The sequence below is a fragment of the Exiguobacterium sp. s34 genome, assembly GCF_018617435.1.
In the GTDB taxonomy this organism is placed as follows: Bacteria; Bacillota; Bacilli; order Exiguobacteriales; family Exiguobacteriaceae; genus Exiguobacterium; species Exiguobacterium aestuarii.
The window spans coordinates 69,165-123,618 of record NZ_JACSKE010000001.1; the positions used below are offsets into that span (position 1 = coordinate 69,165).

Here is a 54,454-nt window from a genome sequence, read left to right on the forward strand (position 1 = left end):
CGAGACGGTTTTGTGTGGCACCTAGTTTCGAACGTTCTCCTGAGACCGTTTCGATTGCTGTATTGATTGTCGTAATAGCTGTGTTAGCTCCTGCTTGAGTTGCAATAGTAACAGCACCAACCGCGAGACCTACAGAACCCATGTTAGCCACAGTTAAGTTTAAGTTCTGGTCTTGGTTTGCCCCAATATGAAAATTCCCGTTGAACGTCCCGTCCAATAATTTCTTAGTGTTAAATTCTGTATCCGTTGCAATTCGATCGATTTCTTGAATTAATTGTCCAACTTCTTTTTGCATTTCAGTACGATCTGTATCTGTATTTGTATCGCTAGCAGATTGAACTGAAAGTTCACGCATGCGTTGAAGGATTGAATGTGTCTCGTTCAAGGCGCCTTCAGCAGTTTGAATTAATGAAATGCCATCTTGTGCATTTTTCGAAGACATATCAAGACCACGGATTTGCCCGCGCATCTTCTCAGAGATGGCGAGACCCGCCGCGTCGTCACCAGCACGGTTGATGCGAAGACCTGAAGACAATTTCTCCATCGCTTTGCCCGTCTGTGCCGTGTTGAATGACATGTTGCGGTGTGCGTTCATCGAGTTAAGGTTGTGATTGATAATCATGTTAAGTTCCCTCCATAGGTTTGAGTTTTTTCCGCTCTTCCAAATCCATTTGTCTGAGCTTACAAGGCATAGGCCGGCCCTTGCCTTGCAAATGTTGGAACGTTTTATCGTTTCCATACTCTATATCGGAATATACAGGTATCTGTTTAGTCATTATCCAAAAAAGATACACATTCTGACTACTTCTCTTCAATTCGAATAGAAAAAACTCCCTTCAAGAGATAGACAGGTTATATTATTTAACCTGTCTACTTTTTAGGGAGCTTATCACACTAGGCCGCTTCTCCTTACACTTCCACCTTCATCTGTTCCGTCTCATTCTGCAAACTTTCCGCGACGCGAACGAGTTCTGTCATCGCCCCGTTCACTTCTCCAAGGCTTGCCGCCTGCTGGCTCGCCGCTGATGTCACTTCATTCGCATAACGTGATGCTTCTTCAACCATACCGACGATGCCTGCCGAGTTCGTCACGACCGAGTCGATCTGACCGCGTGACTCATCAAGGAGTGAATCGACTGAATGCACGTGGCTGTACACTTCATTTGCCGAATTATGAATCGATGCGAACGCACCACCTGCTTTTTCAACCAATCCGACACCTGTCTCGACTTCTGCTTTCACGTTCGCCATCGACGATGACGTATCGCCAACGAGACGCTTTACGTCGACGATGAGATCTGTGATTTCTTGCGTCGAGTTCGCCGTTTGTTCCGCGAGCTTTTTGACTTCTGCCGCTACGACGGCAAATCCACGACCATGCTCCCCGGCACGTGCCGCTTCAATCGACGCGTTCAAGGCAAGCAAGTTCGTCTGTGCCGAGATGTCACTGATGACATCCGTGATGCGTGAGATTTCGCCCGTCATTTCTGTCAACTGGCTGTTGAGCGTCGATGACTGTTCGACTTTCCCAGCAATCGCATGCATCGCATTGACCGAAGACGACGCAAGGCCTTTCCCGCTCTCCGCTTCTTGTTGCATCTCGCTCGCCGAATCAAGCGCCGATGACATCTCTTGACGGATACTCTCCATCGTCCGCGCAACCGCTCCGAGCAAGTCCATCGAGCTGTACGTCGCACTGACGTTGTCTTCTAACATCTTGTTGAGGGAATCCATCGCGACGCGAATACTTTCGCCCGCGACATTTCCTTCTTGTACTGAAGCTGCAATTTCCTGTGCCGAACCCGTCAACTGGTCCGCCGTATAACGCATGTTCGTCCCTTGCTCCCGAAGGTGTTCGACCATGTTGTCCATCGACAAGAGCAAACGTCCCATCTCCGAACGGTCTGATGTCTTCTCGTCCGCGAAGTGAACCGTCAAATCACCGTTCCCGACTTCAACGGCTTTTTCAGAAGCCATCTCGACGGCTTTGAGTGGACGACGGGCGATCAAGTAGATGACGATGCCGCCGAGTGACGAGATAAGTAACGCCACGACCGTACCTACGAGCATGACCTGACCTTGTTCCATCTCGAGTTCTGTCAAAAGCAATAGCGTGATGTAGCCGACCGCTCCGCCCGTGATAAAGGACGTGACCAAAATCCACGCGAGCAGTTGTGTCGTAAAGTTTTTAAATACTTTCACTGTGTTGTTCCTCCTCATTGTGTTCATCACTCCTTATATCGTCCGATTTCCAATGAATGTATAGCGTTTTCAGTTGAACGTTTGGTCAATGAAAAAACGCACCCCAGAAAGGAGTACGTTAAAATGCTTCATCGTCACGTTCGACGCGCGTCACCCGTCGTGGTGTCGTCGCTGCGTCAATCGCGAGCGTGATTGCTGCCGCCCAGTGGAGCATCATCCCGACGATCGGAATGAACCCGAGGACTGATGCCGTGATCCCGACGGCCGCGCCATACGAGAATCGGTTCATTCGGCTGAACGAGAGAATCAACACGATGACGTGATAGACGAACATGAATCCGAGGGGCGAATACCCCATCCCGATGATGAAGAGACCACCGAGAATCGGGATCCCGAGAAAGGCTTCAAACGCCGCACCTAGCCATTTCAGATTTTTCACCATATGGTTCACCTCATAATTCAATCATGTAAAACTCATAGCCACCATTCTCTGCGAAGCCGGCACGCTTATAGATTTCGAGCGCCGCCTTGTTTTCCGTCTCGACATCGAGCTCGACTTTCGTCCGGCCCATGCGGAACAGTTGTTGCACCATCTGCTTCAACATCTTTGTGCCGTAGCCTTTACCTTGTTCTCCTGCTTTGACACCAAACGCGTGGATGCTTGCCGCATCGTCACCGACTAGAAGGGCACGGATGACGCCGACCGGCTTACCGTCGACTTCGCCGATATACGTCACGCGGTCCGGTGTATCGATTTGTTGATAGATGTTTTCCGTCACATCGACCGGGTCACCGAACGCCTCGCTGAGCGTCGCGATGATGAGCGGACGGTCGTCTGCCGTCGCCTTACGGAGCGATACCTCGTCCGGTTTTAAGAACAGCTCCGCCTTCTTCAAGACGAGATTGTATTCCGAGAACTGGTACGCCGCCTGAAGGTGCTCGAGTACTGCCTTCCCAGATGACGAGTTCCGGTCGATGACGAACGTGAACGCCTCACAGCCGTTCAGTTTCGCATCCTGTTTCGCCGTCTCGAGCAGTGCCGTGAAGACACCTTGCTTCCGGTATTCCGGATGGACGAGCGCGTTCACCTCATACTCGTTCGGGAGATACGGGAAGAGCATGAGATACCCGACGAGCGTTTCCCCGTCATATACCGCATAGTCGTTCTGTCCGACCGACTCATGACCGACTTTGACGTCGATCTTGTCGTTCTCATTGACCGCCTGTTCTAACATTTTCACATCATCTGCTTGTTTGACTTCTTCTACTGTCCAATTCATGTACATCACCTCATTTGTATTGTAGCACAAAGGAAAAAGCCCGCCGTAGCGAGCCCACTTACGAGATTATAACGTCCGGAACTCCAACTCAGGGAGCGTCTCGATCAATTCAGCAATCTCATCCGTATGCGCCTCGGCACCCGGGACCGCTTCTGTCGGTTCCACCCAGAAGAACGTCTTGTCGTTCGTGCCGAGGTAGTTACCGTATCCGACCTCTGTCGCAAACGCTTCTTCCGTCAACCCCCGGTCGATCAAGTCCAAGTGGAACAAGAGTTGGTCGTCCCCGTCCTCGACGTTATAGTACAAATCGAACGTGCTATAGCTCTTCGTGTCCCCGATGTCGACGACGTCCTGTGCCTTCTCGATATAGACGTCACCGCGCTCGATCGCCGCAACGATTTTTGACGGCAAGATGATCTCGTACCCAAGCTCTCGGTCACGGATCGTCTGTGTCGTATCCTCTGTCCGTCCCCGGGACGAGACGACACCGACCGTTGCCACCAATGCACCTGTCACACCGAGCGCGAGCGCCCATTTCATCGATTTGTTCACAAGAACCACTCCCTAGTTGTTGATGTCTTCACTTGATTATCCCACAAGTTGATGACTTTTCATCAAATATTCTGAAAAAATGTTTCCCCTTACATTGACGACCGTCCGCCAATCCCATACGATGGTAATAACGTACTAGAGAAAAGAGGAACTGACATGTCTAACGAAACTACTTTGACGCGCGCTCAGCTCGACGCGCTCCTGAAAAACGTCTTCGCCCTTCAAATCCCGGTCATCGAGAAGTTCATGACGGATTTGTTTAAACAATACGTCTCGACGGCTTCTACGTTCAAACAAGATATGGACACGATGAAAGCGACAGACTGGCACAAGCACTTCTTCGGTCAAAAAGTGATGCCGCACCTCTTCATCGAAAACCTCGGCTTCGGCGCATCGTTCCGCCACCAAGGTCAAGAGAAGGTCGTCAGCATCCCGGAGAACATGACGGTCGTCAAACCGGACTCGGACGCACAGATCAAAGAGATTTTAGAGAACCTCGACAAGACGCTCGCGTCGATGGACGGGATCAAAAACAAAGGACTTGTCAAAAAGTTCTATAAAGAAACGCTCGAACTCATCTGCCAGCTCGGTAGCCGTACTGGTATGATGGATGACTTCTATGACAAAGTCAAAGGCAGTTTGACAACAAGTTCATGACAATACCTCGCTCGAAGGAGCGAGGTTTTTTTATGCCTCTTTTTGCAATGCGGTCGGAAGCTCGATGAACTGGCTGCGGCTATGGAAGACGACCCCAATCATGACGAGTGTAATCCCCACCAAGGCAATCGGGGACGGAATGACCGCATGGAGGAAGATGAGCTCGCCGATGAGGGCGAACAACACCTCGAGCGCCTGCGTCGCCTCGACGGACGCCAGTTTTCCCATATCGTGCTTGACGAGGTCCGTCGCCTTGAAAAATAGGACGGTCGCGACAATCCCTGACAACAGGGCGACGAGGAACGTCTGCCCGAGCTGGCTCGATGAGGGGCGACCCGTCGTCAAGCCGTACCCGAATAGTAAGAACCAGACCGGGAGCGAGCCGAGGCACATTCCAAGAATGCGTTCGAACACGTCGAGGTCCGTATGTTGCATCATCTTCCGATTCCCGAGCGGATACGCGAAAGCCGCGATGACGACCGGAACGATGCCGAGCCAGAGGAAACGAGGCTCAAACGATTCGAAGAACTCGACTTGCATCAAGACGACCCCGATCAAAATCAGGCTCGAGAATCGTAGTCCACGCCACGGGATCTGTTCGCGTGACCCGTCCGGCCGCTTGAAGAGTGGTGACAAGAGCGCACCGGCGACGATCGTCACTTGCCATGTGCCCGCGATGAGCCATGGGGGCGCGACCTCGGCCGCGAGACAGATGGGAACGTAAAACAACCCAAACCCGACCGTCCCCCAGACGAACCACGGACGTGGATTTTCCGTCAGTGCCTTGACGACCCGCTTGAGCCCGCCCCGCAAGGCGACAACAATCATTAACAGTGGGATCATCCATAAAAAGCGGAGCGAGGCACTGTAGGCGAAGCTGCCTCCCCCGACTTGCATCACTTCATTCAACACGAACGTGCTCGCAAAAAACAAGGCTGCGAAGACACCGAGTACAAGCGGACGCATACGTTCCCTCCTTTCCGAATCCTGTCTTGTTCTCGGTACCCATCTATTTTTCCTGCAAAAAAGACGCATGACGCGTGGTCATCCGTCTCTTCATTCAATCCGTCACGTTCGCAGTTCGAGCGCGGCAATCCGCTCCATCTGCTCGAGGATAGGCTTCGCCTGATCGATATACGCCCTCACTTCAGCAAGCGACAACGACGCCGCATGCGCATCCTCACTCCGCCACACTTCATAGACGAACACCGTGTCCGCCTCATCGAGCGATACGTGGACCCGATACGATTCACAGTCCGGCGTCGCCTCCATCTCCCGCGCCGCTTCCGATAAAATCGCCACGAGCCGGTCGCGTTGTCCCGCTTTCGTGACGAGCTTGCCGATCAGTGCATACATGCTCCATCCTCCCCTTTCCCTTGCCTCGTCTCATTCCACTTCCCATGTCCGTTTTCCTGCATGGACGCTTCGCACATGCGGAATGTTTTCGCGGCGCACGTTTCCCGGTCAAACAAAAAACGGACAGCACGTGGCCATCCGTTAGTGAATATCGCGTTTTTGGAAATTCCCGCCCTTGACCTCCGTCACTTCATACACGACGACGAACGCTTTCGGGTCGACATCATCGATGATGTCTTTGATTTTTCGTTCTTCGAGCCGGTTGATGACGCACGTGATTTCGTAATAGCTCTCTTTTGAATACGCCCCTTGGATTTGATTCAACGTGGCGCTTCGTCCGAGACGGTCCCGAATCGTCTCGACCAGCTCATGCGGTTCACTCGTGATGATCTTGAACGTCTTCGCCCCGCTCAATCCCTCTTCGACAATATGTATCACTTTGGATGCGATGAAGTAGGCGATCGCGGACAAGACGGCCCCTTGAAGCCCGAACACCGTCGAGACGACGATAAAGACGAACGTATTCAAAAATAGAATCAAGTCACTCGTCCCGAACGGCAATTTACGGGACAAAAGGACGGCCAGCATATCAATCCCGTCGAGCGCGCCCCCGTTACGAAGGGATATCCCCATCCCGAACCCGAGGATGATTCCGCCGACCACGGTGATAAGGAGCGCGTCGCCCTCGATGATGGTCGGTACACGGTGCATGATCACCGTACCGACAGACAACGACGCGATTCCCGTGACCGAAAGGATGGCGAAGCTCTTTCCAATCTGTTTATAGCCAAGGTAGATGAACGGAATATTCAGAATCCCGATGAAGATTCCGAGCGGCAACCCCGTCAGCTGCGACCCGACGATACTGATCCCGGTGATGCCCCCGTCCGACACGTTATTCGGGATGAGGACGGACTCCAACCCGTACGCCGCAATGAGTCCGCCTATGATGTTCATGAAGATTTGAAATCCCATCAACCAGACTTTATTCTCTCGTTTCATGTTTCATTGACCTCCTTCTCAGTTTCAACAACTTTTTTAGCCTATCACAAAACAATATCGAAATAATTCACGAGAAATCATCAATCTATTCTGAATATTCATGTCAGATTCTCTGTCTCAAATGATTTTGCCTCGACTCGTTTTGGTATACTTAAGAAAATGGAAAGGGGGCACCACGTATGCAGCGTACACCCATGCCTTCCCCGACACCGGAGGAAGTGCAGCGTTTAAGGCGCGAACATAATCCGATCAAAGCGTCCGAACTGTTTGCGAAAGTCGTCCTCTTGCTGCTCGGTTCCCTCGTCTTCGCGGTCGGGTTGGAAGCGTTCCTCGTTCCGAACCAAATCATCGACGGCGGGATCGTCGGGGTCTCGATCATCGTTTCCTTTTTGACCGAGACGAAACTTGCCATCTGGCTCGTCCTCTTCAACTTGCCGTTCATCTATTTCGGCTATCGGCAAATCGGGAAGACGTTCGCCGTCGTCACGTTGACGGCAATCCTACTCATGTCGGCGTTCACGATCGTCCTGCATGACATCCAACCGTTCACAGATGACCTCTTGTTGTCGACCGTCTTCGGCGGCTTCTTGCTCGGGGCAGGCATCGGGCTCGTCATCCGCGCCGGTGGATCGCTCGACGGGACCGAAATTCTCGCCGTCGCCTTCACGAACCGATTACCGTTCTCGGTCGGGGAAATCGTCATGTTCTTCAACATCTTCATCCTTGGGACGGCCGGCTTCGTCTTCAGCTGGGACCGGGCGATGTACTCGCTCCTCACGTACTTTATCGCCTTCAAGACGATTGACGTCGTCTTAGAAGGAATTGACCAGTCGAAAGCGGCGTGGATCATCACGACCGCACCGGAAGAGATCGGCCAAGCCATCATGGACCGGCTCGGTCGTGGCGTGACGTATCTCCACGGGGAAGGTGCCTACACCGGGGACGGGAAGAAAGTCGTCTTCACGGTCATCAGCCGACTCGAGGAGACGAAATTAAAGGACATTCTCGACGACTATGACGAGAAAGCGTTCCTCGCCATCGGAAACATTCACGACGTCCGGGGCGGACAGTTCAAGAAGAAAAACATTCACTAAACGTGAAATCCCCTATAACCGCTGGACACACATCGCCAACGGTTATAGGGGATTTTTTAGGCGAAACGTACCTGGTCCCGTCCATTCCGTTTCGCATCATATAAAGCCTCGTCCGCCCGCTCGAACACGACCATGCTCGGCTCGTGCCCGGCGACCGCCGCACCGATCGAGACGGTCATCGGAATGACCTCGCCCTGACATTCGAACGTCGTATGGCGCACCGTCTCGACTAACATTTCCGCCAACTCTTTGGCCTGTTCACTACCTTCGATGACGAGCAGGAACTCCTCCCCGCCGTAACGACCGACGAACCCGCCCGGCGGACAATGCCGTTCGAGTGTCTGACCGATATGCCGGAGCGCGGCGTCACCGGCCAAATGACCATATGTATCGTTCAACTGTTTGAAGTGATCAACATCGATGACGAGTAACGTCCACGGCTTCCCGGACACTTCTAAGTCATTCATCTGTTCGAGCGTCCGGTAACGGTTCGGAAGTCCCGTCAATTCGTCGATGGTCGCCCGATGCGTATGCAGAAGGAACATCCATAGATGCGTCTCGAGCTTCTTCGCCCCCCAGTAACAGAGCCATGCCCCGAGCGACAGCATGATGAAATACGGTACGAAGACGTTCACGAACACCGTCGCATCAACGCTACCGGTCACCCGCATCAAGACGAGGAGCGCACCGAACCCGATATAGACGGCATACCCTCGTGACCGATGCATCGGCATATGCGAGAGGATGAGTGAAAATATGTAAAAGGCGATGAACATGAGAATCGAATCGACGAACGGGGCACTCATCCCGTGTAATGTCATCCGCCCGATAAAGATGAGCGCGAGCGTGACGATGGCACCGAACGGTCCGGCGTACGTCGCCGACAACGCGATCGGGATGAGGCGGAGGTCGATCCTCGCGTCACCGAGTTCAATCGCATTGAGGGTCAACAGAATCGCCGTCAATCCGTTCGACACCCCGAACCAAAAGCGGACAAATAATGGGGAGGACGGCTGAATCGGTAAGACCGTCCGCATCACATAGAGCGTGAGTGACATGAGTAAAAAGATGAGACTGATATTGATTAAAAATTGGTTGATGACCGTTCCCACCGTTTCTCCTCCTTCCCTTTCCGTTTCCATCCTATCCCAACTAGGTGAAACATGTCACCCTTACATTCTAAATTTACAAAAAAAGTCGAAAGCTCACGCTTCCGACTGCTTTTGAATCATCTGCTTCATCAAGTTGGCACTGTCTCGTGCTGACTCGTTCTCTTCTTGCATTTGAATGTACACTTCATGACGATGGATATCGATATGGCGCGGGGCATCGATGCCGAGCTTCACCTGGTCGCCCTCGATAGCGAGAACGGTGAGCGTCACATCGTCCCCGATGTGGATTGCCTCGCCTTGTTTCCGTTTCAATACGAGCATCAGCGCACCTCCGCTTTCGTGCCGCCGAGCGGATAACGGGCCGGATAGGCGTCATCTAAGATGACTTGCTTCCCGCGTCGTTCCTTCGTCTCGATGACAATCGGTGCCTTCAAGTTGAGCGTCGACGCATCGAACGGCTCACGGAGCGTGACGATCGAGTAGACGGAGACATGTTCTGCTTCCGCAATCCCGAGCTGGTCTTTCGCCCCGTCCGACAGTTCAAACGAATAGTCCGCCTTATGCCAGAACGGATTCGTCACGACGAACGCGCACGCCTTCTCTTCGATCGACTGGAGCGACCAGAACGGCAACTCTTCCCCGTACGGAATCAAGACGAACGTCTTCGAGTCCGGGAATCCTGGAATCTCACTGACGAATGTGATCGTCTCCGCTTCATTTATTTCAATCTTGCCAAAGTAGTCTGTTTCAATGAACATGGATTGTCCTCACTTTCAACGCGTTTCATCATACATCCCACCGACCGGCCATATGTCGAGCGACGCCTGTTGACGGAGGGAAATGTCCGTCGTCCATGGCGTGAACGAGATGTCAGCCGGTGTGAGCGATACATCAATCTGGGGCGGTGTGATATTCCATTCGATTTTCACATCCGCGGGCGTATACGTCAACTTGACACGGTCAATCGATTTCGGCATATAACCCATCTCGACGATCGGATACGGGTCGTTCACTTTCTCTGCAGCGATTGAAGGGATCGGGTTCCCGTTCTCGATGCGCATGAGACGGTCCCCTTCACGGGCAATGTTCGCCATCGCCTCGCGAGCCCCTTGTTCCCCCATCTGTCCGAACGATTTTCCGAGTTCGAGCGCGCCTTTCAGGTTACTCTCACTCCGAGCAACCGAGGAGTCGATGTCAAGTTTCCCTTGAGTCGTCTGTTGCGTCATCTCGGCCTTGCCTTGCTTCATCGACATGTCCGCCCGAGCTTGACGCATCTCGAGCACTGGTCGGTTCGACGTCATCTGGATGGCGGCAAAGGTTTGCCGCATTTCAAGTCTCGCGAGATTCATGACCGATTACCGGAGGAAGTCAAGGAGGGTCGGTTGAATGATTCGAGCCCCTGCCGAGAGCGCCGCACGGTGGACCGTCTCATGCGACTTCAACTCCATGATGACTTTCTCGACGTCGATATCTTCGTTGTCGGACATGATTGTCTTGGCGATGATCTCGTGGTCTTGTAGACGGTTGTCGACGAGCTCCAAACGGTTCGCCCGGGCCCCGAGCTCAGACCGCTCGGTGATCAAGTTTTGCCCGATCGTATCGAGCGTCTCGAGCTGGGCCGACAAATCAGCACCACCCGTGTTCTCATCGGCGAGCAAGCCGCTCAATTGTTTCAATCCTTCAAAGAGTTCTCGTCCGAAGACGGTCTCTGGCTGCATATTCACTTGCATCGTGATCCCTTTTGAGACTTCGAACTCGATTTTCCCGCTCGCCGTCGGAGGACCGTCCGTCCCATAGATAGACTCAAGCGTTGCTCCAGGTTCTTCGTTCAAATAGTCTTTGAGCGCCTGCATGTCAATGAGCGGTTTGTCCGTTTTCGTCCCGTTGTAAATATATTTCTCGCCCGCCTTCGAGTTGGCGAGTGAGCCGATATGTTCGATTAACTGGTCGACCTCACTCTTGATGATTGCGCGTTGCGACGACTCGTACGTATCGTTCGCAGCTTGCGTCGTCAACTCACGGATCCGTTTGACAGCTTCCGTGACCTCGTTCAATGTCGAGTCCGTCATGTCCATCCAACTCGTCGCCTCGCTGACGTTACGGCGGAACTGATCGACTTCACGCACCTCGGTCCGATATCGGATTCCTTGCATCGCGACGACCGGGTCCTCTGATGCCTTTTGGATCCGCTTCCCGCTGATCAGTTGTTCCTGGACGCGGGCGAGCGTATTATAGCTACTCGATAAGTGTTTCAAGTTCGTCTGTGTGAGCATCGTCTGTGTGACACGCATCAGTCATTACCTCCCTACGACACCCATGCCGTTAATGATTTTGTCGAGCATCTCGTCGACGGCCGTGATGTTACGTGCCGCCGCATTGTATGCATGTTGATATTGGATCATCATCGTCATCTCTTCATCGAGCGAGACCGCGCTCACCGACTGGCGGCGCTGGTCCGAGCTACTCAAGAGGGCGAACGTGCTCTTCGCGAGGTTCGCGTTCTGGCTCGCCTCGACCGCCATGTTCCCGATGACGTTCTGATAGTACTTCCCAATCGAAGTCGTCGTCGTGGCCGACCCGGCAAAGCTTAAGGCCATCTCTTTTAGGCGTGCGAGTTCGAGCGCGCCGCTCCCGTCCCCGATATTGCCGTCTTTCGAGGCTGCGATCAAATCGAGGTTACTCATGAACGTCTCGTTCACTTCAATCGTAGACGCCGTGATATCGGCATTCGTATTCGTATCCGAGTTCACGAAGAAATCGTTACGCCCGTCCGTCCCTGACGCATCTTTGTTCGTCATATGTGCATCGTTGAACGCCGTCGCGAACACGCTCGCCATCTCATCTAAGTCTTTGAGCATCTTCGTATACGCCCCGTCCGCCGCTTCAGGACCCGTTTGGCTTCCGTACATCTCAACGAGCGCTCGCAACTTACCGTTCGGCATGTCTTGGAGCGTCATCGTCTCAGGTGTCGTCGCATCTGCCGCACGATACGTCGACTCGGTCATTTCCCCGACGCCACCTGAGATGCCGTCGACCAATTTGATCGGGTTTGGATTTCCCGGCACGCTGATTTGGATATCAATCCGTCCTTCTGCGACGCGTTGCGAGTTCCCTCGCGTCTCGCCGTTTAAGTAATCGACGGGCACACGCTCGAACTCGATATATTGCGAGAGGTCGTCCATGTAACGGTCACGCTCGTCATACAGTTCGTTCGGTAGGACGCCGAGTGGTTCCGCATCCCCGATTTGACGGTTGACGTCATTGATTTTCGTCAACAGGTCGTTGATCTTTTTCGACACGACGCCCGCTTCCGCTTTCAAGTCATCTTGCACTTTCGTCAGCGACGAAGACATGTAATTGAACGTCTCGGCGAGCGTCATTGCCCGCTGACGGACGACGCTTCGCGCGCCTGTATCGTCCGGGTTGACCGACAAGTCTTGGAGCGATGCCCAGAACAAGTCGAGCGATTTGGCAAGCCCGTTCTCAGACGGTTCGTTGATGATATCCTCCATCCGACCGAACGCCGCCTCTTTCGTCGCATAGAACGCGTTCTTCACCGATTCGTCCCGATACTGTTGGTCGATCATGAGATCGCGAATCCGAGCGAGTGTCTCCCCACGCACTCCGGTCCCGAATTGTCCGGCTTTCGTGCCACCGAAGTTGACCGAGAGTTGTTCCGTCATCCCGAGGGTGAGACGTTGGCGTGAATAGCCAGGGTTTGAGGCGTTCGCCACGTTGTTCCCCGTCGCCTGGAGCGCCCACTGGTGTGTCGTCAGACTGCGACGCGCCGTCTCTAATCCCATAAATGTTGAACCCATTCTGTACTTCCTCCTTAAACGTCACGGCTGAACGAGCGTGTTTCAAACGCCTGTTGTCCGTATGTGAAATCATCTGCTTCTGGCAAGAGCATGTCCAAGTGCCAAGTAATATAACGAAGGGACTGTTCAAGAAGCAACGCGTTCAATTCGTTCTGACGCTTCAACTCGAACAAAACTGGTCTCAGTTCCTCTATCTCTTCATCGTCCAATTCATACGTCCCTTGAAGTCGTTCTGCTTCTTTTTGTGAGATTTGTCGGACGAGTTTCGCCTCTTCTTTGACGAGTGCGCTAAAAGCGGCCATGTCATTTTGAACGAGCAGCTGTTCTTTCGTATAGGCCAATTCGAGTAAACGTTTATGTAATGTGAGCATGAGTCTCTCCTTTTCTCAAAAAAAGAGCCGACTAAAGAAAGGGGTGCCCCTTATTTAGTCAGCTTCCGTGCCGTGTTATTCAGTGCGAAGGCCTCAAACGGACCTCGCTTCCATTCATCCTTGTAGAAAGCGTTTGGCGATTTCACGCGCGTCCCGTGAATACGTGCCCGCATCAATCTCTGCTTTCAAAGCGTCGATTTTTGCGAGACGATCCGGATGTTTCACCGGTTCTTCAAACCGGGCGCGGGCTTCCGCCGAGATTGACAATTGGTCCGTTTGGCGTGATGGCGCGGGCTTCGGCTCGACTTGCGTTTTCTTTTCATAAGTGTTCGGTAAGTGTACCCACTTGGCTGAATCGATGCGCATGCGTCTTCCCCCTCTTCATGATGTTAATCCAAACGATAAGCGCGAGCAGATGACGATTTCGTCAAGCTCTCTTGTAGACTAGACAGTTCCTTCTGCATATCTCTCTGGCAGTTCGAACACACTTTCCCTTCATTCGTCGGTTGACCGCAACGTACGCAGCCGACCAAGAGTTCCGGGTTGTCCTTAATGATCAGGCGTCCTTCATGGATATATCGCGTGATATCAAGTTCTGACACACCTGTCGCTTCGACGAGGGTGCCGATGTTCGTTGATTTGTTTTCTGGTTCACGAATGAAGTCACGGACTTTCAAAAAGTTTTGGAAGTCGACTTCACTACATGATGGGCAATAAGGCGAGCGACCTTGTTTCATAAACAAGCGTCCGCACATTTGGCAAGATGCTGCATCCATTGGTTTCACCTCTGCTCTTTATATCGGACGCGTTTTTGATTTGTTTAGCGCCCGAAATAAGCAAATCGCAGAAACTTCTGTCGCACCCGCCTGCCGTAACGAAAATGCTGCCTGATGGAGCGTCGTCCCCGTCGTATAGACGTCGTCTACAAGAATGATTTTCCCACATTTCACTGAAGTTGGTACAGTGAAAGGATTCGTTCGGTGTCGTCTTTCTTCTTTCCCGAGTTCGCGTTGACTTGAAACCTCGTTCTTTTTGATCAGTTGCCGGGTCGGACCGATCTTTCGCGCGAGCAGTTCTGCTTGATTGAAGCGACGCAATCGGAGTCGTTCATCACTAAGCGGGACGGGTACATACGTCACACCCGGTTCTCTTAGCGTACGAAGCACTGGTGCGACCGATGCGGCGATGGCGACGTCTCCACTGAACTTGAAGCGATGTAGCCATTCTACACCCGCCTCGTCATACGCGTATAGACAATGAACAGTCAAATCCAACCCGAGTGCGAGCCAGCGGATACAGTCCGGGCACGTCTCACCAGTCTCGTTCGGTTGACCACAACGCGGACAGCCTGCATGGAGCGGTGTCAGTCGGTCCTCACACGATGGGCACACCCAGTCACGTTTCCATAACGTGGCTGGTGTCCACGTGACGGTCATCGGTTGATGACAAAGGAGACAGTTCATCGTCTGTTCGCCTTCTGAATCGCGCGAATGGCGAGGTCTTGTCGGAACGTCCGCTCTCTGTAAAAGAAACAGACCTCCCCCGTCGGCGCATCCGGTTTTCGCCCGGACCGGCCTGCCATTTGAATGAGCCCGCGTGTCGAGAAGAGCCGATGCTCACTCTCGATCACCCCGACCTGCACGTCCCGAACCGTCATCCCTCGCTCCCAAATCGATGTCGCGAGGACAATCCCGTTCGTCTCTTGGAGCCAGTGAAGCGCGTCAGTCCGCTCATCGGTCTCGGCAGACACAATCCGACACGTAAATCCTGCGTCTTTTAACGTCTTTTGATACCGTTCCAGATCAGGCTTCGTCGGTACGAACAAGAGACACGGTTTCGATGCATGACGTCGACAGAAGTCGAAGAGTCGCTCATCGGTCTGTTTGACGAGTGTCGGCACAGGTAAATCAAACCCGTGATAACGGCGAGACAGGTGGACCGTCGAAAACATCTGTTGCCATACGGTCGGGGTCGCCGTGATGAAGACAAACACACCTTTACCGACACGAAGGATGGTGCGCCATAACGTGACGTCAAAGGCGAACGGGAAGGCATCGGACTCATCGACGAGCACATAATCGAACACATGACATAGATTGAGTAGTAACGGCGCGGTCGCGACGGTGATCATCCCGATGGAATCTTTTTCCCCGCCTCCGTATCGTCTCGTGACGGGTACGGTGAATGCCTGTTCGAGTCGTTCCACCCATTCTAGGGCGACGTCTTTCCGTGGGGATACAATCAACACCCGTTTCCCTTCATTGACGACCCGCTCGATCACTGGGAACGTCATCTCGGTCTTCCCGGCCCCACACACCGCGTGGACGAGCCCGGTCTTGCGGTCGTCCCACCAAGCGAGCAACTGATTCGCGACCCGCGTTTGGGCAGGTGCGAGTTCGAACGGCATCGTCAATTCGGTCGTCTCGGGTGGAGTCGTGATGTCCCTTTCTTCTAAAAAGTCACAGCGACAGACGCGTCCGAGATACAGACAGTTCCGGCAGTAAGCACACGAACCGTGATGACAGGTGAAGGTCCGGACGTTCGTGCTGAGGCAGCGTTGGCAGATGCCGAAACGGATGGCACGGGTCCCGTTTGATGCGACGATGAGTTCCCCCATATTTCCTTGCTCCTTTTTCCTTTCACGCTAGCAAATTGGAGACGCGACTGCGACTCAGCTTATGAAGGACAACCAATCGACTAAACACAAATAGGACCCGACGAAAGAGTCGGGTCCCACTTGCTTATTTCTGTTTATAGAACATGATCGCCTCGTATGGACGAAGGGACAACGTCGTCCCGTCGAGCTCAGGCACGTCGTAGTTGTGGCTGACGACGCTCACCCGCTCGAAATCTTCCGGGATCGTGTACGTCGTTTCGGTTCCATAGAAGTTGGCGACGACGAGGAGCTCCTCGCGGTCGGTCTTCCGTGTATATGCCCAAACGTCTAACGAATCAGGCGTGAGGAGCGTGTAGTCCCCGTCCGTCAAGACGTCAAGTTCTTTTCGTAACGCAATCAAGTTCTTGTAGTGGTAGAACACCGAGTTCGGGTCATCGAGCGCCGCTTCGACGTTCACGTCTTGATAGTTCGGTGCGACATTGATCCACGGTGTGCCATCCGTGAAACCGGCATGCGTCGTCGCATCCCACTGCATCGGCGTCCGCGAGTTGTCGCGTGACTTTTGTTTGATGGCCGCCATCATGTCTTCATGCGACACACCCTCTTCGCGTTTCAACTTATAGTTGTTGAGCGTCTCGATGTCTCGATACTCATTCAAGTCGTCAAAACCAGGATTCGTCATCCCGATCTCTTCCCCTTGATAGATATAAGGTGTCCCTTGGAGCCCGTGGAGCACGGTCGCGAGCATCTTCGCGCTCTCGACGCGATGGTTCGTGTCGTTCCCGAAACGGCTGACGACACGCGGTTGGTCGTGGTTGCACCAGAAGATGGCGTTCCATCCCTTTCCGTGCATCCCTTGTTGCCACGTCGACATGATGTCTTTCAATTGGATGAAGTCAAACGGTGCCGCGACGAATTTCTCGCCGTTCGGATAGTCGACTTTCAAGTGGTGGAAGCTGAACGTCATGCTGAGCTCGTTCTCGTCCGGGTTCGAATAACGCACACAGTGGTCAAGCGTCGTCGACGACATCTCACCGACCGTGATGACGTCATGACCGTCGAACACCTCTCGGTTCATCTCTTTCAAATATTCGTGGATACGTGGACCGTCCGTATAGAATTTCCGGCCGTCCGACTCATCCTCTGGGAAGTCTTGTTCTTTTGAGATCAAGTTGATGACGTCGATACGGAACCCTTTGATCCCTTTCTCGCGCCAGAAGCGCATCATCTCATAGACGTCCTCGCGCATCTGCTCGTTCTCCCAGTTCAAGTCGGCCTGGGTCACGTCGAACAGATGGAGATAGTATTGTCCGCTCTTCTCATCATATTCCCACGCGTTCCCACCGAACTTCGATTCCCAGTTCGTCGGCTCGTCACGCCAGATGTAGTAGTCACGGTATCGTTCGTCTCCCGATAGTGACTTTTGGAACCATTCATGGTCGGTCGACGAGTGGTTGACGACGATGTCCATCATAAGGCCGATGCCCCGCGCCTCTGCCTCACGGATCAATTCGTCGAGGTCTTCCATCGTACCGTATGAAGGGTCGATGGCATAGTAATCACTCACGTCATAGCCGTTATCGTGTTGAGGTGACTGATAGACAGGCGTCATCCAAATGTATTCGATGCCGAGTTCTGCCAAGTAATCTAGCTTCGCCGTCACCCCTTTGATCGATCCGGTCGCGTTCCCTTCCGGACTGTAAAAACTTTTCGGGTAAATTTGATAGACGACTGATTTGCGCCAATTTTTCTGTGTCATCAACGACATCTCCTTTTTGTAAGAGTTTTCATTTCAATAAGAAAGAGGGAAGAACTGCCGTCCCTCCCTCCCGAGTCAATGCTTATGCGACTTTATTTTCTTCGATTTCACCTTTCTTCATGTAGCGCTTCGACAAGATGAACGTGAGCGCGAACGGGACGATGATCGCAATGATCATGCCTACGATGAAGAGAAGGATTTTGTCTGTGAAGATCGAGAGGAATCCAGGGAGTCCTCCGACACCGATTGCGATCGCTTGAACATCGTTCAATGTGATGAAGATGGCTGCGATCGCCGACCCGATCATCGCAGAGTAGAACGGGAATTTATTCGGCAAGTTGACCCCGAACATCGCCGGCTCCGTGATCCCGAAGTAAGCCGAGATTGCTGAAGTCGATGCCATGCTCTTTTGTTTCGCGTTGTGCTTGTAGACGAAGAACATCGCAAGTGCGGCAGAACCTTGGGCAATGTTAGAGAGTGCGATCATCGGCCAGATGAACGTACCGCCTGTATCGGCAATCAACTGAAGGTCGATGGCGATGAACAAGTGGTGCATCCCTGTGACGACGAGTGGTGCATAGAACAATCCGAAGAGGAGTGCCCCGACGACCGGTACCGCTTCAAACGTGTTGACAAGTCCTGTCGCAATCAAGTTCCCGATTCCGCGTGTGACCGGTCCAACGATTGCGAGTGCGAGGAATCCAGTGACGACGATTGTCGTGATGGGAACGACCAAGAGTTGAATCGCGTTCGGTACACGTTTTTTCAAGAACATCTCAATTTGGCTCAAAATATAAGCCGCGGCGAGGACCGGCAAGATTTGACCTTGGTATCCGACTTTCTCGATCTCGAAGAGTCCGAGGATATCGAATGTCGGTACTTCGCCTTCAAGTGCTGCCGTCCCGTAGCCCCATGCGTTCAAGAGGTCCGGGTGGACAAGCAAGAGACCCATGACGATCCCGAGTACTTCGCTTCCGCCGAAACGTTTCGTCGCCGACCATCCGACGAGTGCCGGTAAGAAGACGAATGACGTGTTCGCCATCATGTTGATCAGGTCCCAAAGTCCTTGTAGGTTCGGATAAGCCTCGATGAGCGTCTGCCCTTCGATGAAGAGGCCTTCTGAAGCAAGTAAGTTGTTGATCCCCATGAGGAGACCGGCCACGATGATGGCTGGAATGATTGGCATAAAGACGTCAGAGAAGACTTTGACGAGTTTTTGAAGCGGATTCATTTTTTTGCCGCCTGCGGATTTGACCTCGGCGACCGTTGCCGCCTCGAGTCCCGCGAGTTTGATGAACTCGGCATAGACGCGATCGACATCGCCGGCTCCGATAACGATTTGATACACGCCAGAGTTCTCGAACGCCCCCTTGACGAGATCGACTTCTTTCACACGTGCCTCATCGACTTTTGACTGGTCTTTGAGCGAGAGACGGAGACGCGTCACACAGTGTGCGGCTTTGTCCACGTTGTCTTTGCCGCCGATCGCTTCTAAAATATCCGCGGCAATTTGACGATAATCTGCCTTCATGTTTAATGTCCTCCTTTGTTTGAAAACGATTAATGAAAACGGTTACTTATGAGTACAAACAAAGTATAACTTATCTATATAAGTTACGTCAACAACTTATATATACAAGTTATCAAGAAACATTCTAGTGATTATTCATGTAAAAAATCCCCTTATCCATTCTCCGTCAAACAAAAAAACCTCTTCCAGTTCGAAAGAGGTCTAGCGCCGAGCAACATCACTGAACTGAAATTTATCCAAGCGGTGACGTGACTCCGTATATTCAAATTGCTGCCCTTCATATAAGAAGGTATCGTTCGTGATGACGATGACGTACTCATAGTCGTGCAAATCTAGACGCATCCGGTCGAGCTCAGTCACGTCTTCCGCCGCGATTTTCCGTTTGGCGTAGCTGATTTGCAGACCGAGTTCACCTTCGATATATCCATAGATGGAACGAGCGGCAATCTCTTCTGTTAATCCAGGGACGAGGTCTTTGACGAAATAGTTGATGTCTAAGATGACGTTTTCCCCGTCAAAGTTCCGGACCCGCTCGATGCGAAACACATGTGTCCCCGCCTTCAAGTTCATCCGTTCGACGAGCCAAGATGGGGCCTCCATCTCTTCGAACGCCGCAACGTGCGTCTGAATGGAACGACCGAGCATGCTGGCGTACACTTCCGAGAAACTGACGATGCCGTTGAATTGAAACTCGATCTGGTCACGTTTCAACACAAAGACGCCTTTCCCGTGATGCTTCCGGACATAACCGTTCTCTTGCAACAGATCGAGCGCCTTGCGGACCGTTCCCCGACTTGCCTCGAACTGATGCATCAATTCCGTCTCAGACGGAAGTTTCGAATCTGCAGGTCTCGTGCCGTTGCGCATCTCTTCTGCCAAGCGCTCAAATATTTGGCGATATTTCGCCATCGCATTCCCTCCTCCATTGAAAAAGACGACCGGAAACGGTCGTCTTTTGGTTTACCATTCGCGACGATACCAAGTGATGCCGATTGCACCAGGTCCGAGATGCGTTCCGATGACCGGACCGAAATGGCTTCCCGAGATGTGTGCTTTCGGGAATTTCTGTTTCATCGAAGCGATTTCTTCCGCCTGACGCTCCGGGCAGTTAGCGTGAATGATTCCGATACAGTATCCCTCACCGTCTCCGGCAATCGACTCGTCCATCATTTCTTCGATTCGACGCACAGCCTTCTTATACGTACGAATCTTTTCAAACGGGACGATCAATTTGTCTTGGAAGTGTAGGACCGGCTTGATTTGTAAGAACGAGCCAACGAGCGCTTGCGCGGCGCTCAATCGTCCACCACGTTGTAGATGGTCGAGGTCATCGACGACGAAGTAGGCGCGAATCGAGTTACGGACCGTCTCGAGTCGGGCGATAATCTCTTCAGGTGTCGCTCCTTTGTCACGGAGGTTTAACGCCTCTTCCACAAGAAATGCTTGCGGCATACAAGAAATCTCTGAGTCAAACGCATGAACGGTCACATCGACCATATCATTTATCGCGACCATCGATTGGTACGTTCCGCTGATGCCACTTGATAGCGTGATGGCGATCACATCCGTCACATCGTCTGGCAAGTTTTCAATCAACTCGACCGTCTCACCGATGACCGGCTGCGACGTCGTCGGTAGTTTGCCTGCCTCGATTCGCTCATAAAACGCCTCTGTCGACATATCGATCGACTCGCGGTACGACGCGCCATCGAAGATGACACTGAGTGGTGCGACATGGACGTCATGTCGTGCCAAAAAATCATCCGACAGATAGGCGGTACTGTCGGTTAAAATCGCAATGTTTCCCATACTATATCCTCACTTTACGTCGTTTCATTTTTCCAATTATGTTAGGATTCCATTCCATATTGTAACACAAAAACGAGGTAAAGCATCGGTGACGCTCAAATCTCGACCCAACCTCGGCGAATCGCATCAACGACCGCTTGCGTCCGGTCATTCACATCCATTTTACGGAGGACAGAGGACACATGGTTTTTAACCGTTTTCTCACTGATGAACAACATGTCACTGATATCTCGGTTCGATCGACCGTCCGCGAGAAGGTGCAACACCTCTACCTCGCGACGTGACAACAATTGATACACTGGATCATCTGTGCGACTCTCGACGCCACGACCCGCTTGCTCCCCTTTGAATTGTAAGAGACGACGGTACTCTTTCAAGACGTTCGTCGTTACTTTCGGATGAAGGTAAGCCCCGTCCCGAGCGACGGCGCGGACCGCCGAAATCAATTCGGTCGACGCCACTTCTTTTAATAGAAAACCAGACGCACCCGCTTCGAGCGCATGCGTGATATACGATTCGTCATCATGGATCGAAAGGATGAGGACGCGTGTCTCCGGTGAAAGGAGAGACAGTTGTTTCGTCGCCTCGATCCCGTTCATGTCCGGCATGTTGATGTCTAAGATCATGATTTCCGGTTTTTGTTCGCCAGCGATGCGAATCGCCTCGCGACCCGTACGCCCTTCTGCGACGACCGTAAATTCATCTTCTAAATCAAAAATCCGCTTCAATCCTTCGCGGAATAGTTCGTGATCATCCACGATTGCAATGCGTGTCTGTGTCATTTCCATGTATGTCTTCCCCCTTGTTCTCTCACGGAATCGGAATCGACATCCGGACGACCGTCCCCTTGCCGACTTCCGAGTCAATGGTGATACTTCCGCTCACCAACTCAATTCGTTCACGCATCCCGACAATCCCAAATGATTCTTCGCCAATCGTACTCGGCTCGAAACCGATGCCATAGTCGCGGATGTGAAGGTGAATCACATCGCTCGCCTGTTCGACATTGACGATAATCTCTGGCGTCTTGGCATGCTTGATCGCATTTTGTACCGCTTCTTGTACGAGACGGAACACGTTGATTTCTAACTTCTCTGGCAGACGGGCGCGTGATCCCCGATAGTTGAGGCGTGTCTTGATGGCCGTATACTCCTCCGTTTGGTGGAGATAGCGCTCAAGCGTCGGTAAAAAGCCTAAATCGTCAAGTGACATCGGGCGTAAGTCGTAAATCAAGCGACGTACGTCGACGAGTGCTCCACGAATCAACTTTTTCAATTCATGTAATTCGGCAAACGCCTCGTCTTTCCCTCGTTTATCGAACGTCTTTTCAATCAGATCGGCACGTATCAAAATATGGGCAAGCGATTGCGCCGGTCCGTCGTGCATCTCGCGGGCCAGATGGCGCCGTTCGCGCTCGGCCGCTTCGAATACACCGATGGCCATCTCCTGCTTTTTCATCATGTCCGAATATTCTTGTTGCAAATCGTCTCGTAAGAAGTTCAAGACGACGCTGACACGACCAATCAATTTTTCGGCCCGTTCAATCGTATCCTCTAAAATAAGAAGACGCCGTTCTAAATCATTTCGCCGTTGCTGTGCCGCCATCTCTTCTTTTTGAACGAGAAAACGTTCCAGTTGCATCTGATTCGCCCGTTCGTAGGCTTCACGAATTTCTTGCTCACTATGTATATGAAACTTTTTACTGACTTGAACGAGCTTGGCTTTTGCGGCTTTCACGAGTCGGTCGAGTCGATCGGACTCCTCGATGTAGAACTCGATTTTATCCGTCAATTCTTTTAACTCGTTTTGAATTGCTGAATATTCAGTTGCTGAACTTTCGGTTATACGGACAATCTCCTCTTTACTTTCCGTCACCGTTTCAATCATATTTGTTATGATATGTTCTAAAGCTGTCCGATCGGTAATATGATTCACGATGCCATCCCCTAATAGTTCGGTAGTTAATCCTCATCTATCCTTATATATCGTCCACTCTAAAACAGGTTTACAGTGAACATGAGAGATTTTCTATAATTGCATTCGCTAAGTGAAGCGTATGTGCCTACTTGAATTCTAAAAAAAATATTCAAAAATAGAAAGGAGAATTTTCAGAAATGTCTATTGAGTCAAATTATACTATAAAACAAAGTGGAACATACGAAGTCGTTATACAAAAATCAAAATTTATCGCTCACTTCAAACGTGTCGAAACCGAGGAAGAGGCGCAGACGTTCATCCAAGGCATCAAAAAAGAGCATTGGAACGCAAACCACAACTGTTCCGCCTACATCATCGGGGAACGAAATGAACATCAAAAAGCGAACGATGACGGGGAACCGAGCGGCACCGCGGGCATGCCGATGCTCGAGGTGTTACGGAAGCGTCATCTCAAAGACACGGTCGTCGTCGTGACACGTTACTTTGGGGGAATCAAGTTAGGTGGCGGCGGGCTCATCCGAGCATATGGTGGGACCGTCAGCGAGGGACTCGACGCGATCGGGATTGTCGAACGTTTGCAAATGCAGCAATTGACGCTTACCGTCGACTACACCTGGATCGGCAAAGTCGAGAACGAATTGAGACAGTCCACCTACTTGCTCGACGACATCTCTTACGCCGACCTCGTCACGTTCCACGTGTCGGTCCCCGTCGAAGAAACGGATACGGCACTCGCTTGGTTGACAGACATGACGAACGGTCAAGGTACACTACAAACTCACGATATCCGCATCATCGAACGTGATTTCAAACGCTGAAACGCCTATACTAAAAGAAACAACTGAAATGAGGAATCCATATGGAAACACCCCCACGCAAGAAAAAGTCACCTTGGAAAATCGTCCTCATCGTGCTGGGTGTCGTCTTGCTGATCGGCGGTTCCGCTTTCGGGTATTTTGTCTTCAAAGCAAACGATACCGCCGAAAATGCAAACAAAGAGTTGGAGCGTGGCGACAAATCAGAGCGTCGTGACGAAACCATCGACTTGACGAAAGATCACTTCTCCGTCCTATTAGCAGGTGTCGATGGCGGCGCCTCACTCGAAGAAGGTCGAAGTGACTCGTTGATGGTGGCGACGTTCAACAAGGAATCGCGTCAAGTGACACTCGTCAGCATTCCGCGCGACTCGTATGTCGACATTATCCTCGATGAAGGCGACCCGTTCAAAGACAAGATTAACCATGCTTATTCGTACGGAGGCATCGATGCAACGATCGCGACCGTCGAGAATTTGCTCGATATTCCAATCGACTACTATGCGACCATTAACTTTGACGGAATCGAAGACCTCGTCGATGCGGTCGGAGGTGTCGAAATCGACGTCCTCATCCCAATCTCCGGAAAAGCGACCGGGAACGTCGAGTTAGAGCCTGGCGTGCAAGTGTTGAACGGGAAAGAAGCGCTCGCATACGCCCGTATGCGAAAAGAAGACCCAGCTGGTGACATCGGTCGGGCCGGTCGACAGCAACAAGTGATCGAGGCCATCATCAACGAGGCGACCACGATCAACTCGTTCACCAAGTTGAACCGGATCATGAATGCGGTCGGCGAGAATATTCGAACGAACATGTCCTTGTCAGAAGCCTCACAGCTTCAACCGTATGCGAAATCCCTCAAGTCATTCAATCGTGAAACACTTGAAGGAACCGATTTGACGTTGAACGGTGTCTATTATTACGAACTTGACCCCGCTGACCTCCGCGACGCGCAAGCCCTTCTCCAAACAGAGCTAGGAATGCCCGTCACGGCAGACGAACCGTCAACGGATGAGACAGATGACTCGATGACCGAGACGACGATTTACTAACGAAAACGGCCGATATCGCTTGGCGATATCGGCCGTTTGTTTATGTCCTCGGACGACCCAAAAGTCGTCGGGACGTACGGATGATTGGTTTATAGTTCGGATGAATGAGTTCGGTCGATTCGACAATCAATTCAATGACGATCAGGACCACGACGAACGTGATGACCGCCCCGATCATCGTCGTCTTCGCAAATAAGATCGAAGAGATCCCAAAGAAAAGGGTCATCCCATACATGAGCAAGACAGCTTGGCGTGTCGTGAACCCCATGTCGATCAACTGATGGTGCATGTGCGATTTATCAGGCGACATCGGAGGTCGCCCTTGGACGAGCCGACGTACAATCGCGAAAATCGTATCCGAGATCGGCAAGCCGAGCAACAAGACCGGAACGACGAGTGAAAACAATGTAACGTTCTTAAAACCGATCAGCGAGAAGACGGCAAGCATATATCCGAGAAATAACGCTCCCGTGTCCCCCATAAAAATCTTCGCTGGGTAGAAGTTATGGACGAGAAAGCCGAGTGTACTCGCGAGCAACAACAGGGCCATCATCGTCAAATAGACGTTCCCTTGAATGATCGCTAGGACAGCAATCGTTCCGAGGGCGATACTCGACACACCTGCTGCGAGCCCGTCGAGCCCATCGATCAAGTTGATCGCATTCGTGATCCCAATCAGCCAGAGAACCGTGACCGGGATACTCCATGACCCGAGATACAGTTGCTGGTCGAACGGGAGGTTGACGAGCTCGATGCGCATCCCAGAGTTCAAAACGACGACCGTCGCAATCATCTGCCCCATCAACTTCACGCGGGCCGACAACTGGAAGCGGTCATCGATCAGTCCGGTAATGAGAATGACGACGGCCCCGATCAAGATGGCGTCATTATAACGACTCGTCGGAAGCAGCAACGCATAGCCGATGAAAAAGGCAATGAAGATCGCCAGACCACCGATTCGTGGCATCGTCCGTAAATGTACTTTTCGTGCGTTCGGATGATCGACCGCACCAATGAAGAATGCGAATCGACGAACGAGCGGTGTAATCAAGATGGCCATCACAAAACTGACCAACATGGCAATCCATAGCATGGGCCGACAGTTCCTCTCTCAAAAAAATAGACTCTGGCGAATTATATCATATTTTGAATCGATGAGTTGATATCAGTCCGTTTACAACAAAAAGCCGATGGGGCGTTCCCCATCGGCTCAAGATTATGAAAATGTTACGGCTACTTCTTCTGCTGGTTCATATGTATAGAGGCCGCGGCCAATCTTTTTGATTTCCGGGTTCACCCCTTCAATCTTCACCATCAATTGGTAAATGTTGCTGATGTGATGACGGTAACGAAGTTCGAGCTCCATCTGTATATCACGTACGCTCATCGTCTGACGCTCTTTCAATAGATCCGTCACTTGATGAACATATACTTCGAGCGGATAGCGCTGATTTACACGACGTGGACGTAGGCGTTTTGATGCATCAGTCATTGAGTCTTTTTCCTCTTTGTCTCGACTCAGTTCCGCGATCAAATATTCTGCACGTCGTTGTAATTGACGGTACGATTCCTCGATTTCCATCAATTCTCTGTAAATGTGCTCATTCACATTCGTAGATTCCATACACAAATCCCCTTCTACATCCAATTAATTTTAGGAATTCCCTATTTTAAATCAGTAATTCCTAATTATCCCTTGATATCTTCTATAAAAGTGTAACGGATTTGTAATGTGCTTGTCATCTCTTTTTGGGCAATATTGTCTATTTGGGACTTTTGGACCATAAAAAGACGGCGACTGTTCGGGGCAGTCGCCGTCTCACGGAAGATGATTGTAGTCCATTACACGCGAGCGCGTTCGAGGATGCGATCGAGTGAAAGTTCGTCAGTAGAAGCGACGATGAGGTCTGCATGACCGAGCATCGATTCTTCTCCGACGGCGACAGCAAACATGTTTGCCGCTTTGATTGCAGTTACGCCTGCAGCCGCGTCTTCAACGCCGATGGCGAGTTCGGGTTTCACGCCAAGGGCAGAAGCGGCTTTCAAAAACACTTCGGGGTGCGGTTTTGACTGGGCGACAGTGGCTGCATCGACAATATGGTCGAAGTAATGACGGACGCCTAGTGCGTCAACGACCGCAAACGCGTTCTTTGAAGCAGAAGCCATTCCGATTTTTAGTCCCGCCTCTTTGATTTCATCAAGGAATGAAACGATACCAGGAAGCAAATCGTCAGATGAGATATGTTGAATAAGTTCAACGTAATGCTCGTTTTTCTTTTGGGCGAGTTCTTCTTTCTCTTCCGGTGTGAAATCGTTCTGTTTTCCGCCGAGCGTAAGGATGCGCTCGAGCGACTCAGTCCGACTCACCCCTTTGAGGGTTTCGTTGAATTCGCGGTCAAATGGAATTCCGAGCTCTTCACCGAGCTGCTTCCAAGCGAGGTAATGGTACTCTGCCGTGTCAGTGATGACACCGTCCAAATCGAAAATCACTGCTTCAATCGTTGACATACATGCTTTCCGCCTTTCCTTCAAATGCTTGTGTCGTCAGACTACATTTAGGGAACTTGACAAGTACCCGTCGCACGTTTGGTCAATGATGCAAACGGTTGCACTTGTTCGATTTCTATTATAAATGAAAACGTTATCTTGATGCAACCGTTTTCGCAAAAATCAAAAAAAGAGAAGAGCTTCCGCTCTCCCCTCCCCATTACAGTTGAATGCCAACGACTTTTACGTTCACCGAACGCGGTGTCATCGCGAGCATCGTATCCATATCTTGCGTGATTCGCTCTTGAACAGCCGTCACCGTCTTGATGATCGACTGACCATATGCGATGTAAAGCGATAAGTTGATTGTGATGCCTTCTTCTGACTCATCCACTTTCACATGTTTCATGAGCGCACGTTCTGACAATTTCGTGTCTTCCTGCGTGAACGATACGTGTTTCGTTTCTTTCACCGCGACTGCGGCGATCATTTCCACGACGTGACGAGAGACGTTCACGTCGCCTTCTGTGCTGTGCATTCCATTTTCGTATGGCATAGGGTCACTTCCTTAACTCTAGTTTCGTTTCTTCTTTATAAAGTGTAGCGGAAATGAAGCGTTTAGAAAAGACTTTACCCTTTCACACCTTTCGTATTTTGTACGCGCCTCACATCAATTTCGACGAGCGGACGCAACAGACGGACCATCGGTGGACTGATAATCACGAGCACCATCACGAATGCGACGCCGAACAAGACGAGCAGTTGCATCCAAGACGTCGGCATAAATCCAGCTGGCACGAACGCCTTCCAAGCGACGACGAAGAACACGTGAACGAGATACACGTACAAGCTATATCGCCCTGCCCGAGAGAAAATAGGCAGCTTTCGTCCCGGAATGATGAGTGCGAAGCTGATTGACATGAGGAGAGACACCGTATAGACAATCAAGAAGGCAAACGGTCCGCTCCACATCGCTTCCGGCACCGCCGTATCATAGGCGAAACGGAACTTGAACAAGTTCCCGATATGATAGAACGTGTCATCTTGTTGGACGCGCATGGAAATCAATAAGCCGATTGTCAGCGTGACAAAGACAATCGCTCCACCGATTCGATAACGGTTTCGTTGTTCTGCCCGTTTCGGAAGTTCGAAGAAATTAAGCGTATTCCGTTCGGACATCCAGTTCCCAATCAGGAAGAATGGATAGAACATGATGACTTTTCGTAACGCGAAGTACCCGGTCGCCTCGGCCTGGAACCCGAATAAGAGCGCGAATAGGAGCGCATAGAGAACATACCCTTTCAATTGTGTCACGTATGGGGTAATGATGTACCAGAAAATGATCGCCATCAAATACCAAAGTGCCCAGTATGGCTTCAACAGATTCAGTCCCGGATTCTCAAGTGAGAAAATCGGGATTCCTTCTGTGAAGGCGAACCATGAACCGAGAATGACTTGCCAGATGACGTAGACGACGAACAACTGGATCACACGTAAATATCGGTTCTCTCGATAAAAATAACCGCTGAGCATAATGAATAACGGCATGTGGAAAGTGTACAGGAACAAATACACCCACTTCGGTAGAATATCGTCGTATGCGCCACGTACGTCCGTCAACAGGTGACCGAACACGACGAGCAAGACGAGCACTCCCTTAATATTGTCGTACCAATAATTTCTCATAACATTCCCTCTAGTTCTTTATGATGATTACGATGAAGCTGACCTTCATGTTTTCACGTGCTCTTTGCATACGGAATTCATGAAAGGTCATATGGAAAAATCCCTCACCTATCATAATCGATTCCCTCGCCAAGTGAAATTACGTTTCAACAAAATTTTCATGTCTTCATTGTCATCATTCCCATAATTCGCTGATTGCAAGCCGAAACGTCAAAAAATCCTCACGATTCAGCACGTTGTGAGCGTATTCAAATAGACGGGATTGGGTACAGTATAGTATAGTAGTGTTACTAAATATTCAGAATATTCTAATAAAGGAGGTGGAGAGAATGGCTTCGATCATCCGGAATCGACATCATATGGTTCATGACCCAAAACGTTCATTCTCTAACTTCGGATTTTGGTGGTTCATCAGCAGCTTTTCCGTCGGGCTACTCATGATCGCCTTTGAATCGGTCCGCAACGGCTTCTCTGCCATTCATCCTCTGTTGTCTAGCATGGCCTTCCTCGGTCTCACGTTCGTGCTCGGTGTCTGTGCCAAACTGGTCCGTGACGTCTGGTGGCTCAACTATTTGCTCGAGCGTACGCAAAATCGCTACTTATATATCGGTGGCGACACACTCCAAACCTGGCAGTATACGCTCGATTCGATTTGGTTGCTCACGCGAACCTCACAAAAAAAGCTCGGCCGATTGTATATCCAAATCGACCGAACTGTGCGTGCTGAGGAAGCAAAACGTTTATTCGCCGCCTATTTGATTGACCGAGGTGTCCTCGTCGTCTATTCTCGTCCGAACAAACCGAAAAAAATGGCTTGAACGAATTAGTCGAGGTGAGCGGCAATCCATGTCCGTGCCGCCTCGACTTCTTCCATGCGCACTTCATGCCCACCCGTATGATAGAAGAGCTCGACGTCCGCTCCGGCATTCCGGAGTGTCGATGTCAGCTCTTCTGTTTCTGCTTTCGGGCAAATCGGGTCGCGCTCTCCTGCCGAGATGAACACGTTCGTCCCTGACAAATCCGGTAAAGTGAGCGAGCGGTCCGGGACCATCGGATGGAACAAGAGTGAAGCGCCGAAGGCCGGTTGGCGGTACAGCGCAGAACCGATCAAGTTTGCCCCGTTCGAATAACCGATCGGAATCATCTTGTCTCGTTTGATCCCATATTCCGCTGCAGCATCATCTAAAAACTGAAGGAAGCGTTCCGTCTGCTTTTTTAAATCTTCAAGATCGAGCACGCCTTCCGCGTGACGACGGAAGAATCGGGTCATCCCGTTCTCAAGCACATCCCCTCGTAGCGTCAGGACGTTTGACTCCGGTGACAGCTCTTTCGCGAGCGGGATCAAGTCTTGCTCGCTACCCCCTGTTCCGTGTAATAAGACGAGCGTCGTTTCTTTCGTTCCTTGAATGAATTGATGAATCATATGCGTTCTCCTTTCGGGATTGTAATGGTTGGTAACGTACGGACAATCTTGTCGCGGTCCGCTTCAAGCCATGGCGGTAAACGTAACGTCTCACCGAGTGTGTCGACCGATTCGTCCACGGTGAATCCCGGTACGTCTGTCGCCAGTTCGTGCAGGATACGTCCGGCATCATGGAAATAAACCGAGCGGAAATAGTTCCGTTCTTTCACTTCGGTCGGTCTCAGTCCGAGATCAAAGATGGCATCTTGCCAGGTAGAATAACGTTCACCGTCCGCAACCCGCCAAGCGATATGATGGACCGTCCCCGTTCCCGGCACACCGTTCGGAAGAATCGTCTTTTTGACATCGATCACGTTCCCGTAGTCAGCCGTCCCTTTCAGACGAATCCATTCCTCATCTTCTTCGATCCGTTCAAATCCGAAAAGTTCCACCAACAAACGTACGGTTTCTTCCGGTGATTTTGATAAAAGCGTAGCGCCGGCAAATCCGACAATCGCCTCATTCTTCGTGACGCCCGGGATGACCCAGTGCGTCTGTTTCGTCGTAGCCCGTGCGACGAGTTCGACGACGAGTCCGTCCGGGTCTTCAAAAAGAAGCGACGGCTCATCGAACCGTTCCGTGGCAACGGTCGCGATTCCATGCTGTTGTAGTCTTTCTTCCCAGAACGGTAAACTTCCTGCCGGCACGAGATATGTCGTCACACCGACCTGGCCACTTCCGACCTGACCCTTCCCTAACCCTGGAATCGGGAAGAACGTGATCACGGTCCCCGGTGTGCCGACCTCGTCCCCGAAATAGAGATGATACGTGCCCGGGTCATCAAAATTGACGGTCTGTTTCACGAAACGGAGACCGAGTACTTGCCCATAAAAATCAAGCGTACGTTGCGGGTCTTGAACCATCGATGAGATGTGATGGATGCCTGTAGACTGCGTATTCATTGTCACCCTCCTTTATTATCTTGATTTCAAGATAAATCATTTGCCAGAAAAAGTGAAACTTTTTGCTCACGGTGGCGTACGATAGGAGTAGAGACATTCTAAGGAGGTATAAGCATATGGCATTACAGATCGAACGAGTCACCAAAGAATTCGGTGACTTCACCGCTGTCGACGACCTCACTTTCCGCGTCCCACAAGGGGAAATGTTTGGACTACTCGGAGCGAACGGCGCCGGAAAGACGACGACATTCCGCATGATTCTCGACATCTTAAAACCGACCGATGGAACGATCACATGGAACGGAAAAGCAGTCGACCATCGAATCGTCGGATACTTACCAGAGGAACGAGGCCTCTACCCGAAGTCACAAGTACGCGAACAACTCGTCTTTTTAGCCAGTTTGAAAGGCATGCGCTCAAGCGATGCCAAACGTGCGGTCAAATCATGGCTCGAACGGCTGGAGATCCCCCAGTATGAGACGATGCGCGTCGAACAACTGTCAAAAGGGAATCAGCAGAAGATTCAACTCGTCGCCGCCCTGCTCCACAACCCTGAACTCGTCATCTTAGATGAGCCATTCAGTGGACTCGACCCGGTCAACGTCGAAATCTTGAAACGTGAAGTGCTCGCCTTGCGCGACGCGGGGACGACCATCGTCTTCTCAAGCCACCGGATGGAGCATGTCGAAGAGCTCTGTCAACATGTCGGGATTTTAAAAGGCGGTCGTGCCGTCGTCAGTGGTGACGTACCGACGATCAAGTCGCGTTACGCCGAACCGGCTCTCTTCATTGAGACGGACCAAATCCAATTACTCGAAGCACTTCCTGTCGTCGAGACGATCGAGCCGTACAAATCCGGTCACTTAGTACGCCTGCATTCGTTCGAAGACAGTGATATCGTTCTATCGACACTCGTCCGCCATCAGGCGAACGTCAAGACGTTCATGCGTCAACCGGTATCGCTCAATGACATCTTTATCAAGGAGGTCGGACAGCATGTTTCATAACTTTGGACCGCTCTATGCATTCACACTCAAATCGAGAATCCGTTCGAAGGCGTTCGTCATCTCAACGGCGTTGACGATTCTTTTCATCTTTGGATTTACGAACATCGACCGCATCATGTCCTCGTTCGAGGATTCCGAACAGGCGAGTGCCCTCGTCGTATCGGAGAATCCAGCGCTTGTTGATACGATGAAGTCGCTCGGCTATGAGGATGTCGCCGTGAGTGACATCACTGAAGAAGAAGCGCGGACCGGAATCAACGACGGCGAGTACGGGGTCGTCGCTTTCGTCGATGGCTACGACGCCCGTGTCATCTCGGAACGTCCGGAACAGGAATTTACGACTCTCTTGCAAACATCGCTTCAACAGCTGCGAAACGCGGAATTGATTGAATCAGCCGATGTCGACCCAGCCGTCATCACCGCTCTCAGCGAACCGATTCAGCTCGATGAGTCGTATCTCGGGCGCGGAGGTGAGAACTCGGATGAACTTCTCTCATCTTCGGCACTCGTCTATGTCATGTTGATGCTCTTGTATATCTCGATCATTACGTACGGGTCGATGATTTCAACGGAAGTGACGACCGAGAAGTCGTCGCGTGTCATGGAGCTCATCATCTCGACGACCCATCCGGTCACGCATATGCTCGCCAAAGTGACCGCAATCGGGACGCTCGCCCTCATCCAAATCGGGATTTTCCTCGGATTCGGTTATGTCAGTGCGAGCGGCAGTGAGTTAGCGACAACCGTCATCGAAAATGCGGGGAACGCACGAGCCGTCATCTATCTACTTGTGTTCTTCCTACTCGGCTACTTATTGTATGCGTCCCTCTTCGCCGTTCTCGGCTCGCTCGTCAGCCGCGTCGAAGAGTCGCAACAGATGGTCATGCCAGTCATCATGCTTCTCGTCGCAGCGTTCTTAGTGGCGATGTTCGGCTTGAACAATCCGGATGCGACGATCGTGACGATTCTATCCTTCGTCCCATTTTTTGCCCCGATGCTCATGTTCCTTCGAGTCATGCTCGTCGATGTGGCCGTGTGGGAAGTCGCGCTCTCGATCGGTTTACTCATCGGGACGATTGGCGTGACGCTTTGGATCGGCTCGAAATTCTATCGTGGTGGCGTCTTATTCTATGGAACGAACGCCATTAAACAATGGCGACAAATATTACAAAACCGCCAATAACGTTTACAGCAAATTCGTTTTCGTTTACTCTAAAGAATGTGCAAAATGAGGAGGAAAACGAACTATGCGATCACGATTACTCGCGGCCTTAATCTTTACGTTTATGACGACGCTCACGACGTTCATCTGTTACACCGTCTTCTTAGACGCGGATGCGTTATGGCAAATCCTGCTTGCGTATGCAGGTAGTACGTTTATCGGAACGCTCGCGTTTTGGTATCCGGTCAGCAGACGTCCACAAACGTCTCGCTTCGGTGGCGCATGGATCGGCATCATGATTACTGCAACGACACTCATTGGCTTCACCGTCATCCGCTTCACATTCCGCGGCGACGCAGCAGCTCTGCTCGACTGGCAAACAGTGCTAGCGAGCCTCGCTTACACGTTCGGGTATGTCGGATGGGTGCTCACAATCTTGAATATCGTGCTCGGCTTCTTACTTGCCGGCACACGTCCGAAAGTACGCTACGAAGCGCGTCCGATGCGCTGATCAATGGAAATGACCAGGAGAAATGATTCTCCTGGTCATTTTTTTATTCTATGATTATTGCAATTTATATGATTTATCCACGACGCCGTACTCTGCATACTGGAAGGAGTTGTCCGCGAACTGATCGGGTACAAGTCGTTCCACGTAACGGGCGAACGGGACGATGTGCCGATTCGTGTCATGGGACCGTCCAAGGTCGAGGACCGCGTCAACGAGTGCCTCAAGCGCATGGTGTGTCGTCGGTTCTTCGTCTTCTTCGAAGATGCGCTGCAACTCCTCTTCATGCATCAAGTCAAAGATGCGCATCCGCTCCTCAAGCTGTCGCTGCATCTCTTCGACGGACTTCCCGTGCATCGCTTCTTCATAGGCGAGCTTCATCTGTTCGAGTTCGGGGACTTTCCCACGCATCAATACTTTGAGTGACTCCCCTGTCCAAATGTGGCGTGCCAAATAATTCGAATCGATGCGCAGAGCTTCTGCGAGCGCCTCTATGTAAGGCATCGTCGGATACACCTCACTCAGTTCGGTACGTCGAATAAAATATGGGGCCACGCCGATTTGATCCGCAAGTGTCTCGATTGACAATCCAGCCCGCTCTCGTAATATCCGAATTCGGTCCCCGTATCCCCGATACGGTGCATTTTTACCATCCATCTCAATTCCCCCTTTCCTCTCTTTTATTATAATTCCCGAATTCACAAAAAAATACTCGGAAGCGTGAGCTCCCGAGTTTTGATCGTTCTCTTATTTCTTCGTCAATTCGACGACTTCTGAAGATCCAGCTGTCACCGTGTCGCCTTCTGCGACAAGTTTGTTCACGCCGAAGCTGTCATGGTTCGTGATAATGATCGGAGTGATTGTCGACGGAGCGTTCGCTTTGATGAAATCGAGGTCGAACGTGACGAGCGGGTCGCCTGCTTTGACAGACTGACCTTCTGTAACATGTGTCTCGAAGCCTTCACCTTTAAGGTTTACCGTATCCAAACCGATGTGGATCAAGTACTCTGCACCGTTGTCGGCATTGATACCGATCGCGTGTTTCGTCGGGAATACTGTAGCGATTGTTCCGCTGACCGGTGAGACGACTTTACCTTCTGTCGGCTCGATCGCAATTCCGTCACCCATCATTTTTTGTGAGAATACTTGGTCCGGTACGTTCGTGATGTCGACGACCTTTCCTGTAAGCGGTGAAACCGCGTTGAGTTGTTCTTCTTTACCACCAAATAGTTTTTTAAAGAATCCCATAGCTTAATCCCTCCAACATGTTCTATTGAATCGAAGTCTTCACTTTTATACCCGAAAAGCTAAAACTTCAATCCCTACCTTATAAACGGTATAGTAGGTATAAGGTAGTGCGAAATCGTTTTACACATCGTAAGAATACGAGTGTGCAATCGCTTTTGCAAGCCCTTTTTACACTTTATAAAAATTTCACACGATGGAGGCGCTTACAATGACGACTTTCACAAAATTGTCATATGAACGGCCCGACTTGGACGCTTTGAACAGCAGATTGTCGGACTATTCTGCCGAATTACAGCAAGCGAGCACACTCGAGGAAGCGAACGAACTTATTCGCCAAATCAACAAGGAACGTAACGACTTTGAGACACAAAGTCAGCTTGTCGCGATCCGACACTCGGTCGACACGCGCGATACTTTTTACGAGGAAGAACAATCTTTCTTTGACGATGCTCTCCCGGTCTATGAGAAAGAGATCCAAGCGTACTATCGCGTCTTGACGAACCACGAGCTTCGTTCTGAACTCGAAGCGGAATGGGGCAGCCAGCTGTTCTCCCTCGCCGAGCGTGCGCTCGAGACGTTCGAAGAGTCACTCATCCCGAAACTGCAGGAAGAGAACCGCCTCGCGACGTCCTATCAAAAAGTCATGTCAGCAGCACAAATCGAATTTGACGGCAAGACGCTCAACTTGTCACAGTTCGGTCCATACCTTCAATCACCTGACCGTAATGTCCGAAAAGCCGCATCCGTTGCCCGCTATACATATCTTTCTGATAACGGTGACGAGCTCGACCGCATTTACGGTGACCTCGTACGCGTGCGTACAGAGATCGCCCACGCGCTCGGATTCCCTTCATTCGTCGAGCTCGGCTATGCACGCATGCAACGCGTCGGGTATGACGAGTCGATGGTCGACAACTTCCGGAAACAAGTCCGTGACGTGATCGTCCCGCTCGCTTCTGCGTTGAAAGACAAGCAGGCGAAACGAATCGACGTCGATCACCTCTACTATTACGATGAGTCGTTCGTTTTCCCAGACGGTAACGCGACACCTCAAGGGGACGAATCGTTCATCATCGAAGGTGGAAACAAGATGTATCATGAGCTCTCGAACGAGACGGACGAGTTCTTCCAATACATGCAAGAGCGCGGCGCTCTCGATTTGACGGCGAAACCAGGTAAGGCTGGCGGCGGATATTGCACATACTTACCGTCTGAAGGTCTTCCGTTCATCTTCTCGAACTTCAACGGCACAGCCGGAGATATCGACGTCCTCACACACGAAGTCGGTCACGCGTTCCAAGTATATGAGAGCCGTCATTTGACGACTCCGGAATACGCCTTCCCGACGTACGAGGCGTGCGAGATCCATTCGATGTCAATGGAGTTCTTCTGTTGGCCATGGATGGAGCTCTTCTTCGGCGACCAAGTCGACAAGTACAAGTTCAACCACTTGGCTGGCAGCATGACGTTCCTTCCATACGGCGTGCTCGTCGACGAGTTCCAACACGTCGTCTACCGTAATCCAGAGATGACAGCTGCTGAGCGACGTCAGGCATGGCGCGATTTGGAGAAGGTCTATCTTCCGCATCGTGATTATGAGACGAACGACTATCTCGAATCAGGCGCATGGTGGCACCAACAAGGGCACATCTTCCAAAGCCCGTTCTACTATATCGACTATACACTCGCGCAAGTGTGTGCGTTCCAGTTCTGGGTACGCATGCATGAAAACCGCGAAGCGGCATGGAGCGATTACCTCACGCTCTGTCAGGCAGGCGGAAGCCGATCGTTCCTCGAACTCGTCGAACTGGCAGGCCTCAAATCGCCATTCGCAGACGGCGTCTTGAAAGAAACGATCGATCAGATTGAAGACTATCTCTTAAAACATCCGCTCGCAAACTAACGAGTAAGACCATCGAAAAATCGATGGTCTTTTAGTTTGGGTTGACTTCGTTCTGCAGTTCGAACGGCAAGTCCTCCAAATTGATTTGACGACTGTCGAACAAGTTGAACTGTTGCAACCGACTTTCAAGATAGTCTTGTAAAATGCGTGCTGCCTGTTCACCAGATAACCCGTTCAAATCCGGGACCTGTGTCACCGACAATTCGATGGCATGTAGTCCGTAGTCCGGCAATCGGGATTCGATCTCCGCAAGTTCTTCATTGGTCAGCCGTTTCCCTGTCGTCGTCACGAGGAGGAGGTCCTTATCCTCTTCGTAGTCTTGACTGATAATGATGGCGTCTGAAAACTCTTCTTCGATGAAGTTGTTGATCCCTGTCCGGACGATGCTGTCTTGTACGAGTGTCGCAGCCGAAAAGATACTTGGCACAACGATGAGGACAGACAACCCGATGAGGAGTCGATTGATTTTTTTATGGTTGGCGTCTTGTTTCGTCAACACTTGTGAGATGCCCATGAACTTGACCCCGATGAACGTGGCGATGGCGATGAACGCACAGTTGATGACGAACAGATAGCTCGATCCGATCAAGTAGTCAACGTTCCACGTCGCAATCGAATATCCCACAGTACAGAGCGGGGGCATCAAGGCGGTCGCGATGGCTACACCCGGGACGATGTTGTTGCTCATCTTCTTTTGTGCCCCGATGATTCCGGCCGTCCCCCCGGCGAAGGCGATAATGACGTCCCAAATCGTCGGCTCGGTCCGGGCAATGATTTCATTACTCGCATACGTAATCGGTGAAATGGCGAAATAGATTGTCGCGACGGTGAGACTGACCGCGACTTGAACAAGGAGCAGACGTACACCTGCCCGAAGCAGCTTCATATCATAGAGCGACAAGGCGAGACCGATACTCAAGATTGGAGTCATGAGCGGCGAAATTAACATTGCCCCGATAATGATTGGAATCGAGTTCATATTTAGTCCGATTGAAGCGATGAAGATGGAGCACATGAGGATAACAGAATCACTTGGTCGTACTTTCAAATTCGTGTACATCTTGTCTTTGAATTCTTCGGCGGTATACGTCTGTTCCATTCTGAATTCAGCTCCCTTGTCGTATCAGTCTCGTCTACACAAGCAAGTCCTTCCTTTATTTACCCGCAACACGAAAAAGACAATCGATTTCGACAAAAGAAAAACTGGACCGATTGATTGGTCCAGCTCCTCTCGTCAAATGACATCTAACGGTTGTTTCGTCGTCGGTGGCGGGAACGCCTCATCGAGCGCCGCAATATCTTCCTCACTCAAATCGAGTAAGAGCGCTGCCGCATTCTCCTCGACGTGCTCAGCCTGCCCGGCTTTCGGGATGGCGATGACGTGTCCACTCCGAATCGTCCAAGCCAGTAAAATTTGCGCGACCGAGGCGCTATACGTCTCCGCGAGTCGATTGACCGTCTCGTTTTCAAAGACGTCTTTTTTCACGTCACTGCCTTCGGCGAGCGGTGCGTACGCCATGACCGGAATTCCTTGTTCCTTCAAATAAGGAGTCAGATCATACTCGATTCCTCGACTACCGAGATGATAGAGCACTTGGTTGACCGCACAGTTGTCACCGTTCGGCAAGGCCAGAAGTTCTTTCATATCCTCGACGTCGAAGTTTGAGACGCCCCACGCCCGAATCTTGCCGTCTGCTTTCAGTTGCTCCATCCCTTGAATCGTCTCCTCGAGCGGGGCATCGCCTCTCCAGTGGAGTAAGTAAAGGTCGAGATAGTCGGTCCCGAGTCGTTTGAGCGACTCATCGCATGCTTTGACGAGTTTTTCTCCGTACGCATTGTATGGATAGACTTTCGAGACGAGGAACACCTCTTCTCGTCGATCTTGGATGGCTTCACCGACCAGTTTTTCGGATTCCCCTTCGCCGTACATCTCCGCCGTGTCGATGACATGGAGTCCGCAGTCGAGCCCTGTCCGAAGTGCCTCCACTTCAGCGTCATGCTTCGATTTCTCTTCTCCCATGCGCCATGTGCCTTGCCCGAGTGCCCGCATCTCGCGTCCGTCTTTCAATTCGACGACGTTTTGTTTTAACGCCGCGAGTAATAAAGAATGTGGTAGTCGTTGATTCATAACGTTTCCTCCTTTGTCCACGCTTCATGTAATGGTCCCGTCGTCCCGAAGACAGGGTCAAACATCGGCTTCTCGACTTGTTCAATGCGTTTTAAATTGTCTGGGCGTTCTTCCGTCTTCCCGGTCAACGTGTCATAGTCACGACCGTCCGGATATGCCCCGACGACTTGGAAGTCTGAACTCGCTTCGATACGACGATGTCCGGTCCCTGCCGGTAAGACGAGCACGTCCCCCGCACGTACGCGTACGAGATCACCGTTCGTCCCTCCGAGTTGAAGCGTCGCTTCGCCGTTCAATACCCCCAATACTTCGTGCGTGTTGCTGTGATAGTGATGATAGTCGAACACCCCGTTCACCCAGCTGTTCGTCCATTCGTTATGAGCGAACGTCTCCTGCATCCCGCTCGGATCATCAAAGACACCACGATAGAGGAGCGCTGGATAATCCGGATGATTCGGAATGGATCCGTCATCTGTAAACATATAAGTTTTCAAGTCCATCCTAAGTCCCTCCTTGTCTCTGTCCCTGTACCCGACTTTAATGTACAAAAAACGGTCGTCCATCATGGACGACCGTGAATGTTAGGAGATGACCTCGTCTCCTGTCTGATCGATGTGACACTCACCCCAAGCGCACATGGCGTCTAGGATTGGTTTTAGTGACCATCCATACTCTGAGAGCGAGTAGATGACTTTCGGCGGCACTTGCTCGTACACCGTACGCACGACAACCCCGTCCGCTTCAAGCTCACGCAATTGTTGGGTGAGCATCTTTTGGGTGATGTTCGGCATGAGCTTACGAAGCTCACTCGTCCGTCGCTCTCCTTTAATCAAATGACACATGATGACGACTTTCCATTTGCCGCCGATCACATCAAGTGTCGCTTCGACCGGAATGTTATATGGCATATCGTTTCCTCCAGTTCTTCCATAGGCACTTTTTGGTGCCTACCGCACTAAAAAGTACGTACTTCTCAAACAGTTTTCATGCACTTATGATAGCAACTATAGCAAATCCATACAAGTTCATTTCGCTCGTAACACCCTCTTGAGACGGTAAGGTACTTTTTCGACCGTACTGAACAACAGAGGAAAGAGAAATGTCTTTGCTATTCGGAGACGAAGGGCCCTCGTCTTCCACACTATTCATTTATTTTAGGAGGAACTATTCATGAATCAACCGTACACGCAACCTGTCGAAGAACAGGCACCTAAAAATGGAGGGTTAGCATTACTCGCCCTCGCGATCAGCGCTTTCGGCATCGGAACGACCGAGTTCGTCCCGGTCGGTCTTCTCGCTTCAATCGCAAGTGATTTAAACATCGGCATCACACTCGCTGGTCTCATTATCTCGGGTTACGCGATTGGCGTAGCTGTCGGTGCACCAATTTTGACGGCACTCACAAACCGAATGAACCGCAAAACGTTACTCATGGCGCTCATGGTCGTCTTCATCGGCGGAAACTTGGTCTCTGCCATGTCGACTAGTTTTGAACTCTTAATTGTCGCCCGATTTATCACCGCGTTCTCGCACGGTGTCTTCTTCTCCATCGGGGCAACGATTGCCGTTCAACTTGTACCACCGCATAAAAAAGCGAGTGCCATCGCACTTATGTTTACAGGTTTAACCGTCGCGACCGTCACAGGTGTCCCACTCGGTACTTTCATCGGTCAAGCGTTCGGATGGCGTGCAACATTCTTCGCTGTCGCAGCACTTGGTGTCGTTTCAATAATCGCAAGCTTCTTTTTGATTCCGAAAGATTTGAAACAGTCACCACCAGCGAAGTTCTCAGATATGAAGAAATTGCTCACGAATGGTCGTCTCATGCTCGGATTCTTGATCACAGCACTCGGTTACGGCGGAACGTTCGTCGCCTTCACGTACTTGACACCAATCATGCAAGACGTGACAAAAATCAGTCCTAGTTTAATCAGTGTCGTCTTACTCGTTTACGGAATCGCAGTCGCCATCGGGAACGCGGTCGGCGGAAAGCTCGCAAACGAAAATCCAGCAAAAGCATTGTTCTATATGTTTATCGTTCACGCGGCAGTCATGATCATCATGTCGTTCATGATTCCATTCAAAGTGGCCGGTCTCATCGCAATCGTCTTGATGGGTCTCCTCGCCTTCATGAACGTGCCTGGACTTCAACTGTATATCGTACAATTGGCTGAAAAATATGTACCTGCCGCTGTCGATGTCGCATCAGCGCTCAACATCGCTGCCTTCAACATCGGGATTGCCTTAGGTGCAACAATCGGTGGAATCGTCGCCGATTCAATCGGACTTGTGCATACCCCTTGGGTCGGTGGCATCATGGTCATCATCGCCGTCATCTTGACAGCCATCTCACGTCGTTTGGAAGCAAACTAAGGAGGACCTCATGTTCAACAATCACAAAAGCTACAATTGGATGTACCGGGAGGGCGAGCTCACGCTCGGCCTCCACATCCCTTTAGAAAATTTCAAGATGCGTACCCCGACTCTCGAACGCCAAGTCGAACTTGCCCAAAAGGCCGACGACTACGGCTTCACAGCGTTATGGCTACGGGACGTCTTATTAAAAGACCCGAATTTCCTAGACCCTGCCGTCGGTCAGATTTACGACATGCTGATTTACGGAACACATTTACTCGGTCAAACGAAAAACATCGCACTCGGTACGTCTGCACTCGTCTTGCCACTCCGTCATCCCCTTCGTTCGGCGAAGGAAGTCGCAACAATTGAATCGTTGTTCCCAGAACGATTGATTTTAGGCATCTCTTCAGGTGACCGTCGTGCCGATTTCAAAGGGCTCGGAGTCGACCACCCGACACGTGGCGACCAATTCAAAGAGTCGCTTCGTGTCATGGAGCAGGCGCTTTACAACAACTACCCAACCATTGACTCACCGTATGGGGAAGTCGAACAGGCTACGCTTGTGCCACGTCCGAAAAAACGGATCCCGACGATGATCACCGGGTTCGCGCAACAAGACATGGACTGGCTTGGGGCGAATGGGGACGGGTGGATGTATTATCCGCAAGCACCTTTCGCACAACAACAAGTGCTCGACGCGTGGCGCGCGAGCGGTGAGGCGCACGGTCGCACATTCCGTCCGTTCTCGATGCCGATGCATCTTGATTTGACGCTTGACCCAGATGAGCCACCGACACCGATTCGACTCGGTTTCCGAATCGGTCGCAACCATTTGATTAAATTGCTCGAAGCGTATCGTGCGATTGGAGTGAATCATCTGTTCTTCGCCCTCTTCGACGGAGAACGTCCGGCCGAAGAAGTCATCGATGAATTAGGAAAATATGTACTTCCCCATTTTCCACCCCTTACTTGATATTTGCCCTTCATTTTTGAAATGAAGGGTTTTTTGTGAAATGGACGGGTAAATAACAATGAATCTATGAAAAGGAGTTCTCCCATGCCCTCTCATCATGAAAAGGTAGAAAAGATTGAACTGTTTTTTGATTTAGTATTTGTGTTTACATTCATTCAACTTACGTTGAAGCTCGAGCATCATCTGACATTTCATACGTTTTTAGAGGTTTTCGTCCTTATGGCCCTCATTTGGTATATCTTCGAAGGGTATATTTGGTTGACGAATACGACCAAACTGACAAGAAGAAACCATCAAATCTTCATGACGCTCGGGATGATTGGATTTATGCTGATTTCCGTCGCCATCCCAAAAGCCTATGATCAAGATGGCTTCATCTTCGGACTTGGTTTTTTAGTGATTGTCGCCGTACATTCGACGCTATTCTTGTTGCACAGTAATGATGATACGAAAAAAGCGATGCTCGCCATCGTACCGTACAACGTATCATTTAGCATCATCATCCTCGTTGCTTCACTGTTTGAAGGGAACGTACGCCTGATTGTATGGGGGATTGTCGCGATCGTCGCCGTATTAGGTCCTCTTGTACAGAAAAACAGAGGGCAGTTCGAAGTGTCGTCCTGGCACTTCCTTGAGCGACATTACCTCATCCTCGTCATCGCCCTTGGCGAAACGATTGCGTCGACCGGTCGCGCCGCGATTGATGAAGATTTGACTTCTGATGTCGTCTTGACGATGATTCTTGCGCTGACGCTGACCGTTCTGCTTTGGTATTCCTATGTGAAAGACGATGAAACAAGAGAAAGTCGTTTTCAAGAAATGCACACGGATAAACGGGATCAGATCGCCAAGGCGGGGTTCTATTGGTCACACCTCTCGATGTTCCTCGGTATCATCTTACTCGCCGTCGTCAAGATCACCATCGTGCACGACCCGATGCAGACGCTCGATTTGGCACATCGCATCACACTGTATGTCGCCATTGTCTTGTTTGGATATGGTGTCATTTACTTCAACCGTCTGTTCTTCAATGTGTCGTGGAAGCGACTTTCGATGCTAGCTGCCTTGCTTGTCATTCCACTGATTGCCCCATATTTGCCGGCAATCATACTCTTACTCGTCATCACCTTGATTTACTTCATCGCAATGATTGCCCCACTTCCGTTTTTGAAAACAAAGCAGAAAGAAACATAAAACAAGCCAGAACCGCGAGTCGGTTCTGGCTTGTTATTTATCGGACTTCATTCTCGAGTTGTTTCAACTTTGTCGAGTAATACTCGATGATGTCACGGCGTCGGATGATGCCGATAAAATATTTGCCGTCATCGACGACCGGCACGAAGTTTTGATCCGTGATCGCATCGACGAGCTCTTCGATTTGAGCAGTAATCGATACCGGCTTATAGCGAACGCGTTGCTTGATATCTTTTAGACGTGTCCGGAGCACTTTTTCATAGTCTTCTTCCCCACGAAGCTGTTCTGCGAGTGCCCAGAGCAAATCCCCCTCTGTCATCGTCCCGGCGTAAAATCCGTTTTCCGAAACGAGTGGGACAGACGTGAATCGATGATGTTTCATCTTTTCAAGTGCTTGTCGTACCGTTGATTCGGGGTCCAAATATTTGACGTCTTCTTTCGGATATAAAAAGAAAGCGATGTTCATTTAAATCTCTCCTCAATCTGTTAATCCACCCCGTTATTGTACCATGAATGGTAGGACAGGTTGAACTAAATCCATGTTCCTATCTGTAATCATCCCCTTTCTCCTAAACGACACAAAAAAACATCGTGATCCTGGTCACAGCGATGTTTCGGTGATTCAAAAGAATTGGAAGGGAACTCCAATTGATTTATACCCGTTTTAGTTGGTTCTTATCCATCCAGACATACAAAAGGGCCCCTTTAGGAGCCCATAAATTATTGAACAAACTGCAACAGTGTATCGTTAAATTTCTCTCGTTCATCGAGCACGGTGCCGTGTCCGCTCTCTTCGAAACGCTCAATCCGAGCGTTCGAAATGCCTTGCTCCATCTGTTCTGCAAACTCAAATGGACAGATTTTATCATGTACGCCGTGAATAATTAACGTCTCTACGTCAATCTTCGGCAAAGCATCGCGCAAATCTTCGTCCCGGAGTGCCTGTGCCGAGGCAATCGTTCCGTGACTCGAGGCCACGAGTGCGAGATGGTGGAACCAATTCTGCATCGGTTTCGAATGTTCTTTCTCAAAGAAGATTTCTCCGAACCCTTCGAGCATTTTCGGTCGGTCGGCTCGCGTATCTTCAATCAACGCGTCGACTTCTTCCGTTGTCATGCCGTATGGATAGTCTGAACGTTGTGTGAAAATCGGTGCTGCCGCTCCCGCTAAGACTAACTTTTTGAGTCCATCCTCTTTATAGTCGGCTGCGTAGCGGACTGCGATCGCACCACCCATTGAAAAACCAACGAGCGTGAAGTCTTTTAAGCCAAGCCCGTAAACGACCATATGCACATCAGATGCCATCGTCTCATAGTCATACCCTGTCGCCGGTGCATCCGATTTCCCGTACCCTCTGAAGTCGATTCCGATATAGCGATAGCCGGCTTCGATTAACGCATTCTTCTGATATTCGAACATATTGTTGTTCGCAGGCCAACCGTGTAAGAAGACGATCGGCTCCCCAGAACCGACATCCTCCACGTATAAATTCGTACCGTCATGTGCTGTAATATATCCCATCATCCAACCTCCATCGTTTTGATTAATCGTAAATACTCACAACCTACTTGTTCCCGTTTCCGAATCCTAAAAACCTTCTCATGTGTCACGCCAGAGCGATTCCCCTTTTAAATACCCTTCAACGGCCTTCGCTCCTTCTCGTAACACGGCTTCGCGCCAACTTGAGTCGTCCGGATAGAACATTGCCATGAATTCGTTTTGAATTCCATTGCGCGCTTCGGGATCTTTTGTTCCTTCAAAATAAAGACGATTTTCTAAAATGATTGTCAGAAATTCTCGAATCGAGGCTTTCGTCGACGTGCCGAACGTCCCAAACTCGAATAAGGCGGAGACGAGTCCTTTGTCTGGATATTCCGTATCGCGTACGTAGTAAAAGTGATTCGTCGAGTCCCCGAGCACCTCGTCCGGGTCATACACGTTGACGTTGTCGAGGCCGTACGCTTGTTTCAACTCATCTTCGGTTCGGCCGTCCCGCTTACTAATGACCATCGTCACCTCGTTTGTCGGACCGAGCGCCGTATGCCAGTCCATATGCACGACTCGTTCATAACGCTCGAGTAAATCGTGTTGAATCCCTTTCAAGAAGATGGCGGATGGTTCATCCGAGTCTCCGCCATAGTACACACCTTTCGGGAATTGATACTGCCCCATCCCTTTCGCCCCACTCATCGCCTTGAATCCGTCGAGCTTAATCCCAGAACCGAGGAATGAATAAATTTGTTCACGCGCTTCATGGTAGTCGTCAATCACTCCGTCTGGAACGAACAGATGTCGCATCAGTTCATACTCACGGTTGACGTTATACGGCACCGATTCACGGTCAATGACGTAGTTTCGGTTCAAATCGACATTATGCTCATTGACCCGTCGGAAGTGTTTCATTCCCCAAGGATTGACGGCATGAATGAGACAAATGCCTGTCGTCTCATGTCGCACATGAGGCAATTGCGTTTGCACAAATTGATGCGTCACCGCAGCACCCGCATATCCTTCGATCCCATGTTCCCCAATCGTCATGAGAAGGATTGCTTTCCGCTCTCGTTTTGGTTCCCCTAAGATGATGTCGATGCTTTCGTCCCCAATTGAGTGCGTTAACAGCTCTGCTTTTGGATAATATCGTTTCACCTCAGATAATAAATGTTTGAACTTTTCTCGCGATTCTTCATAGGATGATGAAAAATACTGGGTCATCGCACTCTCCTCCAATTCTTTTCTCTCTACACCATTCCCATCCTAGTGCAATCTAAAAACGCCTTCTGTAAAAGAAGACGTTTGCTGTCAAGGCGTTCGGATTCGTTTCGTATGTTGCCGTCGGAAAGCCATCACATAGAAAATCGGACCAATCAAGACGGCACCGAACAACCAATAGAGACCCGCGTTCGCATACAATCCTTCAAACGACCGAAACACCCAGGCGAGAACCGTGAACGCGACAATCAACTCAACGGTCCATAATAATCCGCGGCGAACCGCTAGAAGAATCGTGTTCGTTTTTTGAGAAAAGGCTGCGACGAAAGCAATTAGAAATGCAGGAAAACTCGAGAGCCACAACATGCGATTGAGCGAGGACTCGGCAAAATACGTATTTCCGAGAGAGACAGTGATGAGGAAGTGCACCAAAATAACGACCAAGACGACCACCCATCCGACGAACACATCCCGTTCCATTTTTTTCATCACAACCAGCTCCCTTTCTAAAGAGTTGAATACTAATATTTACCCGCTTTTTCAGCATTCTCGTCTGATTCAACTAAAAAAACGCACTCTGCTCGCAGAATGCGTTCCAATGTATTATCCGACCAACTCCCGCGCCCATGCTTTCGCACGTTCAAGTTCGCCTGCTTTCAACATTTCCGTCTCCCCATCAACCAAAAATGATTCTTTTCGGACGTTCGTTGCGCCTTTTTCAATCATTTCCCCTTCGACGCGGTTCACCGCATGACCGAACCAGTCGATGATTTTACCGAGAATCGGATTTTGTTTTTCTTTGACGACACTTGTATCAAACGCGGCCGTCCGCTTCCCGCGAAGCGCGTTGTCTGAGATTCCGTCTAAAAACACTTTAATGTCCTCCGTCTCATACCCGCCATGCGTTGGTGAGCCGATGACGACAAGATCGACATGAGCCAAGTCACCGAGCCCAATATTCAACACATGTTCCATACGCGCTTCATGTTCTTTCGACAGCTCTTCCTGCATCGCATGAGCAATCTTTTCTGTATGCCCATACAAGGAATCAAAGATAATCAAAATATTCATGGTGAATCCCCCTTTGCCGAACTTCTCTTTATCTCCCTTCCCATTTCAGCGTTCGTTCATGCTTCTTTTTTGTACAGTGCACTTCGCTGGAAGAGCGTCCAACTCACCAGAACAACACCGAGTACGAGCAAGGCATAGCCGAAGAATTTAATAAAGTCGCTCGTGTGGTATGGAGCCCTGAATCGGTATTCCGCCCGTTTCCATTCCGAACCGTCCTCAACCGCAATGACGTCTTCAAAGCCTTCCCCATCAATTTCACGATAGGCCGTTCCAATCGGATATCCATTCGAGGCATTCCCGTAATAACGCCCTGTCTCGTCGTTGACCGTTGTTTCCACTTCACCAATCACGTCACCGAGCGAATCCTCATCGATTGTCGTATCGAGCACTTCATACACATTTCGTTCAAACACGACAAATGTATACGCCCAGGAAAGCGCAGACACAGGAAGTGCAATCGATAATGCGAAAAGAGTCAGGAAGGTCAGTCGCCTCATTTGAGACTCCAGACGAACGTTGCCGTATCGCTCACATCGATATCATCAGGCTCGATTTCTGGCATCCGTGACTCAGAATAGACAATCTCCTGACTATAGAGGACGTTCGTAGGTGAGAAGACATGAATCTCTCCCCACGTGTAGTCAATCTGTAGCAAGTCTCCTAACGTTGCACCTGCGCCTTTTGCGAGGAGTGTTGCCCGTTTTTTCGCATTTTCTGCAGCGTTGACCAATAACTGATCTTCAATCGCGTTCGGGTCTTTCATTGTAAAGCGAATCGAGAGTGTCGGGTTCGCCCGGGATTGACTGATTTGCTCAATCGCGTCCGATAGTCTGGACGTGTCGAGTGGGAACTCGAGTTTCGTCTTCTGTTTACACACATAACCTACAAAGCGCGACCGATAATTATTATGTTTATCTTGATACCGCTCATACTCCGTATCGATGGAAAAGTCGCTCGTTTTCAAGTCCGCCTTCTCAAATCCAGCACGCACGATCGCCTTTTGGAGCTGTGATACCGCGTTTGCTGCCTCTGTAATCGTCTCTTCGTAACGCGGTGCTTTTGAGACGAGGTCCATGTGAATCACAATCAAATCTGGTCGAGATGAGACATTCCCTGTTCCTTTTACGGTGATTGTACGTTCCATATCGTTCGCCCTCCTAATAATATGAGATGTAGATTATTCTGATGCTTTAAATCGTGAGATCATCCAACGTTCTATTTCATCTAAAGAGTTCATATCTTGTAACGACGGATAGGCGTCCCGTTCAAATAGCAGTCCGCTCGGAGTATCTAAAAACAGATAACGTTCCCCGTCCGGAAAACCGTAATCCGCAATATCTTTCAGTCGAAGCGTCTCTCCGTTTTGTTCCCAGATGAATTCGTCATCATATGGAATCGGCATAAAGATGCCCTCCATCCCTTGATGCACGTGTGAGATGACGTCAGTATGCTCTTCCTGTTCCGCTCTTCCGATTGCATCGGCACGAACGACCAGTTCTTGTCCAGTTTGCACATCGCCATGATACACATCTGACACTTGTATGGTGAGAAGCGACTGATATTCGAGCTCTCCGTTAAAATCAATCTCGATATGCCGGATGTTCTCGACCGTTCCTTTGACTACGACCGGATTCCACCGCGAAAAAAGTTCATCTTCTGTCATGTCCATCAAGTTTTCTTGAGAAGTACCTTGTCTTATTTCTGATTCATCGATGATGTGAACCGAGTTTGCCGTTGAATCCGTGGATAACGGAATACGTTCATTCCAAATATTCGATGTGAAGAGCATGAATCCCGCAGCGGCGGCGAGTACCACTCCTGCCCCCCATTTGAGTCGTTGATAAGGTCTTCGCTCTATCACCATGGATTCCTCTATATAGCGGTCATCCACTTCACCTAGTAGTTGAAGTAATTTTTCGTGATTCATACTTGAATCCCTTCTGATTGGAGTACACGCTGTAAAGCATCACGTGTTCGCTTCAGCGTCATTTTGACATGACTCTCCCCAAGTTGATGGTTTTTCGCAATTTCTTGAATGGAGTGAAGGTAAAAATAGCGTTGCATGAAAATCAACCTTGTCTGTCGAGGAAGGTCTGAAAGAAATGCATTCATCAGGTCGACGACCTCTTCGTCCTTCATCGATTCCGTGAGGACATGTTCCAATTCTTCATAGACGAGCGGCACTTCTCCACCACCCCGTTTTTTCGCATGATTCTTCTTATAGCGCTGCAGTGCGAGATTTCGTACAATCTTTGTCAAATACGCCCCAAGTCGAAACGGACGCGTCGGTGGGATCGACTCCCACACTTTCATGTATAAGTCGTTTAAACACTCTTCCGTATCTTCGTGATTTTGTAAGATATTATAGGAGACACGATGACAATAACTCCCGTATTTCTTCTTTGTGGCGACAATCGCATATTCGGATCGTTCCCAGTACCAATCGATGATGACCTGGTCATCCATCCCTTTCCCCCCTTTTCCTTGCTCCTCACTTATATAGATCCCGATACAACATCATTCGTCACAACAAGCTAAAAAAAACTCGTCATAGCGACGAGGTATTTAAACGATGATCTATCATTTTTTCCAAATCGATACGGCAAGCCCTCCGACGTAGCCAACCATCGCTCCGCTCGCAATACCATATGTCAGCTGTATATTGAAGAAGAACGAGAGAATTACACCGAGTGTCGTCCCCGCAATCAACCCAAAACAAATGATACAGTCCTTCCATTCTCGTGAATCCATCTTGCTCCTCCTTACCGATCCGTTCAATCTTCCGACTTCAGTTCTTCCATCCACATCCACAATCATTAGCCCTTTATGTCAAAACGAATTCAATGCTTGTGTTCTTAACAATCTTGTCGCATATTTCCTAATATGTAGTAACAGCCGATATATCCAAAATATCCTTTATTTAGGTAAGAAACAAGAGAAAATGCCAAGGAAATGATTCCTTGGCATTTCTTTATGATTCATCCAGCTCAGTCGAAGCGAACTCATACTCCCGTTGACTCGGAAGCACTTCTTTCTGCTTCTTCGGAAACGTAGCGTCGAACACCTCTACTTCCGCTTCCTCCATTTCTAAACCTTCTGTGAATACCGCCATACCCCGAACCCCCTCTAACGCCCCTTCGTATAAAGGTAACACGAGCAGTCCTTTATAATACTGTCCGTCCGGCATTGCGATGTCATATCGCTTCCCGCCTACAAATCCATATGGCTCATAATGATACGGATAGCCAAGTGTCAGGATCGCACGATAGCCAAGCGACTTTGCATGTTCAATCGAATGTGTAATGAGATGTCTGCCAAGTCCTTGTCGGTGGTACTTCGGGTCGATGAAAACCGGACCGAATGTGATCGTATCAACCGACCCTTCTCCGTCTACGACTTTCGACTTCGAGTAAAAAATCCCGCCGGCCAGTTCTCCGTCCACCTCGATGACCCATGACAATTCAGGTAAGTAATCTTCATGTTTTCGCAGTTGATGAATCGCATAATGCTCATGACATCCCGGGAAATATAAATTCCAAAACGCTTCCCGCGCAATCGCTTCGACGCGACGCTCATCATCCGGTCTTTCTTTTCGTATGTTGAACATTCGCCTCACTCCTTTCCAATCATTATACGAAAAAGGTCCAGCTTTCGCTGAACCTCATCGCTTATTCAGCAGCAAGCGCCGCCTCTTCTTCGTGATATTTCTCGACGAAAGCGTCGAGCAACGCCCGTACCTCGTCCGTCGATTTTGTTTCCATCAGATTATGACGAAGCTCGCTCGCCCCACGGAATCCTTTGACATAAATCTTGAAGAAACGGTGCAAGTTCGAAATCGAACGCGGCACGTCCTCTTGGAATTTGTCTTGAAGGTCCAGTTGCAGACGCAATAGATCAAGATGCTCTTCCATCGAGTGCTCGCGTGGTTCTTTCTCGAACGCGAACGGATTTTTGAAGATCCCGCGACCGATCATGACACCATCGACCCCGTATTTCTCAACAAGTTCGAGGCCCATTTGACGGTCGAGGATGTCCCCATTGATCGTGATGAGCGTATCCGGTGCAACCTCGTCACGAAGCTTCACGATGTCCGGAATCATTTCCCAATGAGCGTCGACTTTACTCATCTCGTTGCGCGTGCGCAAGTGAATCGACAAGTTGGCGATGTCTTGTTTCAAGAGATGCGTCAACCAGTCGCGCCACTCGTCGAGCTTCGCGAAACCGAGACGCGTCTTGACGCTGACCGGGAGTCCGCCGGCTTTCGCTGCTTGAATGAGCTCAGCCGCGACTTCCGGACGGAGAATGAGGCCACTCCCTTTCCCACGTTTTGCGACGTTCGGGACCGGGCATCCCATATTGATATCGAGTCCTTTATAACCCATCTCGGCCATACCGATACTCATTTGACGGAAATATTCCGGATTGTCTCCCCAGATGTGGGCGACCATCGGCTGCTCATCTTCCGTGAATGTCAAACGGCCACGAAGGCTACCTTTCCCTTCAGGGTGGCAATAGCTATCCGAATTGGCGAATTCTGTGAAGAAGACATCTGGGCGCCCCGCATGAGCAACGACGTGACGGAAGACGACATCGGTCACATCTTCCATCGGGGCAAGTATAAAGAATGGACGCGGAAGGTCGCGCCAAAAGTTTTCTTTCATCGTAAAATCAGTTCCTTTCATCCATACAGTCCAACAAAATCACTCATCTATTCTATTATGTCTGTCGGATTGTATCAACTGTTTCACCACACTGTTCGATATAATAAAGGAACAATGACAATGAAATGAGGAGAAGGAATGATTATATGGATCAACGGCGCTTTCGGTTCAGGCAAGACGACGTGTGCCAAGATACTCGAGAAACAGCTACCGAACGCATTTCTGTACGACCCGGAACAAGCCGGCTTTTTCATTCGGGACCAATTGCCGAAAAGTCTTCAACAGCCTGATTTTCAGCACCATCCGGAATGGCGGGAGTTCAACTATCAGATGCTGTTGAAGATCGCCACATCCTTTGATGGGGTCATTCTCGTTCCGATGACACTTGTGAACGCAACGTATGTAGACGAAATCATCGGGCGGCTTCAACGAGACGGGATTGACGTGCGCCATCTCATCCTTGAAGCGAATCGACGAACGCTCGTCAGACGCTTGAATAAACGATTCGAATGGTTTAACTCCTGGGGCAAATCCCAAATCGACCGCTGCCAATCCGCATTTCAATCTGAAATTCATGCAGCTAAAATTGTCACGAACCACCGATCAAAACAGGATGTGGCGAGAGCCGTCGCTGAGCACGTAGGACTGACGCTTTCTTCAAAATGATTCAGATTCATACATCTCTTCCACAGGATCGTCTTCCCATCGAATGACGAGCTCGCTTGCGTGGGACAGACTCAGTTCTACCGTTTCACACGTCGTATCAGTCAACCACATGCAGCGGAATAAGAGCTGGCGATAACCATACAACTCATCGACAATCTCGAACCGCCCACTTTTGACGAACTGACTGAGTTGCTCGATTGGACACATCAAATAGGTCGTTTCACCAAATCGTGTAAGTGAAGAAGAGTCCCAATCGATGTTCGGAATCGTCACGGTGGCACGTCCTGTCCACACCGCTTCCTTCGTAAACAAATCTCGGATTCCATCCGCAAACACGAGACGGATGGTTGAACCAATCACGGTCGCTTCTGTGATGACGGCATCATGTAAGGAAAGCGGGACGTTACGGTTTCGAATCGTATATTGTTTCATCAAATCCCTCCTTTGTGTATCTATCTTCTTCGCGAAAATTCACTTCTTACCTTTCTCATACATCAACCATAATCAGCAATGAATTGAAAAAACAATAATCAATTGAAAACATACTTCATTCATTCCGTTTATCAATTTAAAAATTGGTAAAATAAATATAAATAAGTGGGTTGTTTTGGATGTCGATAAGAGAAAGGAGGATATGGTATGGAAAATATTTTGTTAGTCGGGCTATTCCTAATAGTTTTACTTATTGTGACAACTTTTATTTTGAGCAATTACGTTCAGCAATCACTACTTTCCCCTCGCTTCTTCATCATTTTCGCAGTCCTCTCATCAGTTCTTCTATTAGCTTCATGTAGTTTCGAAGAGACGATTTCAATGGAACAATATGAGCAAGATTTATCGCTCATTGAGGAAAAATTGAGTTCCGCCAATTCTGAAAAAGAAAAGTTACAAGATCAACTGGATACCTATTTATCTGAAAACGAAGACTTACGGCAACAACTGTCAGACGCTAGAGAATCAACGAATCAGAGACTTGAAGAAGCCGAAACAAAATTACGTGAAGAATTTGAAAGTGAGTTACAACGTGTGAAAGAAGAGGCTGCACAACAAGTAGAAGAGAAAATTGCATCAGTTCGAAAAGAAGAACAGGAAAAGGCTGCAGCTGCCATCGCAGAGATGAAAAATGAACTTGAGCAACAGGCACAAGCTTCGGAATCGACCGAATCAAATACTCAAACGTCGCAACCCTCTGAGAACTTCCAAAACTGTACAGACTTACGAGGAACCTATCCAGGTGGTGTTTCTTCCGACCATCCAGCGTATCAACCTAAAATGGATCGTGACAACGACGGCTGGGCATGTGAATGATCACTTTTCCTAATAAAGGAGTGAATTCGTCTCGAATTCACTCCTTTTTCAATCGT

Annotated in this window: 65 protein-coding genes; 14 read left to right on the forward strand and 51 right to left on the reverse strand. The window is 50.2% G+C overall.

The genetic code is table 11. From position 1 onward, the window contains the following. The 5 genes from KNO87_RS00360 to KNO87_RS00380 all read right to left on the reverse strand — a co-directional run. Positions 1–622, reverse strand: a 622-nt coding sequence (locus KNO87_RS00360) for a flagellin N-terminal helical domain-containing protein (protein ID WP_214814648.1), incomplete at its 3' end; no start/stop codon positions are given. A gap of 287 nt (positions 623–909) precedes the next feature. Then, entirely contained in the window at positions 910–2,202 is a 1,293-nt protein-coding gene (locus KNO87_RS00365) for a methyl-accepting chemotaxis protein (RefSeq protein WP_214793788.1), read from the reverse strand. Between the two features lie 118 nt (positions 2,203–2,320). Further along, positions 2,321–2,644: a hypothetical protein gene (locus KNO87_RS00370; RefSeq protein ID WP_214793783.1), complete on the reverse strand. Its 324-nt coding sequence runs from the start codon at positions 2,642–2,644 to the stop codon at positions 2,321–2,323. 10 nt (positions 2,645–2,654) lie between these two features. Next, positions 2,655–3,482, reverse strand: a complete 828-nt coding sequence (locus KNO87_RS00375) for a GNAT family N-acetyltransferase (protein ID WP_214793780.1) — start codon at positions 3,480–3,482, stop codon at positions 2,655–2,657. 66 nt (positions 3,483–3,548) lie between these two features. Then, the gene (locus KNO87_RS00380; RefSeq protein ID WP_214793776.1) at positions 3,549–4,034 is read right to left on the reverse strand and encodes a hypothetical protein; all 486 of its coding nucleotides are present in this window, start codon (positions 4,032–4,034) and stop codon (positions 3,549–3,551) included. Positions 4,035–4,190: 156 nt separating this feature from the next. Here KNO87_RS00380 and KNO87_RS00385 point away from each other — a divergent pair, with 156 nt between their 5' ends. Further along, positions 4,191–4,691, forward strand: coding sequence for a hypothetical protein (locus KNO87_RS00385; RefSeq protein WP_074033734.1), 501 nt, complete (start codon positions 4,191–4,193; stop codon positions 4,689–4,691). Between the two features lie 30 nt (positions 4,692–4,721). Here the strand turns inward: KNO87_RS00385 and KNO87_RS00390 are convergent, their stop codons facing one another. The 3 genes from KNO87_RS00390 to KNO87_RS00400 all read right to left on the reverse strand — a co-directional run bounded on the left by KNO87_RS00390 (position 4,722) and on the right by KNO87_RS00400 (position 7,049). Continuing rightward, on the reverse strand, positions 4,722–5,657 hold the full coding sequence (locus tag KNO87_RS00390) for a DMT family transporter (RefSeq protein ID WP_214793773.1): 936 nt from the start codon (positions 5,655–5,657) through the stop codon (positions 4,722–4,724). Positions 5,658–5,759: 102 nt separating this feature from the next. Then, positions 5,760–6,047 carry a putative quinol monooxygenase gene (locus tag KNO87_RS00395; RefSeq protein ID WP_214793771.1) on the reverse strand — a complete coding sequence of 96 codons (288 nt, stop codon included), beginning with the start codon at positions 6,045–6,047 and terminating at the stop codon, positions 5,760–5,762. A 141-nt stretch (positions 6,048–6,188) separates the two neighbouring features. Next, the gene (locus KNO87_RS00400; RefSeq protein ID WP_214793768.1) at positions 6,189–7,049 is read right to left on the reverse strand and encodes a YitT family protein; all 861 of its coding nucleotides are present in this window, start codon (positions 7,047–7,049) and stop codon (positions 6,189–6,191) included. A 179-nt stretch (positions 7,050–7,228) separates the two neighbouring features. On the opposite strand from KNO87_RS00400, the gene KNO87_RS00405 reads away from it, so the two are divergent. Next, positions 7,229–8,143, forward strand: a complete 915-nt coding sequence (locus KNO87_RS00405; RefSeq protein WP_214793765.1) for a YitT family protein — start codon at positions 7,229–7,231, stop codon at positions 8,141–8,143. Positions 8,144–8,199: 56 nt separating this feature from the next. Here KNO87_RS00405 and KNO87_RS00410 read toward each other — a convergent pair whose 3' ends face one another. From KNO87_RS00410 to KNO87_RS15540, 17 genes are all read right to left on the reverse strand, one after another. Continuing rightward, positions 8,200–9,255, reverse strand: coding sequence for a diguanylate cyclase (locus KNO87_RS00410; RefSeq protein WP_214793761.1), 1,056 nt, complete (start codon positions 9,253–9,255; stop codon positions 8,200–8,202). A 93-nt stretch (positions 9,256–9,348) separates the two neighbouring features. Next, positions 9,349–9,576 carry a carbon storage regulator CsrA gene (csrA, locus tag KNO87_RS00415; RefSeq protein WP_078147346.1) on the reverse strand — a complete coding sequence of 76 codons (228 nt, stop codon included), beginning with the start codon at positions 9,574–9,576 and terminating at the stop codon, positions 9,349–9,351. Beyond that, positions 9,576–10,013 (reverse strand): flagellar assembly protein FliW, encoded by a 438-nt coding sequence (fliW, locus tag KNO87_RS00420; protein WP_214793759.1) that lies wholly within the window; start codon positions 10,011–10,013, stop codon positions 9,576–9,578. The genes csrA and fliW overlap by 1 nt, the downstream gene beginning before the upstream one ends. Positions 10,014–10,028: 15 nt before the next feature. Then, entirely contained in the window at positions 10,029–10,583 is a 555-nt protein-coding gene (locus tag KNO87_RS00425; RefSeq protein ID WP_251126715.1) for a DUF6470 family protein, read from the reverse strand. 27 nt (positions 10,584–10,610) lie between these two features. Next, positions 10,611–11,546, reverse strand: a complete 936-nt coding sequence (flgL, locus tag KNO87_RS00430) for a flagellar hook-associated protein FlgL (protein WP_214793753.1) — start codon at positions 11,544–11,546, stop codon at positions 10,611–10,613. 6 nt (positions 11,547–11,552) lie between these two features. Beyond that, on the reverse strand, positions 11,553–13,073 hold the full coding sequence (gene flgK, locus KNO87_RS00435) for a flagellar hook-associated protein FlgK (protein WP_214793750.1): 1,521 nt from the start codon (positions 13,071–13,073) through the stop codon (positions 11,553–11,555). Between the two features lie 14 nt (positions 13,074–13,087). Next, a complete protein-coding gene (gene flgN, locus KNO87_RS00440) occupies positions 13,088–13,444 on the reverse strand; it encodes a flagellar export chaperone FlgN (RefSeq protein ID WP_214793747.1) in 357 nt (118 codons plus the stop codon). A gap of 114 nt (positions 13,445–13,558) precedes the next feature. Further along, complete coding sequence (locus tag KNO87_RS00445) at positions 13,559–13,810, reverse strand: flagellar biosynthesis anti-sigma factor FlgM (RefSeq protein WP_074033759.1); 252 nt, start codon at positions 13,808–13,810, stop codon at positions 13,559–13,561. Positions 13,811–13,833: 23 nt separating this feature from the next. Beyond that, positions 13,834–14,220 carry a flagellar protein gene (locus KNO87_RS00450; RefSeq protein ID WP_214793744.1) on the reverse strand — a complete coding sequence of 129 codons (387 nt, stop codon included), beginning with the start codon at positions 14,218–14,220 and terminating at the stop codon, positions 13,834–13,836. 18 nt (positions 14,221–14,238) lie between these two features. Further along, positions 14,239–14,907, reverse strand: coding sequence for a ComF family protein (locus KNO87_RS00455; protein ID WP_214793741.1), 669 nt, complete (start codon positions 14,905–14,907; stop codon positions 14,239–14,241). Further along, positions 14,904–16,061, reverse strand: coding sequence for a DEAD/DEAH box helicase family protein (locus KNO87_RS00460; RefSeq protein ID WP_214793738.1), 1,158 nt, complete (start codon positions 16,059–16,061; stop codon positions 14,904–14,906). The genes KNO87_RS00455 and KNO87_RS00460 overlap by 4 nt, the downstream gene beginning before the upstream one ends. 124 nt (positions 16,062–16,185) lie before the next feature. Then, complete coding sequence (gene treC, locus KNO87_RS00465) at positions 16,186–17,820, reverse strand: alpha,alpha-phosphotrehalase (protein ID WP_214793735.1); 1,635 nt, start codon at positions 17,818–17,820, stop codon at positions 16,186–16,188. An 82-nt stretch (positions 17,821–17,902) separates the two neighbouring features. After that, on the reverse strand, positions 17,903–19,351 hold the full coding sequence (gene treP / locus KNO87_RS00470; protein ID WP_214793732.1) for a PTS system trehalose-specific EIIBC component: 1,449 nt from the start codon (positions 19,349–19,351) through the stop codon (positions 17,903–17,905). Between the two features lie 201 nt (positions 19,352–19,552). Beyond that, a complete protein-coding gene (treR, locus tag KNO87_RS00475; RefSeq protein WP_214793729.1) occupies positions 19,553–20,260 on the reverse strand; it encodes a trehalose operon repressor in 708 nt (235 codons plus the stop codon). A gap of 51 nt (positions 20,261–20,311) precedes the next feature. Continuing rightward, positions 20,312–21,160, reverse strand: a complete 849-nt coding sequence (locus KNO87_RS00480) for a DegV family protein (protein WP_214793726.1) — start codon at positions 21,158–21,160, stop codon at positions 20,312–20,314. A 95-nt stretch (positions 21,161–21,255) separates the two neighbouring features. Further along, positions 21,256–21,948 (reverse strand): response regulator transcription factor, encoded by a 693-nt coding sequence (locus KNO87_RS00485; protein ID WP_271305325.1) that lies wholly within the window; start codon positions 21,946–21,948, stop codon positions 21,256–21,258. Between the two features lie 22 nt (positions 21,949–21,970). Further along, entirely contained in the window at positions 21,971–23,095 is a 1,125-nt protein-coding gene (locus KNO87_RS15540) for a sensor histidine kinase (RefSeq protein ID WP_214793723.1), read from the reverse strand. 179 nt (positions 23,096–23,274) lie between these two features. Here KNO87_RS15540 and KNO87_RS00495 point away from each other — a divergent pair, with 179 nt between their 5' ends. Next, entirely contained in the window at positions 23,275–23,916 is a 642-nt protein-coding gene (locus tag KNO87_RS00495; protein ID WP_214793720.1) for a YigZ family protein, read from the forward strand. Between the two features lie 41 nt (positions 23,917–23,957). Beyond that, on the forward strand, positions 23,958–24,965 hold the full coding sequence (locus KNO87_RS00500) for an LCP family protein (RefSeq protein ID WP_214793717.1): 1,008 nt from the start codon (positions 23,958–23,960) through the stop codon (positions 24,963–24,965). 40 nt (positions 24,966–25,005) lie between these two features. Here KNO87_RS00500 and KNO87_RS00505 read toward each other — a convergent pair whose 3' ends face one another. The 5 genes from KNO87_RS00505 to KNO87_RS00525 form a co-directional block, all read right to left on the reverse strand. After that, the gene (locus tag KNO87_RS00505; RefSeq protein ID WP_214793713.1) at positions 25,006–26,058 is read right to left on the reverse strand and encodes a glycosyltransferase family 4 protein; all 1,053 of its coding nucleotides are present in this window, start codon (positions 26,056–26,058) and stop codon (positions 25,006–25,008) included. 123 nt (positions 26,059–26,181) lie between these two features. Continuing rightward, positions 26,182–26,589 (reverse strand): Rok-like winged helix domain-containing protein, encoded by a 408-nt coding sequence (locus KNO87_RS00510; protein ID WP_214793710.1) that lies wholly within the window; start codon positions 26,587–26,589, stop codon positions 26,182–26,184. Positions 26,590–26,807: 218 nt separating this feature from the next. Next, positions 26,808–27,473 carry a beta-phosphoglucomutase gene (pgmB, locus tag KNO87_RS00515; RefSeq protein WP_074033782.1) on the reverse strand — a complete coding sequence of 222 codons (666 nt, stop codon included), beginning with the start codon at positions 27,471–27,473 and terminating at the stop codon, positions 26,808–26,810. Positions 27,474–27,672: 199 nt separating this feature from the next. Then, positions 27,673–28,008, reverse strand: coding sequence for an Asp23/Gls24 family envelope stress response protein (locus KNO87_RS00520; protein WP_074033784.1), 336 nt, complete (start codon positions 28,006–28,008; stop codon positions 27,673–27,675). A 74-nt stretch (positions 28,009–28,082) separates the two neighbouring features. Continuing rightward, complete coding sequence (locus KNO87_RS00525; protein ID WP_214793707.1) at positions 28,083–29,138, reverse strand: acyltransferase family protein; 1,056 nt, start codon at positions 29,136–29,138, stop codon at positions 28,083–28,085. 329 nt (positions 29,139–29,467) lie between these two features. Between KNO87_RS00525 and KNO87_RS00530 the strand changes: the two genes are divergently transcribed. After that, positions 29,468–29,956 carry a hypothetical protein gene (locus tag KNO87_RS00530; protein WP_214786811.1) on the forward strand — a complete coding sequence of 163 codons (489 nt, stop codon included), beginning with the start codon at positions 29,468–29,470 and terminating at the stop codon, positions 29,954–29,956. A gap of 5 nt (positions 29,957–29,961) precedes the next feature. On the opposite strand, the gene KNO87_RS00535 is transcribed toward KNO87_RS00530, so the two are convergent. Beyond that, positions 29,962–30,561 carry an alpha/beta hydrolase gene (locus KNO87_RS00535; protein WP_214786809.1) on the reverse strand — a complete coding sequence of 200 codons (600 nt, stop codon included), beginning with the start codon at positions 30,559–30,561 and terminating at the stop codon, positions 29,962–29,964. Beyond that, a complete protein-coding gene (locus KNO87_RS00540) occupies positions 30,558–31,502 on the reverse strand; it encodes a ring-cleaving dioxygenase (protein ID WP_214793704.1) in 945 nt (314 codons plus the stop codon). The genes KNO87_RS00535 and KNO87_RS00540 overlap by 4 nt, the downstream gene beginning before the upstream one ends. A gap of 116 nt (positions 31,503–31,618) precedes the next feature. Here KNO87_RS00540 and KNO87_RS00545 point away from each other — a divergent pair, with 116 nt between their 5' ends. The 3 genes from KNO87_RS00545 (at position 31,619) to KNO87_RS00555 (ending at position 34,182) form a co-directional block, all read left to right on the forward strand. Continuing rightward, on the forward strand, positions 31,619–32,509 hold the full coding sequence (locus KNO87_RS00545) for an ABC transporter ATP-binding protein (protein ID WP_214786805.1): 891 nt from the start codon (positions 31,619–31,621) through the stop codon (positions 32,507–32,509). Next, positions 32,499–33,692 (forward strand): ABC transporter permease, encoded by a 1,194-nt coding sequence (locus KNO87_RS00550; RefSeq protein WP_214793701.1) that lies wholly within the window; start codon positions 32,499–32,501, stop codon positions 33,690–33,692. The genes KNO87_RS00545 and KNO87_RS00550 overlap by 11 nt, the downstream gene beginning before the upstream one ends. 64 nt (positions 33,693–33,756) lie before the next feature. Continuing rightward, complete coding sequence (locus KNO87_RS00555; RefSeq protein WP_214693732.1) at positions 33,757–34,182, forward strand: hypothetical protein; 426 nt, start codon at positions 33,757–33,759, stop codon at positions 34,180–34,182. Between the two features lie 54 nt (positions 34,183–34,236). On the opposite strand, the gene KNO87_RS00560 is transcribed toward KNO87_RS00555, so the two are convergent. Then, on the reverse strand, positions 34,237–34,836 hold the full coding sequence (locus KNO87_RS00560) for a helix-turn-helix domain-containing protein (RefSeq protein ID WP_214786800.1): 600 nt from the start codon (positions 34,834–34,836) through the stop codon (positions 34,237–34,239). Between the two features lie 90 nt (positions 34,837–34,926). Continuing rightward, entirely contained in the window at positions 34,927–35,427 is a 501-nt protein-coding gene (locus tag KNO87_RS00565; RefSeq protein WP_012727005.1) for a PTS sugar transporter subunit IIA, read from the reverse strand. Between the two features lie 208 nt (positions 35,428–35,635). Here KNO87_RS00565 and KNO87_RS00570 point away from each other — a divergent pair, with 208 nt between their 5' ends. Beyond that, positions 35,636–37,330: a M3 family oligoendopeptidase gene (locus KNO87_RS00570; RefSeq protein ID WP_214793698.1), complete on the forward strand. Its 1,695-nt coding sequence runs from the start codon at positions 35,636–35,638 to the stop codon at positions 37,328–37,330. Between the two features lie 31 nt (positions 37,331–37,361). Here KNO87_RS00570 and KNO87_RS00575 read toward each other — a convergent pair whose 3' ends face one another. From KNO87_RS00575 to KNO87_RS00590, 4 genes are all read right to left on the reverse strand, one after another. Continuing rightward, positions 37,362–38,429: a DUF389 domain-containing protein gene (locus KNO87_RS00575; RefSeq protein ID WP_214793695.1), complete on the reverse strand. Its 1,068-nt coding sequence runs from the start codon at positions 38,427–38,429 to the stop codon at positions 37,362–37,364. A gap of 135 nt (positions 38,430–38,564) precedes the next feature. Next, positions 38,565–39,458 (reverse strand): aldo/keto reductase, encoded by an 894-nt coding sequence (locus KNO87_RS00580; RefSeq protein WP_285800629.1) that lies wholly within the window; start codon positions 39,456–39,458, stop codon positions 38,565–38,567. Next, entirely contained in the window at positions 39,455–39,958 is a 504-nt protein-coding gene (locus KNO87_RS00585; RefSeq protein ID WP_214793692.1) for a cupin domain-containing protein, read from the reverse strand. The genes KNO87_RS00580 and KNO87_RS00585 overlap by 4 nt, the downstream gene beginning before the upstream one ends. 81 nt (positions 39,959–40,039) lie before the next feature. Beyond that, positions 40,040–40,366 (reverse strand): winged helix-turn-helix transcriptional regulator, encoded by a 327-nt coding sequence (locus KNO87_RS00590; RefSeq protein WP_214793689.1) that lies wholly within the window; start codon positions 40,364–40,366, stop codon positions 40,040–40,042. A gap of 262 nt (positions 40,367–40,628) precedes the next feature. Between KNO87_RS00590 and KNO87_RS00595 the strand changes: the two genes are divergently transcribed. The 3 genes from KNO87_RS00595 to KNO87_RS00605 all read left to right on the forward strand — a co-directional run bounded on the left by KNO87_RS00595 (position 40,629) and on the right by KNO87_RS00605 (position 43,983). After that, entirely contained in the window at positions 40,629–41,831 is a 1,203-nt protein-coding gene (locus tag KNO87_RS00595) for an MFS transporter (RefSeq protein WP_214793685.1), read from the forward strand. A 10-nt stretch (positions 41,832–41,841) separates the two neighbouring features. Continuing rightward, on the forward strand, positions 41,842–42,789 hold the full coding sequence (locus KNO87_RS00600; RefSeq protein ID WP_214793682.1) for an LLM class oxidoreductase: 948 nt from the start codon (positions 41,842–41,844) through the stop codon (positions 42,787–42,789). Between the two features lie 84 nt (positions 42,790–42,873). Beyond that, positions 42,874–43,983, forward strand: a complete 1,110-nt coding sequence (locus KNO87_RS00605; protein WP_214793679.1) for a low temperature requirement protein A — start codon at positions 42,874–42,876, stop codon at positions 43,981–43,983. A gap of 37 nt (positions 43,984–44,020) precedes the next feature. On the opposite strand, the gene KNO87_RS00610 is transcribed toward KNO87_RS00605, so the two are convergent. The 12 genes from KNO87_RS00610 to KNO87_RS00665 all read right to left on the reverse strand — a co-directional run bounded on the left by KNO87_RS00610 (position 44,021) and on the right by KNO87_RS00665 (position 52,424). After that, on the reverse strand, positions 44,021–44,449 hold the full coding sequence (locus KNO87_RS00610; protein WP_012727014.1) for a CBS domain-containing protein: 429 nt from the start codon (positions 44,447–44,449) through the stop codon (positions 44,021–44,023). 254 nt (positions 44,450–44,703) lie between these two features. Further along, positions 44,704–45,507 (reverse strand): alpha/beta fold hydrolase, encoded by an 804-nt coding sequence (locus tag KNO87_RS00615; RefSeq protein ID WP_214793676.1) that lies wholly within the window; start codon positions 45,505–45,507, stop codon positions 44,704–44,706. Positions 45,508–45,582: 75 nt separating this feature from the next. After that, a complete protein-coding gene (locus KNO87_RS00620; protein ID WP_214793673.1) occupies positions 45,583–46,695 on the reverse strand; it encodes a M14 family metallopeptidase in 1,113 nt (370 codons plus the stop codon). An 87-nt stretch (positions 46,696–46,782) separates the two neighbouring features. Then, on the reverse strand, positions 46,783–47,181 hold the full coding sequence (locus KNO87_RS00625; protein WP_214793670.1) for a hypothetical protein: 399 nt from the start codon (positions 47,179–47,181) through the stop codon (positions 46,783–46,785). Positions 47,182–47,295: 114 nt separating this feature from the next. Continuing rightward, positions 47,296–47,763, reverse strand: coding sequence for a flavodoxin family protein (locus KNO87_RS00630; RefSeq protein WP_214793667.1), 468 nt, complete (start codon positions 47,761–47,763; stop codon positions 47,296–47,298). 56 nt (positions 47,764–47,819) lie between these two features. Continuing rightward, on the reverse strand, positions 47,820–48,260 hold the full coding sequence (locus tag KNO87_RS00635) for a hypothetical protein (protein ID WP_214793664.1): 441 nt from the start codon (positions 48,258–48,260) through the stop codon (positions 47,820–47,822). Continuing rightward, positions 48,257–48,907: an SIMPL domain-containing protein gene (locus KNO87_RS00640; protein ID WP_214793661.1), complete on the reverse strand. Its 651-nt coding sequence runs from the start codon at positions 48,905–48,907 to the stop codon at positions 48,257–48,259. Before KNO87_RS00640 ends, KNO87_RS00635 begins: the two co-directional genes overlap by 4 nt. A 33-nt stretch (positions 48,908–48,940) precedes the next feature. Continuing rightward, positions 48,941–49,690 (reverse strand): hypothetical protein, encoded by a 750-nt coding sequence (locus KNO87_RS00645; protein WP_214793658.1) that lies wholly within the window; start codon positions 49,688–49,690, stop codon positions 48,941–48,943. After that, the gene (locus KNO87_RS00650) at positions 49,687–50,229 is read right to left on the reverse strand and encodes an RNA polymerase sigma factor (RefSeq protein ID WP_214793655.1); all 543 of its coding nucleotides are present in this window, start codon (positions 50,227–50,229) and stop codon (positions 49,687–49,689) included. Before KNO87_RS00650 ends, KNO87_RS00645 begins: the two co-directional genes overlap by 4 nt. Before the next feature lie 114 nt (positions 50,230–50,343). Then, positions 50,344–50,514 carry a hypothetical protein gene (locus KNO87_RS00655; RefSeq protein ID WP_214793652.1) on the reverse strand — a complete coding sequence of 57 codons (171 nt, stop codon included), beginning with the start codon at positions 50,512–50,514 and terminating at the stop codon, positions 50,344–50,346. A gap of 220 nt (positions 50,515–50,734) precedes the next feature. Continuing rightward, the gene (locus KNO87_RS00660; RefSeq protein ID WP_214793649.1) at positions 50,735–51,370 is read right to left on the reverse strand and encodes a GNAT family N-acetyltransferase; all 636 of its coding nucleotides are present in this window, start codon (positions 51,368–51,370) and stop codon (positions 50,735–50,737) included. 61 nt (positions 51,371–51,431) lie between these two features. After that, the gene (locus tag KNO87_RS00665; protein WP_371816653.1) at positions 51,432–52,424 is read right to left on the reverse strand and encodes a tRNA dihydrouridine synthase; all 993 of its coding nucleotides are present in this window, start codon (positions 52,422–52,424) and stop codon (positions 51,432–51,434) included. Between the two features lie 138 nt (positions 52,425–52,562). Between KNO87_RS00665 and KNO87_RS00670 the strand changes: the two genes are divergently transcribed. Next, a complete protein-coding gene (locus tag KNO87_RS00670; RefSeq protein WP_214793643.1) occupies positions 52,563–53,090 on the forward strand; it encodes an AAA family ATPase in 528 nt (175 codons plus the stop codon). Here KNO87_RS00670 and KNO87_RS00675 read toward each other — a convergent pair. Then, positions 53,082–53,522, reverse strand: coding sequence for a hypothetical protein (locus KNO87_RS00675; RefSeq protein WP_214793641.1), 441 nt, complete (start codon positions 53,520–53,522; stop codon positions 53,082–53,084). The genes KNO87_RS00670 and KNO87_RS00675 overlap by 9 nt on opposite strands. Before the next feature lie 207 nt (positions 53,523–53,729). On the opposite strand from KNO87_RS00675, the gene KNO87_RS00680 reads away from it, so the two are divergent. Further along, the gene (locus tag KNO87_RS00680) at positions 53,730–54,398 is read left to right on the forward strand and encodes an excalibur calcium-binding domain-containing protein (protein ID WP_214793638.1); all 669 of its coding nucleotides are present in this window, start codon (positions 53,730–53,732) and stop codon (positions 54,396–54,398) included. The last annotated feature ends 56 nt before the right edge of the window (positions 54,399–54,454 follow it).

What these genes read in the sequence shown, in the direction of transcription:
- KNO87_RS00605 (WP_214793679.1), top strand. Translation starts at nt 42,874, where the DNA reads ATGCCCTCTCATCATGAAAAGGTAGAAAAGATTGAACTGTTTTTTGAT.
- KNO87_RS00580 (WP_285800629.1), bottom strand. Translation starts at nt 39,458, where the DNA reads ATGAATCAACGACTACCACATTCTTTATTACTCGCGGCGTTAAAACAA.
- KNO87_RS00500 (WP_214793717.1), top strand. Translation starts at nt 23,958, where the DNA reads ATGGAAACACCCCCACGCAAGAAAAAGTCACCTTGGAAAATCGTCCTC.
- treP (WP_214793732.1), bottom strand. Translation starts at nt 19,351, where the DNA reads ATGAAGGCAGATTATCGTCAAATTGCCGCGGATATTTTAGAAGCGATC.
- KNO87_RS00535 (WP_214786809.1), bottom strand. Translation starts at nt 30,561, where the DNA reads ATGATTCATCAATTCATTCAAGGAACGAAAGAAACGACGCTCGTCTTA.
- KNO87_RS00660 (WP_214793649.1), bottom strand. Translation starts at nt 51,370, where the DNA reads ATGTTCAACATACGAAAAGAAAGACCGGATGATGAGCGTCGCGTCGAA.
- KNO87_RS00595 (WP_214793685.1), top strand. Translation starts at nt 40,629, where the DNA reads ATGAATCAACCGTACACGCAACCTGTCGAAGAACAGGCACCTAAAAAT.
- treC (WP_214793735.1), bottom strand. Translation starts at nt 17,820, where the DNA reads ATGACACAGAAAAATTGGCGCAAATCAGTCGTCTATCAAATTTACCCG.
- KNO87_RS00445 (WP_074033759.1), bottom strand. Translation starts at nt 13,810, where the DNA reads ATGCGCATCGATTCAGCCAAGTGGGTACACTTACCGAACACTTATGAA.
- KNO87_RS00530 (WP_214786811.1), top strand. Translation starts at nt 29,468, where the DNA reads ATGGCTTCGATCATCCGGAATCGACATCATATGGTTCATGACCCAAAA.
- KNO87_RS00675 (WP_214793641.1), bottom strand. Translation starts at nt 53,522, where the DNA reads ATGAAACAATATACGATTCGAAACCGTAACGTCCCGCTTTCCTTACAT.
- flgL (WP_214793753.1), bottom strand. Translation starts at nt 11,546, where the DNA reads ATGCGTGTCACACAGACGATGCTCACACAGACGAACTTGAAACACTTA.
- flgK (WP_214793750.1), bottom strand. Translation starts at nt 13,073, where the DNA reads ATGGGTTCAACATTTATGGGATTAGAGACGGCGCGTCGCAGTCTGACG.
- KNO87_RS00555 (WP_214693732.1), top strand. Translation starts at nt 33,757, where the DNA reads ATGCGATCACGATTACTCGCGGCCTTAATCTTTACGTTTATGACGACG.
- KNO87_RS00450 (WP_214793744.1), bottom strand. Translation starts at nt 14,220, where the DNA reads ATGGATGCAGCATCTTGCCAAATGTGCGGACGCTTGTTTATGAAACAA.
- KNO87_RS00640 (WP_214793661.1), bottom strand. Translation starts at nt 48,907, where the DNA reads ATGGAACGTACAATCACCGTAAAAGGAACAGGGAATGTCTCATCTCGA.
- KNO87_RS00565 (WP_012727005.1), bottom strand. Translation starts at nt 35,427, where the DNA reads ATGGGATTCTTTAAAAAACTATTTGGTGGTAAAGAAGAACAACTCAAC.
- KNO87_RS00395 (WP_214793771.1), bottom strand. Translation starts at nt 6,047, where the DNA reads ATGTATGCACTGATCGGCAAGCTCGTCACGAAAGCGGGACAACGCGAC.
- KNO87_RS00460 (WP_214793738.1), bottom strand. Translation starts at nt 16,061, where the DNA reads ATGGGGGAACTCATCGTCGCATCAAACGGGACCCGTGCCATCCGTTTC.
- csrA (WP_078147346.1), bottom strand. Translation starts at nt 9,576, where the DNA reads ATGCTCGTATTGAAACGGAAACAAGGCGAGGCAATCCACATCGGGGAC.
- flgN (WP_214793747.1), bottom strand. Translation starts at nt 13,444, where the DNA reads ATGCTCACATTACATAAACGTTTACTCGAATTGGCCTATACGAAAGAA.
- KNO87_RS00375 (WP_214793780.1), bottom strand. Translation starts at nt 3,482, where the DNA reads ATGAATTGGACAGTAGAAGAAGTCAAACAAGCAGATGATGTGAAAATG.
- KNO87_RS00655 (WP_214793652.1), bottom strand. Translation starts at nt 50,514, where the DNA reads ATGGATTCACGAGAATGGAAGGACTGTATCATTTGTTTTGGGTTGATT.
- KNO87_RS00370 (WP_214793783.1), bottom strand. Translation starts at nt 2,644, where the DNA reads ATGGTGAAAAATCTGAAATGGCTAGGTGCGGCGTTTGAAGCCTTTCTC.
- KNO87_RS00645 (WP_214793658.1), bottom strand. Translation starts at nt 49,690, where the DNA reads ATGAATCACGAAAAATTACTTCAACTACTAGGTGAAGTGGATGACCGC.
- KNO87_RS00400 (WP_214793768.1), bottom strand. Translation starts at nt 7,049, where the DNA reads ATGAAACGAGAGAATAAAGTCTGGTTGATGGGATTTCAAATCTTCATG.
- KNO87_RS00505 (WP_214793713.1), bottom strand. Translation starts at nt 26,058, where the DNA reads ATGCTATGGATTGCCATGTTGGTCAGTTTTGTGATGGCCATCTTGATT.
- pgmB (WP_074033782.1), bottom strand. Translation starts at nt 27,473, where the DNA reads ATGTCAACGATTGAAGCAGTGATTTTCGATTTGGACGGTGTCATCACT.
- KNO87_RS00510 (WP_214793710.1), bottom strand. Translation starts at nt 26,589, where the DNA reads ATGGAATCTACGAATGTGAATGAGCACATTTACAGAGAATTGATGGAA.
- KNO87_RS00525 (WP_214793707.1), bottom strand. Translation starts at nt 29,138, where the DNA reads ATGAGAAATTATTGGTACGACAATATTAAGGGAGTGCTCGTCTTGCTC.
- KNO87_RS00390 (WP_214793773.1), bottom strand. Translation starts at nt 5,657, where the DNA reads ATGCGTCCGCTTGTACTCGGTGTCTTCGCAGCCTTGTTTTTTGCGAGC.
- KNO87_RS00540 (WP_214793704.1), bottom strand. Translation starts at nt 31,502, where the DNA reads ATGAATACGCAGTCTACAGGCATCCATCACATCTCATCGATGGTTCAA.
- KNO87_RS00570 (WP_214793698.1), top strand. Translation starts at nt 35,636, where the DNA reads ATGACGACTTTCACAAAATTGTCATATGAACGGCCCGACTTGGACGCT.
- KNO87_RS00385 (WP_074033734.1), top strand. Translation starts at nt 4,191, where the DNA reads ATGTCTAACGAAACTACTTTGACGCGCGCTCAGCTCGACGCGCTCCTG.
- KNO87_RS00635 (WP_214793664.1), bottom strand. Translation starts at nt 48,260, where the DNA reads ATGAGGCGACTGACCTTCCTGACTCTTTTCGCATTATCGATTGCACTT.
- KNO87_RS00610 (WP_012727014.1), bottom strand. Translation starts at nt 44,449, where the DNA reads ATGAACATCGCTTTCTTTTTATATCCGAAAGAAGACGTCAAATATTTG.
- KNO87_RS00455 (WP_214793741.1), bottom strand. Translation starts at nt 14,907, where the DNA reads ATGAACTGTCTCCTTTGTCATCAACCGATGACCGTCACGTGGACACCA.
- KNO87_RS00545 (WP_214786805.1), top strand. Translation starts at nt 31,619, where the DNA reads ATGGCATTACAGATCGAACGAGTCACCAAAGAATTCGGTGACTTCACC.
- KNO87_RS00630 (WP_214793667.1), bottom strand. Translation starts at nt 47,763, where the DNA reads ATGAATATTTTGATTATCTTTGATTCCTTGTATGGGCATACAGAAAAG.
- KNO87_RS00665 (WP_371816653.1), bottom strand. Translation starts at nt 52,424, where the DNA reads ATGAAAGAAAACTTTTGGCGCGACCTTCCGCGTCCATTCTTTATACTT.
- KNO87_RS00550 (WP_214793701.1), top strand. Translation starts at nt 32,499, where the DNA reads ATGTTTCATAACTTTGGACCGCTCTATGCATTCACACTCAAATCGAGA.
- fliW (WP_214793759.1), bottom strand. Translation starts at nt 10,013, where the DNA reads ATGTTCATTGAAACAGACTACTTTGGCAAGATTGAAATAAATGAAGCG.
- KNO87_RS00495 (WP_214793720.1), top strand. Translation starts at nt 23,275, where the DNA reads ATGTCTATTGAGTCAAATTATACTATAAAACAAAGTGGAACATACGAA.
- KNO87_RS00480 (WP_214793726.1), bottom strand. Translation starts at nt 21,160, where the DNA reads ATGGGAAACATTGCGATTTTAACCGACAGTACCGCCTATCTGTCGGAT.
- KNO87_RS00670 (WP_214793643.1), top strand. Translation starts at nt 52,563, where the DNA reads ATGATTATATGGATCAACGGCGCTTTCGGTTCAGGCAAGACGACGTGT.
- KNO87_RS00520 (WP_074033784.1), bottom strand. Translation starts at nt 28,008, where the DNA reads ATGCCATACGAAAATGGAATGCACAGCACAGAAGGCGACGTGAACGTC.
- KNO87_RS00600 (WP_214793682.1), top strand. Translation starts at nt 41,842, where the DNA reads ATGTTCAACAATCACAAAAGCTACAATTGGATGTACCGGGAGGGCGAG.
- KNO87_RS00615 (WP_214793676.1), bottom strand. Translation starts at nt 45,507, where the DNA reads ATGATGGGATATATTACAGCACATGACGGTACGAATTTATACGTGGAG.
- KNO87_RS00625 (WP_214793670.1), bottom strand. Translation starts at nt 47,181, where the DNA reads ATGAAAAAAATGGAACGGGATGTGTTCGTCGGATGGGTGGTCGTCTTG.
- KNO87_RS00560 (WP_214786800.1), bottom strand. Translation starts at nt 34,836, where the DNA reads ATGGATGGTAAAAATGCACCGTATCGGGGATACGGGGACCGAATTCGG.
- KNO87_RS00485 (WP_271305325.1), bottom strand. Translation starts at nt 21,948, where the DNA reads ATGGAAATGACACAGACACGCATTGCAATCGTGGATGATCACGAACTA.
- KNO87_RS00425 (WP_251126715.1), bottom strand. Translation starts at nt 10,583, where the DNA reads ATGCGGCAAACCTTTGCCGCCATCCAGATGACGTCGAACCGACCAGTG.
- KNO87_RS00575 (WP_214793695.1), bottom strand. Translation starts at nt 38,429, where the DNA reads ATGGAACAGACGTATACCGCCGAAGAATTCAAAGACAAGATGTACACG.
- KNO87_RS00585 (WP_214793692.1), bottom strand. Translation starts at nt 39,958, where the DNA reads ATGGACTTGAAAACTTATATGTTTACAGATGACGGATCCATTCCGAAT.
- KNO87_RS00620 (WP_214793673.1), bottom strand. Translation starts at nt 46,695, where the DNA reads ATGACCCAGTATTTTTCATCATCCTATGAAGAATCGCGAGAAAAGTTC.
- KNO87_RS00590 (WP_214793689.1), bottom strand. Translation starts at nt 40,366, where the DNA reads ATGCCATATAACATTCCGGTCGAAGCGACACTTGATGTGATCGGCGGC.
- KNO87_RS00405 (WP_214793765.1), top strand. Translation starts at nt 7,229, where the DNA reads ATGCAGCGTACACCCATGCCTTCCCCGACACCGGAGGAAGTGCAGCGT.
- KNO87_RS00650 (WP_214793655.1), bottom strand. Translation starts at nt 50,229, where the DNA reads ATGGATGACCAGGTCATCATCGATTGGTACTGGGAACGATCCGAATAT.
- treR (WP_214793729.1), bottom strand. Translation starts at nt 20,260, where the DNA reads ATGGCGAAATATCGCCAAATATTTGAGCGCTTGGCAGAAGAGATGCGC.
- KNO87_RS00680 (WP_214793638.1), top strand. Translation starts at nt 53,730, where the DNA reads ATGGAAAATATTTTGTTAGTCGGGCTATTCCTAATAGTTTTACTTATT.